The organism is Ilumatobacter nonamiensis YM16-303 (genome assembly GCF_000350145.1).
GTDB lineage: Bacteria > Actinomycetota > Acidimicrobiia > Acidimicrobiales > Ilumatobacteraceae > Ilumatobacter_A > Ilumatobacter_A nonamiensis.
Window position 1 is genome coordinate 1 of record NZ_BAOL01000054.1, and the last position, 46,871, is coordinate 46,871.

The 46,871-nt window shown below is 66.8% G+C and carries 52 protein-coding genes; 32 read left to right on the plus strand and 20 right to left on the minus strand.

Going from position 1 to position 46,871, the window contains the following annotated elements; all coding sequences use genetic code 11:
• Positions 1-121 precede the first annotated feature (121 nt).
• Both ON45_RS06445 and ON45_RS06455 read right to left on the minus strand, forming a co-directional pair.
• Complete coding sequence (locus tag ON45_RS06445; RefSeq protein WP_040492820.1) at positions 122-664, minus strand: hypothetical protein; 543 nt, start codon at positions 662-664, stop codon at positions 122-124.
• A 357-nt stretch (positions 665-1,021) separates the two neighbouring features.
• Positions 1,022-1,255, minus strand: a complete 234-nt coding sequence (locus ON45_RS06455) for a hypothetical protein (RefSeq protein WP_148288555.1) — start codon at positions 1,253-1,255, stop codon at positions 1,022-1,024.
• Positions 1,256-1,528: 273 nt separating this feature from the next.
• On the opposite strand from ON45_RS06455, the gene ON45_RS06460 reads away from it, so the two are divergent.
• Positions 1,529-1,891 carry a nuclear transport factor 2 family protein gene (locus tag ON45_RS06460; RefSeq protein ID WP_051062612.1) on the plus strand — a complete coding sequence of 121 codons (363 nt, stop codon included), beginning with the start codon at positions 1,529-1,531 and terminating at the stop codon, positions 1,889-1,891.
• A 358-nt stretch (positions 1,892-2,249) separates the two neighbouring features.
• Here ON45_RS06460 and ON45_RS06470 read toward each other — a convergent pair whose 3' ends face one another.
• Both ON45_RS06470 and ON45_RS06475 read right to left on the minus strand, forming a co-directional pair.
• Positions 2,250-3,236, minus strand: a complete 987-nt coding sequence (locus ON45_RS06470; protein ID WP_040492855.1) for an NAD(P)-dependent alcohol dehydrogenase — start codon at positions 3,234-3,236, stop codon at positions 2,250-2,252.
• A gap of 108 nt (positions 3,237-3,344) precedes the next feature.
• The gene (locus ON45_RS06475) at positions 3,345-4,109 is read right to left on the minus strand and encodes a DUF4386 domain-containing protein (RefSeq protein WP_051062613.1); all 765 of its coding nucleotides are present in this window, start codon (positions 4,107-4,109) and stop codon (positions 3,345-3,347) included.
• Positions 4,110-4,234: 125 nt separating this feature from the next.
• Between ON45_RS06475 and ON45_RS06480 the strand changes: the two genes are divergently transcribed.
• Positions 4,235-5,278, plus strand: coding sequence for an AraC family transcriptional regulator (locus ON45_RS06480; protein ID WP_051062614.1), 1,044 nt, complete (start codon positions 4,235-4,237; stop codon positions 5,276-5,278).
• 264 nt (positions 5,279-5,542) lie between these two features.
• Positions 5,543-6,391 carry a HalD/BesD family halogenase gene (locus ON45_RS06485; protein ID WP_040492824.1) on the plus strand — a complete coding sequence of 283 codons (849 nt, stop codon included), beginning with the start codon at positions 5,543-5,545 and terminating at the stop codon, positions 6,389-6,391.
• 105 nt (positions 6,392-6,496) lie between these two features.
• Here the strand turns inward: ON45_RS06485 and ON45_RS06490 are convergent, their stop codons facing one another.
• Positions 6,497-7,546, minus strand: a complete 1,050-nt coding sequence (locus tag ON45_RS06490) for an NAD(P)-dependent alcohol dehydrogenase (protein ID WP_085946513.1) — start codon at positions 7,544-7,546, stop codon at positions 6,497-6,499.
• A 132-nt stretch (positions 7,547-7,678) separates the two neighbouring features.
• On the opposite strand from ON45_RS06490, the gene ON45_RS06495 reads away from it, so the two are divergent.
• Positions 7,679-8,305, plus strand: a complete 627-nt coding sequence (locus ON45_RS06495; protein WP_040492859.1) for a TetR/AcrR family transcriptional regulator — start codon at positions 7,679-7,681, stop codon at positions 8,303-8,305.
• Positions 8,306-8,467: 162 nt separating this feature from the next.
• Here the strand turns inward: ON45_RS06495 and ON45_RS06500 are convergent, their stop codons facing one another.
• A complete protein-coding gene (locus ON45_RS06500) occupies positions 8,468-10,636 on the minus strand; it encodes a winged helix-turn-helix domain-containing protein (RefSeq protein ID WP_148288556.1) in 2,169 nt (722 codons plus the stop codon).
• A gap of 120 nt (positions 10,637-10,756) precedes the next feature.
• Here ON45_RS06500 and ON45_RS06505 point away from each other — a divergent pair, with 120 nt between their 5' ends.
• Positions 10,757-11,035, plus strand: coding sequence for a DUF8691 family protein (locus ON45_RS06505; RefSeq protein WP_148288557.1), 279 nt, complete (start codon positions 10,757-10,759; stop codon positions 11,033-11,035).
• Positions 11,032-11,748 (plus strand): DUF4386 family protein, encoded by a 717-nt coding sequence (locus ON45_RS06510; protein WP_083914508.1) that lies wholly within the window; start codon positions 11,032-11,034, stop codon positions 11,746-11,748. The genes ON45_RS06505 and ON45_RS06510 overlap by 4 nt, the downstream gene beginning before the upstream one ends.
• Before the next feature lie 21 nt (positions 11,749-11,769).
• Here ON45_RS06510 and ON45_RS06515 read toward each other — a convergent pair whose 3' ends face one another.
• The 3 genes from ON45_RS06515 to ON45_RS06525 all read right to left on the minus strand — a co-directional run bounded on the left by ON45_RS06515 (position 11,770) and on the right by ON45_RS06525 (position 14,029).
• Positions 11,770-12,714, minus strand: a complete 945-nt coding sequence (locus ON45_RS06515) for a permease (protein WP_040492827.1) — start codon at positions 12,712-12,714, stop codon at positions 11,770-11,772.
• Positions 12,711-13,028, minus strand: a complete 318-nt coding sequence (locus tag ON45_RS06520; RefSeq protein ID WP_040492828.1) for an ArsR/SmtB family transcription factor — start codon at positions 13,026-13,028, stop codon at positions 12,711-12,713. Before ON45_RS06520 ends, ON45_RS06515 begins: the two co-directional genes overlap by 4 nt.
• A gap of 149 nt (positions 13,029-13,177) precedes the next feature.
• Complete coding sequence (locus ON45_RS06525) at positions 13,178-14,029, minus strand: phosphotransferase enzyme family protein (protein WP_158412245.1); 852 nt, start codon at positions 14,027-14,029, stop codon at positions 13,178-13,180.
• Positions 14,030-14,212: 183 nt separating this feature from the next.
• Between ON45_RS06525 and ON45_RS06530 the strand changes: the two genes are divergently transcribed.
• The 4 genes from ON45_RS06530 to ON45_RS06545 all read left to right on the plus strand — a co-directional run bounded on the left by ON45_RS06530 (position 14,213) and on the right by ON45_RS06545 (position 19,900).
• Positions 14,213-15,019 (plus strand): LLM class flavin-dependent oxidoreductase, encoded by an 807-nt coding sequence (locus tag ON45_RS06530; RefSeq protein WP_040492830.1) that lies wholly within the window; start codon positions 14,213-14,215, stop codon positions 15,017-15,019.
• 15 nt (positions 15,020-15,034) lie between these two features.
• Positions 15,035-16,657, plus strand: a complete 1,623-nt coding sequence (locus ON45_RS06535) for an AMP-binding protein (RefSeq protein WP_040492831.1) — start codon at positions 15,035-15,037, stop codon at positions 16,655-16,657.
• 97 nt (positions 16,658-16,754) lie between these two features.
• The gene (locus ON45_RS06540) at positions 16,755-17,489 is read left to right on the plus strand and encodes an HAD family hydrolase (protein ID WP_040492832.1); all 735 of its coding nucleotides are present in this window, start codon (positions 16,755-16,757) and stop codon (positions 17,487-17,489) included.
• A gap of 71 nt (positions 17,490-17,560) precedes the next feature.
• Positions 17,561-19,900, plus strand: a complete 2,340-nt coding sequence (locus tag ON45_RS06545; RefSeq protein ID WP_241432160.1) for a glycoside hydrolase family 65 protein — start codon at positions 17,561-17,563, stop codon at positions 19,898-19,900.
• Positions 19,901-19,918: 18 nt separating this feature from the next.
• Here ON45_RS06545 and ON45_RS06550 read toward each other — a convergent pair whose 3' ends face one another.
• Genes ON45_RS06550 through ON45_RS06570 form a run of 5 tightly spaced genes read right to left on the minus strand, consistent with a single transcriptional unit; the run spans position 19,919 to position 24,124 of the window.
• Positions 19,919-20,488, minus strand: a complete 570-nt coding sequence (locus tag ON45_RS06550; RefSeq protein ID WP_158412247.1) for a DUF4333 domain-containing protein — start codon at positions 20,486-20,488, stop codon at positions 19,919-19,921.
• Positions 20,489-20,534: 46 nt separating this feature from the next.
• Positions 20,535-21,767, minus strand: a complete 1,233-nt coding sequence (gene arsJ / locus ON45_RS06555) for an organoarsenical effux MFS transporter ArsJ (RefSeq protein WP_040492834.1) — start codon at positions 21,765-21,767, stop codon at positions 20,535-20,537.
• Positions 21,768-21,783: 16 nt separating this feature from the next.
• Positions 21,784-22,803 carry an ArsJ-associated glyceraldehyde-3-phosphate dehydrogenase gene (locus tag ON45_RS06560; protein ID WP_040492835.1) on the minus strand — a complete coding sequence of 340 codons (1,020 nt, stop codon included), beginning with the start codon at positions 22,801-22,803 and terminating at the stop codon, positions 21,784-21,786.
• Entirely contained in the window at positions 22,800-23,420 is a 621-nt protein-coding gene (locus tag ON45_RS06565) for an arsenate reductase ArsC (protein WP_040492836.1), read from the minus strand. Before ON45_RS06565 ends, ON45_RS06560 begins: the two co-directional genes overlap by 4 nt.
• A 56-nt stretch (positions 23,421-23,476) precedes the next feature.
• Complete coding sequence (locus ON45_RS06570; RefSeq protein WP_040492862.1) at positions 23,477-24,124, minus strand: arsenate reductase/protein-tyrosine-phosphatase family protein; 648 nt, start codon at positions 24,122-24,124, stop codon at positions 23,477-23,479.
• Positions 24,125-24,231: 107 nt separating this feature from the next.
• Between ON45_RS06570 and ON45_RS06575 the strand changes: the two genes are divergently transcribed.
• Positions 24,232-25,470: an acyl-CoA dehydrogenase family protein gene (locus tag ON45_RS06575; RefSeq protein WP_040492837.1), complete on the plus strand. Its 1,239-nt coding sequence runs from the start codon at positions 24,232-24,234 to the stop codon at positions 25,468-25,470.
• Positions 25,471-25,537: 67 nt separating this feature from the next.
• On the plus strand, positions 25,538-26,431 hold the full coding sequence (locus ON45_RS06580; protein WP_040492838.1) for an SDR family oxidoreductase: 894 nt from the start codon (positions 25,538-25,540) through the stop codon (positions 26,429-26,431).
• 93 nt (positions 26,432-26,524) lie between these two features.
• Here the strand turns inward: ON45_RS06580 and ON45_RS06585 are convergent, their stop codons facing one another.
• Positions 26,525-27,166, minus strand: a complete 642-nt coding sequence (locus ON45_RS06585; protein ID WP_051062617.1) for a zf-HC2 domain-containing protein — start codon at positions 27,164-27,166, stop codon at positions 26,525-26,527.
• A gap of 55 nt (positions 27,167-27,221) precedes the next feature.
• Here ON45_RS06585 and ON45_RS06590 point away from each other — a divergent pair, with 55 nt between their 5' ends.
• From ON45_RS06590 to ON45_RS06640, 11 genes are all read left to right on the plus strand, one after another.
• Positions 27,222-27,785, plus strand: a complete 564-nt coding sequence (locus ON45_RS06590; RefSeq protein WP_040492839.1) for a sigma-70 family RNA polymerase sigma factor — start codon at positions 27,222-27,224, stop codon at positions 27,783-27,785.
• 23 nt (positions 27,786-27,808) lie between these two features.
• Positions 27,809-28,471, plus strand: a complete 663-nt coding sequence (locus ON45_RS06595; protein WP_148288559.1) for an SCO family protein — start codon at positions 27,809-27,811, stop codon at positions 28,469-28,471.
• A 9-nt stretch (positions 28,472-28,480) separates the two neighbouring features.
• Entirely contained in the window at positions 28,481-28,885 is a 405-nt protein-coding gene (locus tag ON45_RS06600; RefSeq protein ID WP_040492840.1) for a cupredoxin domain-containing protein, read from the plus strand.
• Positions 28,882-29,916 (plus strand): hypothetical protein, encoded by a 1,035-nt coding sequence (locus ON45_RS22580; RefSeq protein ID WP_040492841.1) that lies wholly within the window; start codon positions 28,882-28,884, stop codon positions 29,914-29,916. The genes ON45_RS06600 and ON45_RS22580 overlap by 4 nt, the downstream gene beginning before the upstream one ends.
• A 5-nt stretch (positions 29,917-29,921) precedes the next feature.
• A complete protein-coding gene (locus ON45_RS06610) occupies positions 29,922-30,542 on the plus strand; it encodes a copper chaperone PCu(A)C (RefSeq protein WP_051062619.1) in 621 nt (206 codons plus the stop codon).
• Between the two features lie 173 nt (positions 30,543-30,715).
• Positions 30,716-31,849: an acyl-CoA dehydrogenase family protein gene (locus tag ON45_RS06615; protein WP_158412250.1), complete on the plus strand. Its 1,134-nt coding sequence runs from the start codon at positions 30,716-30,718 to the stop codon at positions 31,847-31,849.
• Complete coding sequence (locus tag ON45_RS06620) at positions 31,846-32,115, plus strand: LapA family protein (protein ID WP_148288560.1); 270 nt, start codon at positions 31,846-31,848, stop codon at positions 32,113-32,115. The genes ON45_RS06615 and ON45_RS06620 overlap by 4 nt, the downstream gene beginning before the upstream one ends.
• 69 nt (positions 32,116-32,184) lie before the next feature.
• Positions 32,185-33,003, plus strand: a complete 819-nt coding sequence (locus ON45_RS06625; RefSeq protein ID WP_051062621.1) for an alpha/beta fold hydrolase — start codon at positions 32,185-32,187, stop codon at positions 33,001-33,003.
• Between the two features lie 165 nt (positions 33,004-33,168).
• Complete coding sequence (locus ON45_RS06630; RefSeq protein ID WP_051062622.1) at positions 33,169-34,035, plus strand: RecB family exonuclease; 867 nt, start codon at positions 33,169-33,171, stop codon at positions 34,033-34,035.
• Positions 34,032-34,619: a phosphatase PAP2 family protein gene (locus ON45_RS21190; RefSeq protein ID WP_051062623.1), complete on the plus strand. Its 588-nt coding sequence runs from the start codon at positions 34,032-34,034 to the stop codon at positions 34,617-34,619. The genes ON45_RS06630 and ON45_RS21190 overlap by 4 nt, the downstream gene beginning before the upstream one ends.
• 8 nt (positions 34,620-34,627) lie before the next feature.
• The gene (locus ON45_RS06640; RefSeq protein ID WP_040492843.1) at positions 34,628-36,025 is read left to right on the plus strand and encodes a wax ester/triacylglycerol synthase domain-containing protein; all 1,398 of its coding nucleotides are present in this window, start codon (positions 34,628-34,630) and stop codon (positions 36,023-36,025) included.
• A 4-nt stretch (positions 36,026-36,029) separates the two neighbouring features.
• Here the strand turns inward: ON45_RS06640 and ON45_RS06645 are convergent, their stop codons facing one another.
• Positions 36,030-36,272 carry a hypothetical protein gene (locus tag ON45_RS06645; RefSeq protein WP_040492844.1) on the minus strand — a complete coding sequence of 81 codons (243 nt, stop codon included), beginning with the start codon at positions 36,270-36,272 and terminating at the stop codon, positions 36,030-36,032.
• A gap of 196 nt (positions 36,273-36,468) precedes the next feature.
• On the opposite strand from ON45_RS06645, the gene ON45_RS06650 reads away from it, so the two are divergent.
• Together ON45_RS06650 and ON45_RS06655 are read left to right on the plus strand one after the other, a co-directional pair.
• A complete protein-coding gene (locus ON45_RS06650; RefSeq protein ID WP_040492845.1) occupies positions 36,469-37,257 on the plus strand; it encodes an SDR family oxidoreductase in 789 nt (262 codons plus the stop codon).
• A gap of 30 nt (positions 37,258-37,287) precedes the next feature.
• Complete coding sequence (locus tag ON45_RS06655) at positions 37,288-37,635, plus strand: hypothetical protein (protein ID WP_040492846.1); 348 nt, start codon at positions 37,288-37,290, stop codon at positions 37,633-37,635.
• Positions 37,636-37,668: 33 nt separating this feature from the next.
• On the opposite strand, the gene ON45_RS06660 is transcribed toward ON45_RS06655, so the two are convergent.
• Both ON45_RS06660 and nudC read right to left on the minus strand, forming a co-directional pair.
• Positions 37,669-38,412, minus strand: a complete 744-nt coding sequence (locus ON45_RS06660; RefSeq protein ID WP_040492847.1) for an SDR family oxidoreductase — start codon at positions 38,410-38,412, stop codon at positions 37,669-37,671.
• A gap of 3 nt (positions 38,413-38,415) precedes the next feature.
• Positions 38,416-39,237, minus strand: coding sequence for an NAD(+) diphosphatase (nudC, locus tag ON45_RS06665; protein WP_051062624.1), 822 nt, complete (start codon positions 39,235-39,237; stop codon positions 38,416-38,418).
• Positions 39,238-39,290: 53 nt separating this feature from the next.
• On the opposite strand from nudC, the gene ON45_RS06670 reads away from it, so the two are divergent.
• The 5 genes from ON45_RS06670 to ON45_RS06690 all read left to right on the plus strand — a co-directional run bounded on the left by ON45_RS06670 (position 39,291) and on the right by ON45_RS06690 (position 43,469).
• Positions 39,291-39,785: a peroxynitrite isomerase gene (locus tag ON45_RS06670; RefSeq protein ID WP_040492848.1), complete on the plus strand. Its 495-nt coding sequence runs from the start codon at positions 39,291-39,293 to the stop codon at positions 39,783-39,785.
• Between the two features lie 81 nt (positions 39,786-39,866).
• Positions 39,867-41,045, plus strand: a complete 1,179-nt coding sequence (locus tag ON45_RS06675) for a steroid 3-ketoacyl-CoA thiolase (protein ID WP_040492849.1) — start codon at positions 39,867-39,869, stop codon at positions 41,043-41,045.
• On the plus strand, positions 41,042-42,052 hold the full coding sequence (gene add, locus ON45_RS06680) for an adenosine deaminase (protein ID WP_040492850.1): 1,011 nt from the start codon (positions 41,042-41,044) through the stop codon (positions 42,050-42,052). The genes ON45_RS06675 and add overlap by 4 nt, the downstream gene beginning before the upstream one ends.
• A gap of 21 nt (positions 42,053-42,073) precedes the next feature.
• Positions 42,074-42,595 carry a thermonuclease family protein gene (locus ON45_RS06685; RefSeq protein WP_051062625.1) on the plus strand — a complete coding sequence of 174 codons (522 nt, stop codon included), beginning with the start codon at positions 42,074-42,076 and terminating at the stop codon, positions 42,593-42,595.
• Positions 42,596-42,635: 40 nt separating this feature from the next.
• On the plus strand, positions 42,636-43,469 hold the full coding sequence (locus tag ON45_RS06690) for a ChbG/HpnK family deacetylase (protein WP_040492851.1): 834 nt from the start codon (positions 42,636-42,638) through the stop codon (positions 43,467-43,469).
• A gap of 12 nt (positions 43,470-43,481) precedes the next feature.
• Here ON45_RS06690 and ON45_RS06695 read toward each other — a convergent pair whose 3' ends face one another.
• Both ON45_RS06695 and ON45_RS06700 read right to left on the minus strand, forming a co-directional pair.
• Complete coding sequence (locus tag ON45_RS06695; protein WP_040492852.1) at positions 43,482-43,721, minus strand: hypothetical protein; 240 nt, start codon at positions 43,719-43,721, stop codon at positions 43,482-43,484.
• A complete protein-coding gene (locus tag ON45_RS06700) occupies positions 43,718-44,716 on the minus strand; it encodes a PIG-L family deacetylase (RefSeq protein WP_051062626.1) in 999 nt (332 codons plus the stop codon). Before ON45_RS06700 ends, ON45_RS06695 begins: the two co-directional genes overlap by 4 nt.
• A gap of 21 nt (positions 44,717-44,737) precedes the next feature.
• Here ON45_RS06700 and ON45_RS06705 point away from each other — a divergent pair, with 21 nt between their 5' ends.
• Together ON45_RS06705 and cfa are read left to right on the plus strand one after the other, a co-directional pair.
• A complete protein-coding gene (locus ON45_RS06705; protein ID WP_040492853.1) occupies positions 44,738-45,451 on the plus strand; it encodes a YbhB/YbcL family Raf kinase inhibitor-like protein in 714 nt (237 codons plus the stop codon).
• A 215-nt stretch (positions 45,452-45,666) separates the two neighbouring features.
• Complete coding sequence (gene cfa / locus ON45_RS06710; protein WP_051062627.1) at positions 45,667-46,818, plus strand: cyclopropane fatty acyl phospholipid synthase; 1,152 nt, start codon at positions 45,667-45,669, stop codon at positions 46,816-46,818.
• Positions 46,819-46,871 lie beyond the last annotated feature (53 nt).

A 46,871-nucleotide genomic window follows, 5' to 3' on the forward strand; every position in this document is an offset into this window, starting at 1 on the left:
TCGGAGCCGGCTTCGGACCGCTCGTAGCGGCACGGATGATCGGCCGAACCCGCTCATAGTTGCGCTGCCTGCGACGCAACCCGACTGCAGGTCTGACCCTGCTCGTCGCATGTGCGAGGGATCAGTTCTCCGGAGCGGTCTGGAGGTCTCGGACGAGGTAGAGCCATGGGAAAGCCCGTACGGCCACGACCCATCCGTCAGCCTCGTATGAGCCGGCTGGTCGGCTCCATACGACGCGACGATGCTCCCATTGGGTGTCGGTGCGCTCCATCCGGTGCTTGAGCATCCCGGCCCCGATCGTTCGCCATCCGAGCCGGCCCGCCAGTTCGAGTTCGTGCATCTCGTCGAGGGCGGTTACCGGGCCGAGCCATCGGTATTCCGGACCCTCGTCGAGTTCTTTGGCTGCACCGAAGCGCTGTTGCGTGGCTTGGCGGCTGAGACGCAAGACTGCGCCGATGGCCGCCCAGCTGTGTCCGCTGCTGCGCGCAGCCGAGACCGACTGGCGCAACAGCTCGCGGCCGCTCTGCTCGGCAATCGCGGCGCGGGCGACGATCGCGAGATGGTCGTCCGGACGGTCAGGATCGAGCGTCGCCTCGTCGGGGCCTCCGTCGAGAACTGCCCGACCGAGGGCGTCCGAGAGCGTGTCCCCGTTGGGCGGGTTCATTCGCGATCCTCGTCCCGGCTTGGGAGCCACAACGCCTCTGGGTTTTGCTCTGCACCGCCTTCGTTCCGTCCATGCCTCCACTGCGCCCCGAACAAATACGCGGCACCGACCATGAGCGCGATGGTCATGCCCTGGAAGAGCCCGTGGACAAAGCCATCGGTGATGAGTCTGCTCAGGACGAAAGTGACCAGGCCAGCCAAGAAAACGCCCGTGCCAGTCGTCTGGAGAGCTCGCTTCGATCTCATGCGTCAATAGTGTCTTGACACCGTCGAAACGTCAACTGATCATTGACGCGCATCCTTGAGTTGCAGAGCGACGCCGCTCAGAACTCAATTCCGTCGCAGCCGGGCAGAACACTCAGGAACGGCGCTTCTTCGGGTGGCCATCCGCACCAGGACGGCGCTGGGCGATCGACCCGAATATGGATCCGAGGGCAATGGAAATGATCATCGCCAGCCCCCAGTTGATCTCGACTTGGTCGTCGAAGACGACGGAGTCGAGGAATGCGTCGACAGCAATCCAGACGACGAAGATCGTCGCAGCGGCGACGACACCTCGTACCACAGCTTGCGTCACAGCACCTCTCGGCATGCACCGAGTTTACGATCCCCGGTCGAATCTCGTCGCCTCGGGTCGGTCGAGCGCAACGGAAACCGCCACCTGGATCATGGTCGGTCTGAGCCTGCGCAGCGCAATCAACGCAGGACTCAACAACGAGTCGCGAAGCTGACCATGACTGGGGCGTGACCCGCCCGGAACAACACCAGCGATGATGCCAGCAACCCGCTCGTAGCGGCACGACTGCGAGCGTTCCAGTGCGCGAGATCGGCGGACACGTCATGCCTGTCGTGCGACAATCGGGATGTGGGCTCGGATCTGACAGAGGAGGCATGTCGGCTCGAGGTCCGTCTGCTCGATCGGAAGGTTCGATCGCAGCCCTCCTTGGTCGCCGAGCTACTCCATGAGGACTTCATCGAGTACGGATCCTCGGGGCGTCGGTGGACCCGCGACGAGATCGTCAACGAACTGAGTACCGAGGGTGGCGCAAGCCGCATCGCAACGTTCGACCTCACTGCCTCTGAGCTTGCCGACAACGTCGCGCTCGTTACCTACCGCAGCTCTCGCGATGGGCGCGAGGCGTGGAGAAGCTCGATCTGGATCCGCGAGGACGGTCGATGTCGGATACTGCTCCACCAAGCGACGCCGGTCGCCCCGATCGACATCTGAACCACCAGAGTGCCCGATATTCCCGCGCCGACTTTGCCCGTTCACCCGCTCGCGTTCGGCACGACGGTGAGCGGCGAGGTGCGGCACATCAGCTCGCACGGATGACCGAGGCCGAACGACAGTTGCTCTGTGGGTGCGGATTGTTTGACGCCATGTGAAGGGTAGCCGCGTCACGAGTTCGAGGGTTGCTCGTCCGGCTTGGAGGGCGACCACTCGGGCGTCGTCGCCGGTGTCGACCAGGAACTCCTCGGCAGAACGCGATGGCGGCGTCGAAGTCGTCGACCTCGACGCCAACTCGAAGTTGCAGCACACCGCCGGGTGTGGTCGTGCCGTGTCGATCGGGTCGGTTCGGGGCGGTTCATCGCGACTCCGTTCGGTCGGTGGTGATGGCGACCTTGCCGCGGGTCAGTCCGCTTTCGAGGTGGGCGATGGCGTCGGCTGTTTGGGCGAGTGGGTAGCTGCAGTCGACGACGGGGGTGACGTGTCCGGTCTCGACGAGGTCGGCGAGGCGTTCGAGGTGGATGGCGTCTTCGCTGGCGACGAACGTGGTGAGCCGTTGGCGGGTGACCAGCGAGGTGAGCTTTGCTCGGATCTGGCGATCGGTGCCGCCGAGCCAGCGGCCGCCGTTCTCACCGCCGACGATGACGAGTGTTCCGGTCGGGGTGAGTGCTCGGCGGAGGTCGCGGAGGCGTCGGTTGCCGCCGGTGTCGATGATGACGTCGTACCGGCCCGGCTCGGCGAGGGGGTCGTCGGCGCGGTAGTCGATGACCCCGCTGGCGCCGAGCCGCCGGACGAGGTCGAGCTTGTCGCTGCTGGCGACTCCGGTGACGATGCCGCCGACGGCGTAGGCGATCTGGACGGCGTAGGTGCCGACCCCGCCGGAGGCGCCGAGGACGAGGACCCGGTCACCGGGGCGAACCCGTCCGTGGTCTTCGACGGCTTGGAGCGCGGTCGATCCCGTGACGGCGAGCACGCCGGCCTCGGTCATCGTGACGTTCGTCGGGATGCCTGCGAGGCGATCCTCATCGGCGCGTGTGTACTGCGCGAAGGTGCCATGTCCGGTGCCGAAGACGACGTCGCCTTCGGTGAAGCGGGTCACACCTGCGCCGACGGTGTCGACGAGGCCCGCGACGTCGAGGCCGGGAACCGGGTTGCGGGGGCGTCGGAGTCCGAACGCAAGCCGGGTGACAGCGGGTCGTCCGGTCACGAGGTGCCACACGCCTCGGTCGACACCAGCTGCGGCGACTCGCACGAGTACGTCGTGGTCTCCGATGTCGGGTCGGGGGATCTCGCGGACTTCGAGGACGTCAGCGGAGCCGTACCGGTCCTGGACAATGGCTGTCATCGACCGCTCGCTCCGTTCCTCGTGCTCGCTGGTCTCGAATGACTGGCCGCGAAGGGTCTGCTTCGTGGAGTGTTTCTGGGTGGTGTGCATGGCGGTGCGCTTTCTGATTCAGGCGGCGACCGTGACGGGTCGGCGTGTGGGGGCATGGGTCGGGACGTCGAGCCCTCGGGTGACGAGACGGATCGCGAAGGCGAGTTCGACGACGAGGCAGATCGCATAGAACGGTTCGATGACCGAGCTGGCGCTCGGCGCGAACAGTGCAGCGAACGACCCGGTCAGGTAGATGACACCGGTGGCTGCCAGGCCGTACGCGAGCAGTCGCGGGACCAGACGGCCGGCGGCGAGGAGCCATGCGACAACGAGGCAGCTGAGCCCGAATGCGATGAGGCCGGTGTCGTAGCCGAGGGCGTGGCGCTCGACCGCGTCGAGCGCGTCCTGGGCCGGACCGGCGAGAACGGTGCCGTTGGCATCGACGGCGTCGCTTGCGAACCCCAGCGCCCTGGTCAGGTTGATCAGGTTGACGGCAATCACGGCTCCCTGGATCAGGCGGAGCACGGTGGCCGTGGCGGCGATACGTCGGCTGACGTGGCGCAATAGCCCGAGCAGACCGATCGCCACGACGACGTCGAGCGCGATCATCACGACGTCGGCGCCGATGCCGACGCCGAACAGGCGCGGCGACGCAGCAATGTTCTCTGCCGTTGCGACCGGATCGTCGTCGACGATCAGCGAGCCACGCACCGCGAACTCAGCGAAGATCCCCGTGGCGATGATCCCCAGGTAGGCGAGGCCGGTCCGCCGGGCGAGCCTCGACGCCCGAGGTGTCGTCGTGGTGGCAGTGGAAGCAGTAGTCGTCGAGGTGACGGCATTCATGGTGTGTCCTTTCGGGAGATCGGCGGTGTCAACGACCGTACGGATGCACCCCGCCACCGGTCTTGGCCTCGTCGGCCAACTCGTTGACCGATCAGGACACTGCGGCGTCGTGGTAGAACCGGACCATGGGTTCGGTGGGCACGCCGGTCGTACGTCGCATGATCGACGTCGCCGACGAGCGACACCCGCGTGAGGGGCTGCTCGCAAGCGTCGGGCTGTCATCTGGTCCGACCGGTGTCGACTGGGCCGGTGACTCGATCGACGAGGAGATCTACTACGGCCTGCTCGAACGCATCGCGGGGGCCGACGATCCGGGGTTCCCGTTCCGCTACGCGCAGGCGCTGCACCCAGACGATCTCGGTGCGCTCGGCCTGGTCATCAAGACCGCCCCCACTCTGCGAGCCGCGCTGGAACGACTGGCCCGGTACGTGCTCGTGCTCAGCGACACGCTCCGCTACGAGCTCATCGACCAGGCCGATGGCTGCATCTTCGCGCTCGTGGGTCGCCCTCACCACCGCCTCGGTGCCGCGATCGCCAACGAATGCGCGCTCGCGGCAGCAACTTCCGTTCTCAGGGTGATCGGCGGGGTCAGGCTCGAACCGACACTCGTGGAGTTCCAACACGCCGCTCCCGGCACCGATCGCCACCACGTCGACTTCTTCGGCTGCCCGATGCGCTTCGAGGCCGCCGTCAACGGCATCCACGTCAGCGAGAGAGATCTCGCTCACCGAGCACTACTCGCCGACGACGGCCTCTCCTCCTACCTCCTGTCGCAACTCGAGGACCTCACCGCCCGCAAGGCGCGCCGTTCGATCGTCGACGACGTCCGCGCCGCGATCGCCGACTCACTCCCCGACGGGCAACCCAGCAAGTCCCAGATCGCTCGGCGACTCGCAGTCAGCGAACGGACGCTCCATCGTCAGCTCGCCGATCACGACGAGACCTTCCAGGAGATCGCCACACGAGCCCGCCGCGACGCCGCCGAATCGCTCCTGACGGCCACGGGCCACTCGCTCGCGGACATCGCCTTTCTGACCGGGTTCTCCGACCAGACCGCGTTCACCCGCGCCTTCAAACGCTGGACCGGCACCACCCCGGCCGCTTTCCGCGACAACCGACCGTTGCGGCCGAGACCGGCCGCTACACCACTCAGAACGTGTGACGAATGAACGCTCTGCACCTGCACCGGATCGGCACGACTGGGATCGGCGGCCTGCTCCTGATTGGCGCGGGATGACGACGCGTCGACCGGCGCCGACCTCGTCGCTCATCGCTGCCGGAAAGGCGATCGGACAGCATCTTCGGCGTCGGGTCGTCCGTGGAGCAGCGGGTCCGAGACCGAGATTGAGTACGCTCAGCAGCGGCTCTTCGGCTGTGGGCAGTACAGCAGCCACAGGTTCGAGTCGGGGCTACTGTGCGATGGGAGCAAACCGATGATGCGTGTCAGCAACCCGTACCTCGACGCCAACACGATCCCGATCGACCGGCCCGACAGCATCGAGTACGCGGCACTCGTGTCGCGGATGCGCTCCGAGCTGGCGGCTGACGGGTGCGCCGTCGTCCAGAGCATTCTCACCCCCGAGGGCGTCACCGCTCTCGTGACCGAGGCCGATGCGGTCGCGCCCCACGCCCATCGCTCCTCCAGCCGCACCAACGCCTACTTCAGCCAAGACGACGAGGCGTTGCCAAAGGGACATCCGGTGCGCCGCTTCTACGACCGGTCGATCGCATTCGTCGCGGCCGACCGCTTGGTCGCCGGCGGACCGCTACGCGGCATCTACGACACGGTGGGGTTCGACGGCTTCATCCGCGACTGCCTCCAAGCCGACCCGTTCCACCGCTACGCCGACCCGCTCGCCGACGTCATCATCAACAGCGCCGGTGCTGGCCCCGGCTTCCCGTGGCACTTCGACACCAACGACTACACCGTGACGCTTGCGATCCAAGTCGCCGAGCAGGGCGGCGAGTTCGAGTACGCGCCGAACGTCCGCACCGCCGACGATGAACATTTCGACGCGGTCACCCACGTTCTCGACGGCACCTCCGACCGGGTGCGCACCCTGATACTCCAGCCGGGCGATCTACAGATCTTCCTGGGTCGACACAGCCTGCACCGTGTGACTCCACTCGGCGGAACCCGCCCACGCTACGTCGGCATCTTCTCCTACGTCGATCAGCCCGACATGGTGGCGACCCCTGAGCGGTGCCGCCAGTTGTACGGCAAGGTCATGCCCATCCACTACGAGCGCGCCGGCCGTCGAGGCGACGTGCTGTTGGACTGAACTTCAACCGTGGGCCCGTTGTTCGCATCGATCACAGACCTGAACGGGGTCTCCTTCGGCCTCTGGACGGCCGTAGCGAAGAACTCCGAGTCGTAGCGTGGCTCATCAGGCACCTTCGAGGCGGACGAGTGTCTTGCCGGCGACGCCGTGCTGGTCGAACGTGGCGATCGCGTCGGCGACTCCGGCAAGGTCGGTGCGGGCCCCGACCAGTGGTGCGATGCTTCCGTCGGCGAGCATCTCGGCGAGCGGTTCGATGAACTCGGTGGACTCCTTGGAGATGAACGCTGTCAACCGCTGACGGCTGAACATCGACAGAAGGATCGCTCGAACGTTGCGACCGGTGCCACCGGTGATGGTGCCGCCGTCTTCACCGCCGACGATCACGAGCGTTCCTGTCGGGGCGAGCGCGCGGCGCAGTCGACGGAGTGGGTTGCGGCCGGCGATGTCGATGATGAGGTCGAACGTGGAACCGATCTCGTCGATTGGTGTCATTCCGTGATCGACGGCGTGGACGGCACCGAGTGTTCGGACGTTGTCGAGATTCTTCGCGCTCGCGACGCCGGTGACCTGCGCACCGAGTGCGGTGGCGATCTGGACGGCGAAGCTGCCGACCCCGCCCGAGGCGCCGATCACCAACACCCGCTGCCCGGGTGTCACGCGACCGACTGCGGTCAGCGCTTGCAGTGCGGTGATCCCCGAGATCGTCGAGACCGCCGCATCCTCGACGGACACGTTGCTCGGTCGCAGGACCAGCTTGTCGACGTCCGCAACGGCGTACTCCGCGAAGGCACCGTCGGCGACGCCCATCACTTCGTCGCCGACCTGGAATCGGCCGCCGTCGGCGCCGACAGCGACGACTCGGCCGGCCACGTCGGAGCCGAGCACCGGTTGTTTCGGACGGAACAGACCGAAGCCGGCGATGCGGATCAGCAGCGGGAGGCCGGTCATGAGGTGGACGACGCCGCGGTCGATCGCCGAGGCTGCGACCTCGACGACCACCTGGCCGCTCTTCGGTGTCGGTACGTCGAGGCGGTCGAGTTCGATCGACTCCGGTCCGCCGTAGCGGTGGCGGACGACTGCGGTCATCGAGGTCGCTCGCTTGTCGGTCGCTGACGCTGTCTCGGGTGTCGTGGTGTGGTTCGTGGTGGTGTCCATCGGTTCTCCTTCGTGACGTTTCGTACTATGTACGATCAGGTGGACAACGATACTCGTACTTTGTACGATGTCAAGAACGAATCGAGGAAGTAGGCAAGCCACGTGGCGACCGCGAAGACGAAGCGTCAACCGATGACGAGACAACGGGTGCTCTCCGCGGCGCTCGAACTCGCGGACGAGATCGGAGCAACCGACTTGACGATCCGGCGGCTCGCCGACGCACTCGAGAGCAAGCCGATGACGATCTATCACCACGTTCCGAGCAAGGACGAGATCCTCGATGGCATCGTCGACCTCGTGTTCGCCGAGATCGACCTCCCCGACTCTGAGCTCGACTGGAAGCCGGCCGTTCGCGCCCGGTGTGTGTCTGCCCGCCACGTGCTGACTCGGCATTCATGGGCGGTGCCACTGATGGAGTCGCGCCGTTCGCCAGGTCCGGCGACGCTGCGTCATCACGATGCAGTCGTCGCGTGCCTCCGTGGGGGCCTGTCTCTCACGATGACGGGGCACGCCTATGCGACGCTCGACGCGTTCGTCTTCGGCTTCGCGATCCAGGAGGCGGCGCTGCCGGAACCGGGTGACGAGATGGCCGAGGTCGCGGCTGAGATCGTGACCGACGAGTTGGCCGAGACCTTCCCAGCGCTCCACGAGTTCGCTGTCGAGCGAGCGATGCAGCCGGGGTACGACTTCGGCGACGAGTTCGAGTACGGCCTCGACCTCATCCTCGATGCGCTCGCGGAACGCTCACGCCGCGACTGAGTCGCTCGGCCATTCGAGCCAAGTGAGGATCGCCCGGTTCGTGGCATCGGAGGGTTTGACGAGTCGCCGTCGCCGCGCTGGTTCCGGACGATGACGCTGTAGCCGGCGTCGCCGAGCGCGGGCACTTGGCGGCACCCGGTCTCGGATCCGTCGGCGTCCGAACTACGTCAGGCCGCGCTCTCGCGCGACTTGGACGGCGGCCTGGCGGCCGTCGACGCCGAGCTTGCGGTAGATCGCCTTGCAGTGCGTCTTGACGGTGTTGAGCGAGACGTACAACTCGCCCGCGATCTCGCGCTGCGACAACCCGGATGGCAAGAATCGCAGAACGGACAGTTCGCGATCGGACAGTTCTTCGACGAGGTCGGCATTGGCGGCCGGCCGCTCGGCGAGCCCGTGACGAGCTTCGACTCGGCCGAGGTAGGTACCTGCCACGCCGGGGTCGACACAGGTTGCGACGATCGAGCGAGCCTCGGACAGATGATCGTCGGCGCTGGGTCCGCCGTGCTCGAGACCGGCATCGGCGGCAGCTGCGAGCGCGTACGCGAGCATGATCTTCTCCGGTGACCTGCGGGCCAGTTCGACGCCACGTGAAGCGGCCTCCAGGGCGGTTGCCCTGTCGTCGCAGGTGCGGGCGAGAACGCTGTGTCCGAGCGCCATGTGCGCTGCGTTGTGGAAGCGGTGCGTGTCGGCGAACGCGAGGGCGTTGGTTGCCAGTTCGTGAGCGCGCGTCGTGCGGCCTTGCTCGATCTCGGCGATCGCCTGGTAGAGCGGGTTGACCGCCAGCGCGAAGTAGTCGGGTCGCGCCTCGGCCAGCTCGCGTGCCGTGTCGAGCAACGGGGCTGCCTCGTCGAACAGCCCGGCGAGGGCGCGGACTCCTCCGAGGACCATCGCGTGGGTGGGATGCACCGCCGGGGGTCCGTTCTCGGCGGCTCGGAGGGCCGAGGTGATGTCGCCGTCGGCGGTGTGCACCATGATCGCCAGCGCCTCGATCAACCCGGTGTCGTCTTCGTCGGTGTCGAGTGGTCGAGCCCGCTCGAGCCAGGTCTTCGCCTCGGCGAAGCGGCCCGTCACGAAACAGATCCAGCCCCACACGGTGGCCGCGCCGCCGTGGTGTTGTGCGGTGTCGCCGAGGCGGTCGAGGAGCCGCGTGACGGTGAAGGTCTGGCCCCGGTTGAGGAGGCGCGTGGCGTTCGCTGCGATGAGGTCTGCGGCCCGCTCCGACTCGCCGGCCTGCAGCAGGTGTTCGATCGCCTCGTCCGCTGACCCGGCGCGGTCGTGCCAGTCGCCGGCGATCCGATGGAGCTCGGCGACGCGCTCCGGTGCAGTGCGCTGGGCTTCGAGTCGGAGCATGTCGCGTAGGAGGTGGTGGAAGCGGAACCAGGTGCCGTTGCGGTCGAGCGAGATCACGAGTTGGTTCGACGCAGCAATCGACTGCAACCACCGTGCACCGTCATCGCCACCGGTGAGTTCATCGATCAGCGGGCCACTCATGCGTTCGAGCACCGAGGCATCGAGGAGCCGATCGCGATCGTCGAGCAGCGTCTCGAGGAACTCGTCGGCGAGATAGTCCGCAACGAGTTGATCATCGCCGTGGAACGAGTCCACGAACGCATCGACATCGGCGCTCTTGCGCAGCGAGAGTGCGGCCAGCACCAAACCTGCCGCCCACCCTTCGGTTCGTTGCAGAAGCCGATCGACCGCGACGTTTCCCAGACCGACGATGTCGGCATCGAGGAGCCAGCGAGCCTCGTCGAGGTCGAAGCGCAGATCGTCGGCGCGTACTTCGGTGAGCTGGTCCCGCACTCGGAGGCGACCGAGGCGGAACGGGGGATCGACCCGCGTCGAAACCACCAGGACGAGGTTCCGCGGCAGCCGCTCGACCAGCTGCTCGACGCTTCGGTGCACGTCCGGGTTCGTCACCAAGTGGTAGTCGTCGACGACGAGCACGATCGACACCTCGATGCCCGCGACCTCGTTCACCACCGTGGTGACGACGGCGTCGAGGCCGTCGCTGGTGGCAGCACGAACGGCATCACCGAGCCCGGGAACGTCATCGTCGAGGGTCGCTGCCACGCCTGACCAGAAACGCGATGGATCATCGTCGCCCTCGTCAATCTGCAGCCACCCGGACGCGCCGCCCCGGCCATCGAGCCAGCCATTGACCAACGTCGACTTGCCCGACCCGGCCGGCGCGCTGACCAACACGACACTTCGACCTGACTGCACCGATGCTTCGAGCGCATCGATCAGACGCGCGCGCGACAAGTACCGACTCGGTGGCCGAGGGGGCGAGATCTTGGTCGACGTGACCGTCACAGAAGAACCGGTCATCGCCCAATCGTAGGAGACCCTCCCCGACACGATGGCGACGAACCGGTCCGACCGGCTCACCCGGGTGAGAAGGGGTGTCGAGCGATGCCGGCTCACCCCGATCCGTCGGAACGTCGAGACATGTCCGAACTCACCCGCTACGAGATCGAGATCCGTGGCCGAGCGACCGCTCGACTACTGCGGCCCGCCCTCGACGACTTCGTCATCGAACCGACCGACGCCGGAACCACCCGACTCGTCGGCGACATCCGCGACGCATCGCAACTCAACGGGCTCCTCGCTCACTTCACCTCGATGAACGCCGAGGTCATCGGTCTCCGCCGCGTCGAGGCGAACCGGTCGGAACGGCCGGACCCCAGCTCCACCACAACCAATCCCAAGAAGGGCACGGAATCATGACCATCACCACACCACCCACCTCCGCTTCCGCCGTGGAGAAGGCAGACAGGACGTTGGCTCGCGTCGGTGGCGCGGCAGCGTTGCTTGCCGCAGGCACGTTCGCCTACGGCATCGCGATGTTCGCAACAACGTTCACCGACTACACCGACCCCGATGCGACACCTTCGGACTCGGTCGACTTTCTCGTCGACCACCAGGGCTCACTGCTCGCCTGGTACATCGGCATCTTCATCGTCTTCGGTGCAGCGCTCGTCCCACTCGGGCTGGCGCTGCGAAAGCGACTCGCCGACGAGACACCGCTGCTGGCCAATGCGTCGATGGTGTTCGCTGCCATCTGGGCCGCGCTGATGTTTGCGACCGGCATGATCTCGAACATCGGGATCGAAGCAGTCGCCGACCTCGCCGACACCGACCCCGATCAAGCCATCAGCGTCTGGTCGTCGATCGACATCGTCACGAACGGATTGGGCGGCGGCAATGAACTCGTCGGCGGCATCTGGATCCTCCTCGTGTCGCTCGCCGGCCATCTGACCAATCGTCTTCCTCGCTGGCTCAATCTCGTCGGCATCGTCACCGCAATCGCCGGGGTCGTGACCGTCGTGCCCGCCTTCGAAGTGGTCGAGATGGTATTCGGGCTGGGGTCGATCGTCTGGTTCATCGGCATCGGCCTCACACTCGTTCGTGATCGCCAGCACCCGAGGGCGATGTCGTGACTACCGAGCGGGTCGGCGGGCTCAACCGCTGATGGTGTGGGCGAGCAGACCGCCGACCATTGCGACTGCGAACACGTACGCGAAGAAGGCGGCGATCACCGAGTGGGCTGCCATTTTCGACAACACGATGAACTCGGGAACGTTCGCGCCGGCACCGGCGATGGTCAGCGCGACGATGGCGCCGACACCGACACCTGCGGTGTGGAGCGAGTTCGCGATCGGCACGAACAACTCGGTGCTGAAGTACAACGGCGTTCCGAGCGCCGACGCGGTCGGAATCGCAAGCCAGGGGCTCCCGGTCGTGAGCCGGGCTGCGGCCTCGGGTGAGACGACTGCCTCGATCGCGATGCCGATGGCAACGCCCAGCAGCAGCAACGGACCGAACGACCGGAGGAGTGCGCGAGACGACGCAAGTGCCGAGCGCGCTTCGGTGCGCCAGCCCTGCCACGCCACGACGTTCTCGGTGCATTGATGATCTTCGACAGGCTCGGATGCCGAGAGACCAAGGTCGGGCACCCCAACCACGACCCGTTCCGGCGTTGGTATGCGATCGGCCACCGGCTTGAGTTGTCGTTCGGTGCCGAACCGCTGGGCGGTGAGCGCGAGTGCGAGCGCAGCGACGAACGTGACCACGAAGTAGATCACCGCGACCGTCGGACCGACAATCAGCCACAGTGCGCCGAACAAGATCGGATCCAGCACCGGAGCAGCGGAGATGAATGCGACATAGCCGGCCGGTGGCACGCCAGCTCGGCGCATCCCCACAAGAAGCGGGATCGCCGAGTACGTGCAGAACGGGGTGATGAAGCCGATCACGATGCCCTTGAGTGCGGCAGCGACGGGACGGCCACCCATCCACCGCCGCAAGCGCTCGGGCCCGAATCGTCGTTGCAGAATCTCGACGAGGAACGACACACCCACGAAGAGCACGACCAACTCGACCAGCAGCATGATCGTCGAGGTCATGACGACCGCACAGTCGTGTTCGCTCCCATCACCGCAGCCGCCGCCATCGGAAGCGTGCTCATGCACTCACGATTGACCCGAACCAGTGTGCGCACGCCGTCCGGTTCCATCAGCACGAACCGCTCTTTCGCGAGCACGCTCAGGTGACGCGAGATCGTGGACTGGCTCTTGTCGAGATGCTCGACGATCTCGCCGACGGTGACCGGCCGATCGGCCGAAGCAACCACGTGAAGCACTCGGAGGCGGGTGCCGTCGGCGAGACAGCGGAACCAGGAGGCGTATTCGTCTGCGTCGGGTTGCGTGAGGTACTTCATGCATCATCGACGATAAACGATGAATGGCACGGTGGCAATCGAGCAACCACAAGAAGTGCGCCGGAACTCGCACGCCGCTCCGAGCTACAACCCGCTCGCGAGCGGTATGACCGCGCTCGATCAGGCGATCGGAATTGCCGATGCCCGGATCAGCGCGGACCTCGCGTCGGTGTCGAGGTGTGCGTTGCCACGAACGCCCGCAGGACGTTCAGCCACTCCGGCGACGATGTTCGTATCCCGATCGGCGCGCGTTCGAGATCGTCGAGCCAACGGCCGAGAGCGTCGATGCGGGAGCCGATGAGCGAGTCGATGACCACACGATCGACCGCGTGCCGGGTGGCGTCGGCGTATCCATCGAGGAACGGCGAACGGAAAGCGCTGTAGCGGCTGCCGTCTGCGTTCACCTCAGCGTCGAACAACACCATGTACAACGAGTTCGCGACGTCGTAGAGCACCGGTCCGTACCCGCAGTCGTCGAAGTCGAAGACCCTCGGGCCGTTCGGGGTCACGATGACGTTCTGATCGCTGAAGTCGCCATGCAGGAGCTGCCACCGGCTCCGATCGCCGCGATCGTCCACGAGCGCTTCCACGGGCGGCAGATGCCACTCACCGAGCCTGCCCAGCTCAGCGTGAAGCTCGCCGAGCGTGCGACCGAGGAGCCACGCATCGGCTGTGACAGCGATGTCGGCCTGCCTGCCCGCAACGAACGGAGTCGCCGTCAGCCACCAGTCCCCGACCGCGCTCACCAACGAGTCATCGATCCGGATCGGAGCAGCCACCACCTCGGTGAGATCAGCGAGCGACTCGGTCATCGCCATCCGCTCGGCGAGCGCTGCGCGGTCCGCCAACCGGGCCTCGGTCAGCTTCACGACCGCCGTGTGGCCGTTGACCGTCCCGGCGAACACGCGGGACTGCTTGCCGGCGTGGAGTTCTCGATCCACGTCGACACCCAGCCGCTGCATCTCCTCGCGACGGGGAAGCAACGGACTCGAGCGGCTCACCATCTCAGTATCGCCGAGCCGATGCAACGGCGAGACGCCCCATCTCGGTCACCCCTGAATGGCCGGCGCCTTGCTGGACTTCCGGCGAGGTCGCACGTCTCCGAACGGGTCGCGGCAACAGGACGCGCTCCTCGCACCGGGTGCCCGATCACACCACCGGCCCGAGTGAGGTACCGTCGGAACATGAAGTACGGCTTCGTGGTCCCGTGGGGCGACGCCGCCGACATCGGCGATCTGGCCGAAGCAGCCGAGGGCGCATCGTGGGACGGGCTGTTCGTCTGGGAACCGGTGTGGGGCGTCGATGCGTGGATCTCCCTCGCGCTCGCGGCGGTCCGCACCTCGAAGATCCGACTCGGCACGATGCTGACGCCGCCCTCTCGACGCCGCCCGTGGGAGCTCGCCGGTCAGGTCGCGACCGTCGACCGTCTGTCGAACGGACGGGTCACGCTCGGCGTCGGGCTCGGGGCGGTCGACTCCGGTTTCGACACGTTCGGCGAGGAGTGCGACAAGCGCAAACGCTCCGAGTTGATGGACGAATGCCTCGACATCGTGTGCGGCCTGTGGAACGGTCAACCGTTCGAGTACTCGGGTACGCACTACTCCGTGCAACCCAGCGAGTTCCCGACGATCGGCGATGTCGTTCAAGCTCCGCGCGTGCCGATCTGGTGTGTGGGAGCGCTGGGACGCCCGAAGTCGATGGGTCGGGCGCTGAAGTGGGACGGCGTGATCCCGCAGGTGCTCGATCCTGACGTGGAGGGCGGCGCCCGCCAGGCCGATCTCCACGAGGTCGCCGACCTGCGCGCGACGATCGGAGCCGGCCCGAATCCGGACGCCGACATCGTGGTCGAAGGGCAATGGACCGAGCACTCGCCCGCCGCATACGCCGACGCCGGAGCGACGTGGTGGATCGAGTCGATGTGGGGTGCGATGAGCGAGCACTCCCCCGTCACCGCTGCCTATGACCGGCTACGCGAGGGTCCGCCGCACTGAGTACGGTCGTTTCCGATGAACGACACCGGATGGAACCTGGCCGATCTCTTCGAAGCGATCGCAGCCGAGATCCCCGACGCACTGGCTCAACAGCAGGGTGAGCGCCAACTGACGTGGAGCGAGTTCGACCGCCGAGCGAACGGCGTGGCCGCGGCGTTGCTCGCGGTCGACGGCGCCGCCGAGCAGGACAAGGTCGCGCAGTATCTCTACAACTCTCCCGAGTATCTCGAGTCGGTTTTCGGCGCGTTCAAGGCCGGAATGGCCGTGGTCAACACGAACTATCGCTACGCGGCCGACGAACTCGTCTACCTGTGGGACAACGCCGACGTCACGACGGTCGTCTTCCACGGCACGTTCGCCGACCAGTGCGAGGCGGTGCGCGATCGGGTTCCGCGCGTCACCACGTGGTTCTGGGTCGACGACGGGTCGGGTGACTGTCCGAGTTGGGCGACGCCGTACGAGGCGATTGCGTCGGCGGGAACGAGCGAGTCGGTCGCCGGTTCGTGGGGCCGGTCGGGAGACCACTTGGTGCTGCTGTACACCGGTGGGACCACCGGGATGCCGAAGGGCGTCATGTGGCGTCAGGACGATCTGTTCGGCGTGCTCGATGCCAACAACCGCAAGCGGCTGCCGCCGGAACAGGACCTCGACGCCGCCACCGCACGCATCACCAAGGCCGGTCCTCGGAACATGCCGAGCGCTCCGTTGATGCACGGAACGGGTTTCTTCAACGCGGTCAGCAACCTGATGATCGGTGGTTCGATCACCACCATGCAGGGCCGCTCGTTCAGCGCAGAGGAGTTCCTCGACGACGTCGAGCACTACGGCATCAACTCCACGTCGATCGTCGGCGATGCGTTCGCGAAACCGATCCTGCGTGCCCTCGACGCAGAACCCGACCGGTGGGACATCAGCTCGCTGCGCGTCATCGTGTCATCAGGCGTGATGTGGTCGAAGGAGAGCAAGGACGGCCTACTCCGACACAACTCGCGATTGATCATGGTCGACTCGCTCGGTTCCTCCGAGGCGATCGGTATGGCGACCAACACCACGACGAAGGAATCGTCCGACTCGGCGAAGTCCGGCACGGCACGCTTCGAGCTGGGGCCGGACACGCGCGTGATCACCGACGAAGGCCGCGACGTGACTCCGGGATCCGACGAGCTGGGACGAGTCGCGATCCGCGGGCGGACGCCGATCGGCTACTACAAGGACGAGACCAAGTCGGCGGAGACCTTCGTGATGATCGACGGCGCCCGCTACTCCATCCCCGGCGACTACGCCACGGTCGACACCGACGGAACCGTCAACCTCAAGGGTCGCGGCAGTCAGTGCATCAACACCGGTGGCGAGAAGGTGTACCCGGAGGAGGTCGAGGAGTGTCTGAAACTGCACCCCGACGTCGCGGATGCTGCGGTGCTCGGACTCCCCGACGAGAAGTGGGGCGAAGCGATCAACGCGCTCGTCGAACTGACTTCAGGGGCAGCGCTGGACGAAACCGCACTCCGCAACCACGTCAAGGCGCATCTGGCGGCCTACAAGGCTCCGAAGCACGTGATGCAGATCGAATCCGTCGGTCGGGCAGCGAACGGCAAGCTCGACTACAAGGCACTCGCCGTCATCGCAGCAGCCGGCTGATCGTCGACCTGCCACGACTCCGCCACGACGACGGAGAGAGCGCGACGCGATCGCGGAATCAGAGGTCGTCGTAGCGCAGTGTCGTAGCATCGGGCCGATGGCGACCCCTCCCCCGACGCCGCTCGACTTCCGCTGGACCGACTATGCCGGCGTGCTGTTCGACCTCGACGGCGTGATCACCCCGACCGCAAAAATCCACGAACACGCCTGGGGTGAACTGTTCTCTGCGTACGACTACACCGAGGCCGACTATCTCGCGTACATCGACGGCAAGCCGCGCTACGACGGCGTGCGCTCGTTCCTCGAGAGCCGAGGCGTCACGCTCCCCGAGGGAGACCCGGGCGACGCCCCCGGGGACGACACCGTGTGCGCACTCGGCAACCGCAAGAACGCGCTCTTCAACGAGATCCTCGATCGAGACGGCATCGCGCCCTATCCCGGGTCACAGTCGACGCTCGACCTGCTCGCTGATGCCGGCGTTCCGTCGGCGATCGTCTCGTCGTCCAAGAACGCGAAGCCGGTGCTCACCGCTGCAGGGCTCGATGGTCGGTTCGACGTCGTGATCGACGGCATCGTCGCGGCCGATCTCGCCCTGAACGGGAAGCCGGCACCCGACAGCTACCTGCTGGGTGCGGAGCGTCTGGGCATCGATCCGCACCGGACCGTGGTCGTCGAGGACGCGGTGTCGGGCGTGGCGGCAGGAGCCAACGGCTCGTTCGCCGTCACGATCGGCGTCGACCGCGGCGCCGGCCACGACACCCTCCGCGAACACGGCGCCACCTTCGTCGTGGACGACCTCGAGGAACTCCTCCCCTCAGGGCGGATCGCGTAGTGGCGTCGAATCACCTTCCTCCGCCGAGCGGTCTGGAGTCGCACCGGTTCCCAGTCGAGCCGTGGCGGCTCGTGGAGACCGAGTACCACAGCGACGACCTCGGACACACCGAGACGCTCTTCGGAGTCGGCAACGGCTACCTCGGCATGCGCGCCAACCCCGAGGAAGGGCGCGACGCCCACTCGCACGGCACGTTCATCAACGGTTTCCACGAGACGTGGGAGATCCAGCACGCCGAGAACGCGTTCGGATTCGCGAAGGTCGGTCAGACGATCGTCAACGTGCCGGACGCGAAATTGATCAAGCTCTACGTGGACGACGAACCGTTGCTCCTCGCCGACGCCGACCTGGAGCACTACGAACGCTCGATCGACTTCCGCACCGGCTATCTCACCCGCGACCTCCTCTGGCGCACGCCGGGCGGCAAGCGCATCCACGTGCGATCGACACGGATGGTGTCGATGGCCGAACGCCACCTCGCCGTGATGACGTTCGAGGTCACGCTCCTCGACGAAGCGGCGCCGGTCGTGATCTCGTCCCAGCTCCTCAACCGACAGGACGGTGAGGACGAATACCACGTGGTCGGCGCCGCTCTCGGCGAAGGAAACCCCGAACACGACCCGCGGAAGGCCAGCGAGTTCGAGCAGCGCGTTCTACGACCGACCACGCGCGAGGACTCGACCGACGACGAGGGCTCGGGCGACGTGATCCTCGGCTACACGTGCGTGAACAGCGGAATGACGCTCGCGTGCGGCTACCACCACCACGTCGACACCGCGTCGCACTTCGCCGCGACGACGGAACTGGGAGACGACCTCGCGAAGACCGTGTTCGAGATCGCCGGCGAGCCGAACGTGCCGATCACGATCACGAAGTACGTGGCGTACCACACCTCGACGGGCGTGCCGTGCGAGGAGCTCGCCGATCGCTGTACGCGCACGCTTCGGCGAGCCGTTCGCACCGGGGTCGATGAACTCCGCAACGAACAGGTGGGAACCCTCGATCGATTCTGGGCGAGCGCCGACATCGAGATCACCGGCGACGACACCGCACAGCAGGCGATGCGGTGGAACCTGTTCCAACTCGCCCAGGCGTCGATCAAGACCCAAGAACAGGGAATCGCCGCAAAGGGTGTCACGGCCGGCGGCTACGACGGGCACTACTTCTGGGACACCGAGGTCTACGTGGTCCCGTTCCTCGCCTACACCGACCCGATCGCGGCGCGCAAGCTGTTGCGCTTCCGGTGGCACATGCTCGACGCTGCACGCCGACGGGCCCGCGAGCTGAATCAGGAAGGCGGGCTCTTCCCCTGGCGCACGATCAACGGTGAAGAGGCATCGGCGTACTACGCGGCAGGTACCGCCCAGTACCACATCAATGCAGACGTGGTCTTCGCGCTGGCCCGCTACCTCGACGCGACCGGCGACGTCGAGTTCCTGGCCGACGAGGGCGCCGAGATCCTCACCGAGACCGCTCGACTCTGGAACGACCTCGGCTTCTACGCCACCAACAACAGCGGGTCGTTCCACATCCACCGGGTGACCGGTCCCGACGAATACACGACGGTGGTCAACGACAACCTGTACACGAACGTGATGGCGCGCTTCAACCTGCGCTACGCGGCGCGCACCGTGCGCTTCCTCGCCGAGTGGAACCCCGAGGCGTTCGCGTCGCTCCAACGGCGTACCGGACTCCGCCTCGGCGAGCTCGACGACTGGGACGCGGCGGCCGACGCGATGTTCATCCCCTACGACGAGCGGAGCGAGATCCATCCCCAGGACACGGCGTTCCTCGACCTCGAGCCGTGGGACTGGAAGGGCACCGGGCTCGACAAGTACCCGCTCCTCCTGCACTTCCATCCGCTGGTCATCTACCGCCACCAGGTGCTCAAACAGGCCGATGTGGTGCTGGCGATGTATCTCCGCTCGCCGTACTTCACGGCCGAACAGAAGCGCCGCAACTTCGACTTCTACGACCCGATCACCACGGGCGACTCGTCATTGTCCGCGTGCGTGCAGGGCATCGTGGCCGCGCAGGTCGGCCGGGACGAACTCGCCCACGACTACTTCGAGCGAGCGCTGTATCTCGACATCTGCGACGTGCACGGGAACACGAGCGACGGCGTCCACATCGCGAACTGCGGCGGGGTGTGGGCGGCGATCGTGCACGGGTTCGCCGGCATGATCGAGGACGGTCTCGCCTTGTCGTTCGCCCCGCGGTTGCCGACGCAGTGGAGCGGAGTCCGGTTCCGGGTCCACCGCCACGGCTCCACGATGCAGGTCGAACTCACTCCCGATGGCGCTCAGTTGTCCCACGTCGAGGGGATCGGGGTGCCGGTGAAGGACGGTGAGGTCGAGATCGTCGTCGAAGCGGGCGTGACGCATCACGTCGCGCGTGCGCCGAGCGAATGAGGGCTCCGCCCGACGGAGTCACTCGATGAGGTCGCCGACTTCGTAGAAGCGATCCTCGAATCCCTCGCGCGGCACGAAGTCGCCGAGCCTGACGATCAACTCGTACCGCTCACCGGTCGTCGCGTCGGTGATCTCGCACCGCAACTCGTCGCCGTCCAGCACCGTCGACTCGGTGGGACAATCGACGTCCGCCGGATCGATCTCGGCTCCGACTTCGGGTCCGAGCACGACTGCTGCCTCTTCCTCGACCAGCGTCATCTCGTCGGCCACCACGACGTTCGACGCAGCGAGATAGATCTCGTCGTCGGTCTCGAGGACGCCTTGGAACGTGACCGTCGAGCCATCAGGCGCCGTGGCCGTGCAGGTGAACTCCTCGCCTTCCTCCTCCTCGGCCGGGTCCTGACATTCGGCGTCCGTCATCTCGAAGCCGAGCACCTCGCTCAATTCACCCTCGATCAGTTCCTCGCCGGCACTCGCCGGCGACGAGCCGCCGATGGAGAACGAGCATCCGGAAACCGCGGCGAGCACACCGACGATTCCGAGAACCCGGCGACGACGGGGAAGACGGCAGATCAACATTTCGAGCACGCGGCCATCAAAGCAGACCATCACCCGAGCGGTGCATTCGTCGCCGTCAGGCCGGGACGGTGTCGACGACGATCGACCGCTCGCTGGCGATCGGTGGCAGCCGCAACGTGAGGAGCCAGGTGATCGCCAGCGCGATCGCGGAACCGACGAGGGCGAGCGTGAGCCCTCCCCAGAGATAGAGCACACCCGAGAGCAGGGTTCCCACGAGTCGGCCGGCCGCGTTGGCGGAGTAGTAGAAGCCGACGTCGAGCGAAACATCATCATCGTCGGCGTACGCCAGGATGAGATAGCTGTGCAGCGATGAGTTGAGGGCGAACACGACACCGAACACGATCAAGCCCCCGACGATGGCGATCGTGGTTGCGAAGTCGGCGCCGACCGCAGCCGCGATCACCGTGGCGATGACCGCGAGCACGAGCGACCACACCCGCGCCGCGTGGATCTCGTCGAGGGGTTGATTCCGCCGGCGCAGGAAACGCGGCGCCGCCGTTTGCACGATGCCGTATCCGATCGTCCACAAGGCGAGGAACGCACCGATCGCCTCGAAGCTCCAGTGGAGTTCGTCATCGAGGAACACCGGCAGCGCGACGACGAACCAGATGTCTCGCGACGCGAACAGGAAGAAGCGCGCGGTGGCCAGCCGGTTGATCGCGGCCGACTTCGAAAGGATCGACCGGAGCGGCGGCTTCTTCTTCGACCGACCGATGTCCTCGTCGAGCATGATCGCCACCGCCGCGAGTGCCGCGGCGACGAGCCCCGCCAGCGCCCACAGCGCTGCGTCGTAGCCGATCCAGGAGAGCAGCCAGGCGCCGATGAAGAAGCCGAGACCCTTCAACGCGTTCTTCGAACCGGTCAGGATGGCGACGAGTCGGAACAGCGCGCCATCGCCGTCACCAGCGACGAACTTGACGGCGCTCTTCGAGCTCATCTTCGTGAGGTCCTTCGCGACGCCGGAGAGTGCCTGCGCGCCCATCACGTACGCCACCGAGACCCACTCCACCCAATCGGTCTGTTGGAGCGTGAGCGCGATCAGCGCGAACACCTGCAGTCCGAGACCGGCGATCAACGTACGGTTCAGGCCCGTCCGCGCTCCGACCCAGCCACCGACCAGGTTGGTGATGACGCCCATGAACTCATACGCCAGGAACAGGAACGCGAGCGCGACCGGCGAGTAGCCGAGTTCGTGGAAGTAGAGCAGGACCAACATCCGCAGCGCGCCGTCGGTGATGGTGAATGCCCAGTACCCGGCGGTGACGAGGACGTAGTTGCGGAGTTTCATGGCGGTGGATCGTTCGTCAGCGGGACGGAAGTGTGCTGGCGATCTTGGCGGCGAGGTCGGCCATGCGGAACGCGTAGCCGTACTCGTTGTCGTACCAGACGAGCACTTTCACCATCCGGTCGTCGATGACCATCGTGGACGGTGCGTCGACGATGCCGGATCGGGTGTCGTTCGTGTAGTCCGCCGACACCAGCGGCCGTTCCTCGTACCCGAGGATGCCCTTCAGCTCGCCTTCGGCAGCTTCGCGCAGCAGCGCGTTGACCTCGTCGACCGTGACATCGCGCGACACGGTGAACACCGCGTCCGTGAGCGATGCATTCAGCAGCGGAACGCGCACCGCGGTTCCGTTCAGCTTGCCGGTCAGTTCGGGGTAGATCATCGTGATCGCCGTGGCCGAGCCGGTCGAGGTCGGGATCAACGAGTTAAGCGCCGACCGCGCTCGGCGCAGATCCTTGTGGGGCGCGTCGACGATCACCTGGGTGTTCGTCACGTCGTGGATCGTGGTGATCGCTCCACGCTCGATCCCGATGCCTTCGTGGAGGACCTTCACAACCGGTGCCAGGCAATTCGTGGTGCACGACGCAGCGGTCACGATGTGGTCGGTGGCCGGGTCGTAGAGGTCGTCATTGCACCCCATCACGACGTTGAGCACCCCGTCGCTCTTGACCGGTGCGGCGACGATCACCTTGCGCACACCGTGCTCGAAGTACGGCTCGAGCGTCTCGGTCGTCCGGAACGCACCGCTGCACTCCAGCACGACATCGACGCCGTGCTCCGCCCACGGCACGAGTTCGGGCCGCCCCTCCGACGACCAGCTCACGTCGCTTCCGTCGATCGTCACCTTGCTGCCGTCGGTCGCGACCGTGCCGCTGTACCGACCGTGGACGGTGTCGAACTCCAGGAGGTGTGCAGCCGTGGCGGCATCTCCGGAGAGCTCGTTGATGTGCACGAGTTCGAGCTCGGGACGTTCGCGCAGCGCCCGTACGACGAGTCGACCGATCCGCCCGAAACCGTTGATTCCCACTCGCACCGTCACGACAGCACCCCGAGCGTCGCCATGAGCGCCTCGACGCGGGTGCGAACGTCATCGCGAACTTCTGCGAGTTCGTCCGGATTCAAGCGGCGCGGACTCGGAATGTCCCAGTCGACGTAGCGCTTGCCTTCGAGGATCGGGCACGCCTCGCCGCAACCCATGGTGACGATCACGTCGGCTCCGCGCATCACCTCGTCGGTCCAGGGCTTCGGGTACTCGTTCGAGATGTCGATCCCGACCTCCGCCATCGTCTCGACGACCCGGCGGTTGCTGTCCGCTGACGGTGACGACCCTCCGGAGAACACGTCGACGCGGTCCCCCGCGAGGTGGCGCATCCAGCCCGCCGCCATCTGGGACCGACCGGCGTTGTGGTCGCACAGGAACAGCACGCCGGGTCGCGCGCCCGCCGAGCTCTCGAGCCTCGCGAGCCCGGTCAGGCGGTCATTCGTCAGTCGTTCGATCAGCACGGGAAGCCACATCGAAATCGTGGCCTCCGACGCGAGCTTCTGTCGAGAGTCCTCGACGCAACGCTCGATGGTCTCGGAGTTGAAGAGTCCTTCGAACTTGAGTTGCAGACGCTCGACGGCGCCGTTCATCAGCTCCATTTCCTCCGAGGTCATGGAAACGCCCCTCGGGCGTCGCTCTACCGCGCTCATGTGGTTGTCCTTTCGCTGGTTCACGTGATGTGAGTGGAGATTCGGGAGTCCAGGTCGGCGAGCACGGCGTCGAACGCTCGCGGATCGTCCGCCTCGACGGGGTCGGGGAGCGACCAGTGCCACCACGACGGGTCGGGGTCGAGTTCTTCGTAGGCCCGATCGCACACCGTCACGACCTGCACGGTGTGCAAGGGACCTGCGATCAGGCTCGGCGCTGCGTGCGACAGGTCGAGTCCGAGTCGCGCTCCGGCGGCGACCGCATCGGGATGGACACGATCGGCGGGGTGGGTACCCGCCGACGACGCCGGTGTCCCGATGCGCTCCTTCCAGAGCGCCGAGGCGAGCTGCGAGCGTGCCGAGTTGTGGGTGCACACGAAGAGCACCGACGAGGGAGCCGAGGCGATCGGCAATCCGAGTGCGTGCAACGGTTGTCGGTCCAGGCGCACGTATCGGCGGCGGCGGTCGCCGGAGGACTCGAATCGGACGATCAGTCCGACCTGCTCGAGCACGTCGAGATGGTGGGCCAGGAGATTGCCCGCCAGCCCCAGTCGGGCGGCGAGCTCACTCGGTGCCCGATCGCTCAGGCTCAACTCATCCACGATCGCCAGTCGGCTCGCGTCGGAGAGTGCCGCGTGCACCCGCGAGCGTTTCGCTCGGTCCGCTTCCATGACGGCCATTATCCACTCAACGAACGTTGAATCACCGCCCAGGACCCGAGTTCGCCCAGAGTTCATCTTCGGCCCTGCCGCGTCGAGCGATCGGTACCGTTGCCGCGATGTACGCATGGAACGACGAACAACTGATGATCCGCGACGCCGTGCGCGAGTTCATCGAGGCCGAGATCGCCCCGAAGCGCGAAGAGTTGGAATTCGGCGACACGCCGCCGTACGACCTGCTGCGCAAGCTGTTCGCCACGTTCGGCATGGACCAGATGGCGCGGGACCGATTCGAGAAGACCATCGCGTTCGAGAAATCGGTGGAGGCGGCCGTCGCCGCGGGCGACTCTCCACCCGAGCGCGAGTCACGCAACGAAGGCAACGACCCCTCGTTGTCGATGATCCCGATCATCGAACTGTGCCGCTACTCCCCCGGAATGGTCACGGCGATGGGCGTGTCCATGGGGCTCTCGTCGGCCGCCATCATGAGCAAGGGCACCATCGCCCAGAAGGAACGGTGGGCGCTCGACCTGCTCACCCTCGACAAGATCGGCGCATGGGCGATCACCGAGCCCAACTCAGGTTCCGATGCGTTCGGGTCGATGAAGGCCACCGCCCGTCGCGACGGCGACGAATACGTCCTCAACGGATCGAAGACATTCATCACCAACGGACCGTATGCCGACACGATCATCTTCATCTGCAAGCTCGACGAGGGCAATCCACCTGAGGAGCGCAAGGTGCTGTCGTTCGTCCTCGACTCGGGGATGCCGGGCCTCGAACAATCCAAGCCGCTCCGCAAGATGGGCATGCACTCCTCACCCACCGGGGAACTCTTCCTCGACGACGTTCGCGTCGGGATCGATCGACTGATCGGCGAGACCGAGGACCTTCCGTCCGGAGGTCGCGACGGCGCCAAGGCCACGTTCACGATCGAACGCTCGGGCGTCGCCGCAATGGCACTCGGCATGATCGGCAAGGCGCTCGAGCTGTGCATCGAGTACGCCAAGGAGCGGGTCCAGTTCGGCCAACCGATCGGCGAGTTCCAGTTGATCCAGGACAAGTTGGCCCGGATGGAGGTCGCCCGGCTCAACGTCGAGAACCTGGTCTTCCGCTACATCGAGACCACTCGGGACGGCGTGAGCCTCACGCTTGCCGAGGCGTCCGCGATGAAGCTCTACTCGGCACGCGCCGCGATGGAGGTCGCCCTCGAAGCCGTGCAGATCTTCGGCGGCAACGGATACATGAGCGAATTCCAGGTGGAGCAGATCGCCCGCGACGCCAAGGTGCTACAGATCTACGCGGGCACCGATGAGCTCCAGATCACGCACATCGCGAAGGATCTGCTGCGTCGCTGACGACCGCCACCCCACGTCACACCGAGGAATGGTGCCGTCCCGACGGCCGCCGATATCTTCGTCCCCCATGACTGATCTCGGATTCGACGGCAAGGTAGCGATCATCACCGGAGCAGGTGGCGGTCTCGGCAAGCAGCACGCGCTGATGATGGCGGCCCGCGGGGCACTCATCGTGGTGAACGACCTCGGCGGCGCCGTCGACGGATCGGGCTCCGACAAGGGCGCCGCCCAGCTCGTGGTCGACGAGATCAAGGAAGCCGGCGGCGAGGCCGTCGCGAACACCGACTCCGTCGCCACGCCCGAGGGTGGCGAGAGCATCGTGCAGTCGGCTGTCGACGCGTTCGGCACGGTCGACATCGTGATCAACAACGCGGGCATCCTGCGCGACAAGTCGTTCCACAACATGGGTCCCGACCTCGTCGACCCCGTGCTCGACGTCCACCTCCGCGGCGCGTTCAACGTCACCGGCCCGGCATGGAAGATCATGCGCGAGAAGAGCTACGGCCGCATCGTGTCGACGTCGTCGGCCGCCGGCATCTTCGGCAACTTCGGCCAGGCCAACTACGGCGCCGCCAAGATGGGCCTCGTCGGCTTCACCAACGTGCTCGCCGTCGAAGGCGCCAAGTACAACGTCCGCGCCAACGCGATCGCACCGCTCGCCTACACCCGCATGACCGAGGACCTGCTCGGCCCGCTCGGCGACAAGCTCCAGCCCGAACTCGTGTCGCCGCTGGTGACCTACCTGGCTCACGAGTCCTGCGAGTCGACCGGCCGTGTCTACTCCGTCGGTGGCGGCCGCGTGGCCGAGGTGTTCATCGCCGAGTGCCAGGGCTACACGTCCGACGACCTGACGCCCGAGAGCCTGCGCGACAACTGGGACACCGTCACCGACCAGGAGGGCTACGAAGTTCCCTCGGCCATCGCCGAGGAGACGGCGATGTTCCTCAAGGCCCTGTCCTGACCTGACCTGACCTGAGCGCCGGGATCCCGGCTGCCTCGATTCTCGGCCCGATTCCGTCTCACCTTCCGAGACGGAATCGGGCCGAGGACGTTTTCAGGCGCGCTGTGGCAGGCGCTCGCGGACGTTGTCCCGAATCGCTCCCCAGTCGGGCCGGCCGGGAGAGCCGGCGATCATCCACGCGAGAGCCAGCCCTGCGAGTTCGGTCAGGTGACTCATCTCCGACACCGCACTGCGACCGTTCTCCGCGATGTCGAAGCCGGCGCTGAGCAGCATCGTCAAGAGCAGCGCGCCGGCGAACGGGAGCATGCCGTAGGCGCGATGGGGCCGCCACGCGACGAATGCGAGCCCGACCCCGAGCGCCACGCCGAATGCACCCAGGTGCCGGGCGAGGTGCACCTCGGCCCCGCTCATCTGCCCTGCCACCAACGCCGCTGCGTTCTGCGCGATCAGCAGGAACGCAACCCATGCCAGCGCCGGTCGACGCCACCCGTTGCGACCGAGCACGGCGGGACGAGCACGGCTCAGGATCGCCGGGCGCAGATCGGGAACCGCAACCGCCGGGCGGAGCCGAACCCGCCGGTCGAGCTGCAGGAACTGCGCCGACAACTGCTCGCACGCCGGGCATCCCGCCAGGTGGTGATCGAGTTGCTTCATCTCGGGAGCGGTCGCCTCTCCATCCATTCGCGCGGAGAGGATCTCGTGTGCGGTGTCGCACGACAGCTGTTCGGCGTCCATGTGAACCAGGTCGCTCCGAGGACCGTTCTGGTTCCCGAGTCGCCAGACTGGAGGTGTGGACCATCTGACGCGACTCCTCCTTGCTGCACAGCAGGGTGATGCCGCGGCGCTCGACCGTTTCGTGGCCGAGACGCAAGCCGAGGTCTGGAACGTCTGCCGCTACCTCGGCGACGCGCGCGACGCGGACGACCTGGCCCAGGAGGTCTACGAGCGGGCGATCAAGTCGCTCCCCCGCTATCGCGCCGAGGGCGCCGCCCGCGGCTGGTTGCTCACCATCGCTCGCCGCGTGTGCGCCGACCACGTTCGACGGGCCCAGCGTCGTCGGCGCAAGGAGCAGGCGGCGGTCGACGAGGCCCACGTCCAGGCCGACTTCCTGCCGGACACCACGCTCGGCGTCGATCTCGACGTGCTCCTCGGGCAACTCGACGACGATCGGCGCACCGCGTTCGTGCTCACTCAGGTGCTCGGCATGTACTACGACGAGGCCGCCGAGGTGATCGGGTGTCCGGTGGGCACCGTGCGTTCCCGGGTCTCGCGGGCTCGACTCGATCTCGCCGCGATGGCCACGGCGACCGACGACGGCGAGGCGGACGATCTGCGGCCCACGGGAACGAAGTGAACGTTGCCGACGACCTGCAGGGCATGAACTCCCCAAGGCCCGAGCGACCGCGTCACCGTCGACTCCACCGGATCGGCGGCGTGGCGCTGGCTGCCGCCCTCGTCGCGTCCGCAGCGTGCGGCAGTGACGACGAGAGCGGCGGCGAAGCGTCCGACCCCGCGCTGTCCGGCGTCGTCCGCGATCCGGCACCCGAGGTCGACCTCGTCACGCTGCCGTCCCTCAGCGACCCGGGCGAGGAGGTCGAGTTCCGCGCCGACGAGGGCGAACTCCAGGTGGTCTACTTCGGGTTCACCAACTGCCCGGACGTGTGCCCGACCACGATGGTCGATCTGGCCGTTGCGCTCCGGATGCTCGACGACGATCAGGCGGACGATGTCGAGGTCGTGATGGCGACCGTCGATCCCGACCGAGATCTGGAGATTCTCGACGGGTACGTGACGTCGTTCGTTCCCGATGCGATCGCCGTGGGAACTCCCGACACCGAGTTGATCGCCGCGGCGGGTGAGCCGTTCGGCGCGAGTTGGGAAGTCCGCGAAACCGACGACGGCACGATCGAAGTCGATCATTCCCCGTTCCTCTACGCCGTGGACGACGAGGGCAAGCTGGTGCTGTCCTGGCAGTTCGGGGCCTCGTCGGAGGACATGGCCGCCGACATCAGCACGCTGCTCGAACGGGCCCAGGCCTGAGGCCACACCATGAAGGTCTCGGCATCCTCTCGCACCGTCCGCAGGACGTTCGTCGCAGTCGGGCTCGCATTGGCGATGTCGGTGGGTGCCGCGTGTTCCGGCGACGCCGACTCGGGTCCCGGGTTCGGAACCGAGGACGGAACGGCCGCGGCCACGTACGAGTACACGATTCCCGCAGGCGCCGGTGAAGCGCTCGACGCGGGCACGCCGCTCGAGATCCTCCCGGGCACGCTCGAGGCGTCCGTCGGCGAGACGATCGAGATCGTCAACCTCGACGATCGGGGCCACAACGTCGGACCGTGGTTCGTCGGCGCCGACGAGACGTTGCGCCAGGAGTTCACCTCGCCCGGTCGGTTCGAGGGCGTGTGCACCGTTCATCCGAGCGGTGAGTTGGTCCTCGTCGTCGACGCATGACGACGCACACCCCGCGCAGGCTCGGCCACCGGACACCGGTCGTCGCGGCGATCGTCGCGATCGTCCTGCTCCTCGGTGGCGGCACCGCACACGCCGATCCGGCGGGCCCCACCGACTACCGATCGGAGATCCTGTCGATCGAACCTGCGACCCCGTCGATCGCGATCGATGTGATCGGTGGCGACTCGTTCGTCAGGTTGCGCGCCGAGTCCGGTACCGAGGTGATGGTGCTCGGATACTTCGGCGAGCCGTACCTGTGGTTTCTTCCCGACGGTGACGTGCGCGAGAACCAGAACTCGCCCACCACCTACCAGAACGAGGAGCGATACGGCGCCGACGCTCCCGACTTCGCCAGCGCGGATGCCGAACCGGACTGGGAGACGGTGGCGTCGGCGGGCACATACGCCTGGCACGACCATCGCGCCCACTGGATGCAACCGATCCGTCCCGCCGGCCAGGAACCGGGCGACCAGATCCTCGAGCAGGTGATCCCGATCGAGGTCGACGGTGATCCGGTCTCGGTGACCGTCATCTCCACGTGGGAACCCGAACCGTCGATGCTCCCGGCGATCGCGGGCGGAATCGTCGGAGCGATCGTCGTCGGGGCGGCTGCCTGGTGGTCCCGACGGAACGCGGCGTGGGCGGTCGCACTGACTCCGATCGCCCTGGCCGCGACATTGGCGGGTTGGTGGCAGTACTCGTCGCTCCCGTCCGAAACCGACCCACGGCTGGTCTGGCCACTCCTCCCGGCGCTCGCGCTCGCCGCCTGCGTCGCTGCGGTACCGCTCAGGACCCGGTCACCGTTCGCCGCCCTGGCCGCCGGGCTCGTCGCGTCGAGCGAACTGATCGTGTGGGCGTTCATCAAACGCGACGGACTCAGTGCGGCGATCGTGCCGACCGATGCCCCGCAATGGTTCGAGCGATTCGTGCTCGTCGCGGCGTTCGTTGCCGGCGTCGGTGGTGTGGCGATCGCGCTCTACCGACTTTTTCTGGCCACGCCGGGAACCACGGCCGCCGCCGCGGCGACCTGACCGTCGTGAACCCACGCAACTCGAACCTTCCCCATCGCGCCCTGGCGCTCGTCGCCGTCGCCACGCTCGGTTTCGCCGCCTGCGGCTCCGACGACGCGAGCAGCGACGACACCGAGCAGTCCACCGACGCCGTCGAGGCCGACGGTGTCACCATGACCGACGCCTGGTCCCGCCAGCCCGCCGAGGGCCAGACCACGGCAGCGGTCTACGGGGTCCTCACCAACGACACCGACGAGACGGTCACCGCGATCTCGGCGACCAGTTCGGCCACCGACAACGTCGAACTCCACGAGGTGTTGATGGGCGACGACGACCAGATGACGATGCAGGAGAAGGAAGGCGGCTACGAGATCGCGGCGGGCGAGTCGCTCACCTTCGAGCCCGGTGGCGCCCACATCATGCTGCTCGACATCGACGCCGCGTCGTACCCCGATCCCGTCGACATCACGCTGACGTTCGACAACGACACCTCCGTCGAATTCACCGCGGAAGTTCGCGCCATCGACGGCGAGGACATGGACGACATGGACCACGACGGGATGGACGACACGGACCACTCGGAGATGGACGACGACGAGATGGACGACATGGACGACATGGACGAGGCTCCGACGACCGACGGCTGACCACTTCGTTCTCGTCGCGCATCGGCCCGGCAACCGGGTCGATGCGCGACCGGAACGAAGCAACGGCAGTCCATCGACATCGACCAGACGCCCACCCGCGGGTCGATGTCTCGTTCTCCCGGTGGACCGGCCACGATTCCATTCGACGCGTCGCGGCCGACGACACTGGCACCGTGACCGACGCCATCGACGTAGCCGAATTCCAAGCCGAGGCCGCTGCCTGGCTGGCGACCAACGCCTCGGACGCACCGCCCGACTACGGCGCGATCTGTCCCCCGGAACTCATCGAACGCGGCATCGCATGGCAGCGCCGGATTCGCGACGCCGGGTACGCGGGGATCCACTGGCCCACCGAGTACGGCGGCCGCGGACTGTCCGTCGAACACAACGGTGTCTGGCTTCTGGAGTGCGCTCGCGCCGGAGTGCCGCCGGTGCTGAACATGGTCGGTCTCGTCCTCGCCGGCGGAGCGATCCAGCGCTACGGCACCGACGAGCAGAAGCAGCAGCATCTCGCTGCCTCGCTCGACGCCGATCACGTCTGGTGTCAGCTCTTCTCCGAGCCGGGGTCGGGAAGCGATCTCGCGTCGCTGTCGACGCGGGCCGTGCGCGACGGCGACCGCTACATCGTCAATGGCCAGAAGGTCTGGTGTTCCGGCGGGCGCTACAGCAACTGGGGAATCCTCATGGCGCGGACGAAGCCGGACGGACCGAAGCACGACGGCATCTCGTTCATCCTCTGTCCGATGGACCTGCCGGGGATCGAGATCAGGCCGCTGAAGCAGATGACGGGCGAATCCGAGTTCGACGAGGTGTTCTTCACCGACGTCGAGCTCCCGGCGGACCATCTGCTCGGTCCCGAACACGGAGGGTGGGGCGTCGGAATGGCGGTTCTGACGAGCGAACGTGGGCACATCGGCACGGCGGTGATCTCGATGCAGCGCCGACTCGACCAGATGATGCGACTGGCCGCAGGACGCACCCTCGATCCGAGTGCTCGCCAGGAGATCGCCCGCCTCGTCTCGGTCGCGAGTGCCTACAAGGCCATGGCCCAGCGCCAGGGCCCCGTCGCATCGACAGCCGCGTCGCTGATGAAGCTCGGGATCACCCAGATGTCCTTCGATGCCGCAATGCTGCGCGGGGATCTCGCCGGGGCCGACGGTCTCCTCACCGGCACCGACGCGTCTGGCATGCTGGCGGCACCCGGTGGGCGCATCGCCGGCGGGACCAGCGAGGTCCAACGCAACATCATCGGCGAGCGACTGCTCGGGCTGCCGCGAGAACCACGATCCGAAACGAGAACACCATGAGCAACCGGCGAATGGACGACATCCCCGAAGGAGAATTCGGCGACGACGGTGACGGACCTCCCATCGCGTTGATCCTGGCCGGAGTGATCGCCGTCCTGGCGCTGATCTTCGTCATCCAGAACAGCGAGAAGGTCCAGACCGATTTCCTCTTCTTCAGCGTGGAGACGAGACAGTGGGTCGCGATCGTCGTCGCCATCGTGCTGGGTGTCGTCCTCGATCGACTGTTCTCGATCTGGTGGCGTCGCTCCCGGGACGACGACGACTAGCAGGTCTCGCCACCGAGCCGCGATTGGCACGCAACGCCGACCGCGAACGATGATGACGCGGTGCGGGTCATGTCGTCAGATCACGTCAGCGTCGCGATTCACGAGTTCGGTGGCGTTGGACGTCCGCTTCTGCTCTCGCATGCGACGGGGTTCCACGGCTACTGCTACCTGCCGATCGCCGACCGGCTGACGGATCGTTTCGAGTCGTTCGCGCTCGACTACCGCGGACACGGTTCGACGCCGCGTCCGGACGACTGGCAGGTCGACTGGGAGCGGTACGGAGACGATGCGCTGGCCGCCGCTCGTGCCGTCGCTCCCGACGGCGGTCTCATCGGGTTCGGCCATTCGATGGGTGGTGCCGGATTGCTGATGGCCGCGCATCGGGATCCCGGGCTGTTCGACCTGATCGTCGCCTTCGAGCCGATCGTGTTCCCGACCGACATGGACCGCTCCGAGACCGGGCCGTCCCCGATGGTCGAGGGAGCCCGGCGTCGACGCGAGTCGTTCGCGACGTTCGAAGCGGCGGTCGAGAACTACGCCTCCAAGCCTCCGATGCAGGATTTCGACCCCGACGTGCTGCGGTTGTACGTGGGCCACGGCTTCCGACCGTCACCCGAAGGGGTGCGCCTCACCTGCTCCCCCGAGCACGAGGCGCGCACCTTCGAGACCGGAGGAATCCACACCACCTGGGATCTCCTGCCCGAGATCGAGACCCGCGTCGTGGTCGTCGGCAGCGGGGACGAGATGGGCCCGGCCGAGATCGCACCCGGGATCGCCGAACGACTGCCGAACTCCGTGTTCGTCTCGCAGCCGGACTCGAACCATTTCGGCCCGTTCATCGATCCCGCCGGCACCGCCGACCTGATCGCCGACTTCGCCCTGCGGTGAGATGTGAGACCACCTGTCCGCCCGGATTCTCACGCAACGGCCGCCGGTGCGCACTGCGGTGAGATGTGAGACGAGCTGTCGGTCTCACATCTCACCGGAGCGGTGGAGCGACCGAGACTGGCGTGTGGGACAACTCTGGGGTACCCCGTCCCTACAGTGGGATCCATGACCGATCTCGCCGAGGCACCTGCTCCCGTATGGCCGATCCCGTCGTCGCTCTCGCCGTCGCGCGTGTCGTCGTTCACGTCGTGCCCCATGCAGTTCCGCTTCTCCTCGGTCCAACGGCTGCCCGAGCCGCCAGGTGTGGCCACGACGAAGGGTTCGGTCGTGCACCGAGCGCTCGAGCTGCTGTTCGTCCTGCCCGCCGGTGAACGCACGCCCGCCGCGCTCGCCCGGTGCCTCGACGACGCGCTCGAGGAGTACTCGACCGATCCCGACTACGTCGCCCTCCGACTCGACGAGACCGCTGCGCAGAAGTTCCGCGCGGATTGCGACAAGCTGATCGAGCGCTACTTCGACATGGAGGACCCCACCGCAATCCGCGACATCGGGCTCGAAGTCCGCATGGCGGCCAACGTCGGCACCCTCGAGCTGCGCGGGATCATCGATCGACTCGAACTCGACGACGACGGCGAACTGGTCGTCACCGACTACAAGACCGGGCGCGCGCCATCGGGCAACTTCGAGCAGAAGAGCCTGGCCGGTGTGCACTTCTATTCGTTCCTGTGCGAGGCGGTCCTCGGTCGGCGTCCTGCGAAGATCCGACTGATGTACCTGTCGAGCGGCGAGACGATCGAGACCGTGCCCTCGGCCCAGTCGGTCAGGTTCATCGACACCCGGACCAGCGCCGTGTGGAAGGCGGTCGAGCGGGCATGCACCACCGGTGACTTCCGGCCCAACCAGAGCCGCCTGTGCGACTGGTGCGGGTTCCAGCAGTGGTGCCCCGCGTTCGGCGGTGACCCTGATCGGGCCGAAACCGAGGCGGTTGCGGCGTACGAGGCACTGCTCGCTGATCCCGTCGCCGTCGGATGAGTGACGATCTGCGTCCGGACGACGTCCCGGGTCAACACGACCTCGGGCCCGCGGTCGAACACTTCGACGAAGTCGTCGACGAGCAGCTGGAGCGGGTGCGCGGCAATGCCGTGCTCGACCGGGTGTTCACGACAGCCAGCCACGTCGGCGACTTCAGCCTCATCTGGCACTCGATCAACCTGGCGCTCGGCATCCGCAACCGCAATCCGCGCCGGATCGTGATGTTCGCGAGCCTGATCGGGCTCGAGAGCCTCATCGTCAACCAGGGCATCAAGCGGATCTTCAAACGCAGCCGACCGACGCTCACCGGCGAGGACGGCCTCGAGGTCCGGACGCCGTTGACCTCGTCGTTCCCCTCGGGGCACGCCAGCTCGGCCACCTTCGCAGCAGTGCTGCTCGCGCATCGCACGCGCAACCCGGTCGCTGCGCTCATCTACACGGCTGCGTTCACGGTCGCCACGAGCCGGGCGTACGTGCGGATCCACCATGCATCCGATGTCGTGGCGGGTGTGGTCACCGGCGGCCTCCTGGCTGCAATCGCCCGCCGGCTGATTCGGCGAGCCGGGGCCGACGACCTACTCTGATCGACGCCATGAGCGGCATCGCCTACGAATCGAAGATGTCGGACGCCGAGGGCTTGATGTGGCGGGTCGAGAAGGACCCGCACCTGTCATCGACGTTCGGGAACCTGAGCTTCCTCGACCGTGCGCCCGACTTCGATGCCTTCCGACGCCGGTTGGAACGCGCCGCGATGGTCATTCCTCGGCTGCGGCAGGTGGTCCGAAGCAGCCCGGGCAACATCGCTCCCCCGACATGGGTCGACGACAGCGAGTTCGCCATCGACTCCCACCTGCGCCGTTTCGCGCTGCCCGCGCCCGCCGACGAACGTGCGGTGCTCGACCTCGCCGCCGCGATCGTGGCCGAGCCGTTCGACCGGCAGCGGCCGCTGTGGCAGTTCACGCTCGTCGAGGGGCTGATCGACGGTCGCGCCGCGTTGATCCAGAAGATGCACCACGCGATCGCCGACGGAGAGAGCGGGGTCCAACTGGCGCTCCAGTTCCTCGATTTCGAGCGCGATGCCGCGCCACCGGCGATGCCCGACGCCGACACGGTCGACGCAGCGACCGAGCAAGCATCCGTCGGCGACACCGATCCGGTCGAGGTGGTTCGCGAACTGCTCGCCGCCACATTGCGCGTGCCGGTCGGTGTTGCGCGACAGGTGCGTGACCTGCTCGCCGATCCCGCCCAGATCCCCGCCGCTGGAGCGGCCGCTGCCGACACGCTGCGCGGCATCGCCGGCCAACTGGGCGACGTGGATGGCGCTCGCAGCCCGCTCTGGACCGAACGGTCGCTCCGCCGCCGCCTCGAGATCACCTCGGCGCCGTTCCAGTCCACGAAAGCCGCGGCCAACGCACTCGGCGGCACGCTCAACACGGCGTTCATGACGATCGCCACCGACGCGGTCAGCCGATACCACCGCGAGCTGGGCGCTCCGGTCGACGACTTGCGCGCCTCGATGGCGATCAGCACCCGGACCGCAGACTCCGGAGCGAATGCGTTCACCCTGGTTCGCATGCTGGTCCCGACGGGGGAACTGGCGATCGACGAACGATTTCGGGTCATCCACGAGACGATCGACACCGCCGTCGAGGCCTCGCGTTCGGCCACGCTCGACTCGCTCGCCGCACTCGCCTCCACACTGCCCACTTCGGTGGTCACGCGACTCGCACGCCAGCAAGCGCAAACCATCGATTTCGCCACGTCGAATGTGAAGGGTTCACCGCTTCCGGTCTACGTCGCCGGAGCGAAACTCATGAGCAACCACGCTGTCGGTCCGCTCGGCGGGGTCGCGTTCAATCTCACGCTGCTCAGCTATGACGGGCGCCTCGACATGGGCGTGAACACCGACCGGGCCGCGGTCACGGAGCCGGAGATGCTCCGGCGATTCATCGATGAGGCCGTCGGCGACCTGGTGGCGTTCGCCGACTGATCGCTCAGCTGAGTTCGGAGGGGACCGGCTCGATGTCGTTGATCTCGACGGCAGGCGCGAGATGAACATCGGTGAGCAGTGTGCGGACGTCGAGCAGGAGGTCGGCGACCTCTCCGGTCGACACCAGGTCCCGCTGCATCATCTTCGCGAGGGCGCCGTCGATCACTCCGAGCGCCTCGTGGAGAACGGCGTCGTTGCTCGCCGCGTCGCTCGGGATGCCGTCGGTGACGTTCTGCTGATCTGTCATTGCCCTTCACGGTACCCGCCATGAGCAACTCGGGCGCGCACTGACGCCGAAGTTCACAGACCTGTGACAAGTCCGACTCCCGGTCGACGACGCGGAACCCGCATCGCTGAGTGGTGGCCAACCACCCTCGGACGGCGGTCCGCTCGCCTGGTGGCGGGAATGAGTCCGGATCGGAGACGACATCTACGATGCGGTGATGGATCTGCAGGGGAAGAACACCGTCGTCACCGGAGCCGGCCGAGGTATCGGCGCCGCACTCGCGCGCGAGTTCCACGCACGAGGAGCGAACGTCGTCCTGGCGGACCTCGCCGGCGCAGCCGAGACGGCAACGTCGATCGGCGGCGACCGCGTGGTCGGTCTCGTGGCCGACGTGTCGAGCGAGGACGGCAATCGCCGACTCATCGACGAAGCGAGCGCTGCATTCGGTCCGATCGATCTGTTCTTCGCCAACGCCGGTGTGGGAGGCGGAACCACACTCGCCGACACCGACGAGGACGCCTGGGCGGCCGCATTCAACATCAACGTCCACGCCCACCGGTGGGCCGCGAAGTATCTCCTTCCGGACTGGATCGAACGCGGAGACGGCTACTTCTGCTCGACCGCGTCGGCGGCCGGCGTACTCGCCCAGATCGGTTCCGCGCCGTACACGATGACCAAGCGCGCCGCCGTCGCCTTCGCCGAGTACCTGTCGATCACCTATGGCGATGCCGGGATCAAGGTCACCTGCCTCTGCCCGCAGGGCGTCAACACCGAGATGCTGCACGGAGGCGACGATCCGATCTCGGGAAGCAACGTGGTGAAGGCCGCCGCCGATGTCCTCGAACCCGACGATGTGGCGGTGGAGGTGGCCGACACGATCGAGGCGGAGACGTTCTTCGTGCTCCCCCACCCGGAGGTCGCCGACTACATGCAGTTCAAGGCCGCCGATCCGGATCGCTGGCTCGGCGGGATGCGCAAGCTCCAACGGCGCGTCGCGGAAGGCTGATCGGACCGCTCCGGACGCGTCCGCGAGACCGTGTACCGCTCCGTTTCAGCGCTGGCCCGACTCGGCCTCCGCCCCGGGGAAGCGATCCGGTTCAAGCGCAACGACAAGGGCCGCTACATCATCGGCAAGGTCGAAGGCGTCGAGACCGACGGCAGCGTGGCACTGCGCGACCCCGACGGGTCGGCGCGGTCGTTGCGCGCCGAGCGCGTCGAGATTCGCCGACCAGGTCCGTTCGGTCGACTCCGGTGGCAACTGGTGAGCGAGGTGGCGATCACCTGGGAACAACTCGAGCTGTTCGAAGCCGCACCCGAACCCGTCGAGCGCCCCGGTCGCCGCGTCACCATCCGTCGCAACGAACCCAAACTGTTCGACGACTGAATGTCCGTCGGTGCCAGTCACCAACGGACATCTTCAGCGGCCGCCGGAGCAGTCGAGTGTCGTTCCGGTGATGTAGGACGCCTCCGCTGATGCGAGCCACATGATCGCGGCCGCGACCTCGTCAGGGTCGCCCGGCCGCTTCATCGGGACGGTCGGTGCGACTCGATTCGCCCGACCCGGCTCGCCGCCGCTGGCATGGATCTCGGTGGTGACCACACCCGGACGGACGGCATTGACACGCACCCCCTCCTCGGCGAGTTCCTTGCCGAGCCCGATCGTCATCGTGTCGATCGCCGCCTTCGACGCTGCGTAGTCGACGTACTCGCCCGGGCTGCCGAGGTACGCGGCTGCCGACGACACGTTCACGATCGCTCCGCCGGCGCCACCGTGACGCGTCGACATGCGCCGGACCGCTTCCCGCGCGCAGGTGAAGGCCCCGATCACGTTGACGTCGAGCATCTTCCGCCACCGGTCGACGGTCATCTCGTCGAAGCGCTGCTGTGGCTGGACGATCCCGGCGTTGTTGACGAGCACCCGCAACGATCCGAGTCGTGCAGCCTCCTCGAACATCGCCGTCACCGCCGATTCGTCGGCCACATCGGCCTGGACGGCCACCGCCTGCACGCCGAATTCGGTGCATCGCTCCGTGGCGGATTCCGCAGCCGACCGGTCGTGAGCCCAGTTGACCACCACGTCATAGCCCGCGGCTGCCGCGCGGAGACACGTCGCTCGACCGATCCCACGTCCACCGCCGGTCACGATCATCACGTCACCCATGACCTACTCCGATCTCCAGGCGTTGATGATCTTGCCGGCGATCGAGATCTCCGGCGGCGTCATCGGCAGATCGTCCTTGCGATACCACCCGGCATCGACGATCTCGTCCTCCTGGCACACGATGTCACCGTCGACGAAGTTCGCCCGGAATCCGACCATCAGGCTGTGCGGGAACGGCCACGGCTGACTGCCGACGTAGCGCACCTGGTCCACCTCGATGCCCACCTCCTCCTGCACCTCGCGCACGACCGAACCCTCGAGGTCCTCCCCCGGCTCCACGAATCCGGCCAGGCAGGAATACATCGGAATCGGAAAGTTCGCACCGCGTGCGAGCAGCGCCTCCTGCTCGGGGCCGTCCGGGCCACGGGTGACGAGCGTGATCATGGCCGGGGCCACGCGTGGATACGCGAGCAGCCCGCACGCCGGGCATCGAAGCCCCCGTTCGCCCGGCGACGGTTCGGTCGGAGTGGCACAGCGCCCGCAGAAGCGGTGCGTCCGAGCCCATTCGGCGGTCTGCACCGCTCGACCCGCCGCCAACCATTCAGCCGCCGACGCGACGCCGAAGTAGTTGCGCAGGTCGACCGCCGCGCCGTACGACGGGTCGGGCGATTCGGCGGGCACATCGACCGCCCACCATCCGATGCCCTCCACGATGCCGACGAAGTGACGCGGCCAGCCCTCGTCGTCGATGCGGTCGTCGACGAACACGGTCGTCCCGATCACGTGGACGTAGCGATGCTCGCCGGCGAATCCGTCCGGCACCTCGTTCAGCGGTTGGTACAGCAAAGCCGTGTTCATCGACAACAGACCGAGTTGAGCGCTCACGCCGACATGCGTAGCACGCGACCCGGATCGGCGCCCGGCCCTACGATCGAACCATGTCGCCAGCACTCCATCCGGCCGTCGCGATCCTCGCTCCGCTCCTCGGCACCTGGAGCGGTCGGGGTGACGGTGAATACCCGACGATCGACTCGTTCGAGTATGACGAAACGATCACGTTCGGTCACGTGGGCAAGCCGTTCCTCGCCTATCAGCAGAGGACGAAGGCGACCGATGACGGCCGTCCGCTGCACGCGGAGACCGCCTACTGGCGAGTGCCGGCCGAGGGATTGGCCGAGATCGTGGTTGCCCATCCGACCGGCATCACCGAAGTCCTCGAAGGATTCGCCGCGCCGAACAGTGCCGGCGACACCGACACGCTGATCATCGACGTCCGATCGACCTCGATCGCGTCGACCGCCACGGCCAAGGAGGTCACCCGCACAGAACGGACCTTCGAAGTCACCGGGGACACGCTGCGCTACACGATGCGGATGGCGGCGGTCGGCCAACCCCTCACCCACCACCTCAGCGCCACCCTCCACCGGGAATGAAGAATGTCCATCGGTGCCTGGCACCGATGGACATCGTCGGCGAATTCGTCGGAACGCGGTCGGTTGCGTAGCGTCGGGGGCATGTCAAATGTCGTGATCGTCGATGCTGTCCGCACCCCCATCGGGAAGCGCAACGGTGGCCTGTCCACCATGCACCCCGCCGAAACCCTGGGCCTCGTCCAGAAGGCGCTGATCGAGCGCACCGGAATCGACCCCGCAGAGGTCGAACAGGTCGTCGGCGGCTGTGTCAGCCAGGCCGGCGAACAGGCCTTCAACATCACCCGCACGGCGTGGCTCGGAGCCGGTCTCCCCCTCACCACCGCGGCCACCACTGTCGACACGCAGTGCGGCTCCAGTCAGCAGGCCACCGGTCTCGCCGCTTCGCTCGTCGGTTCCGGCGTCGTCGACGTCGCGATGGCATGCGGTGTCGAGGCGATGAGTCGCGTGCCGATCGGTGCGAGCGGCGCCAAGCAGCTCGGCCTCGGCATTCCGATCCCGCCGCCGTACTTCGACGAGTACGAGATGACCTCCCAGTTCGAGGGCGCCGAGCGCATCGCCGACAAGTGGGAGATCACCCGTGAGGACACCGACGCGTTCGGTCTCGCTTCCCAGGAGCGTGCGATCAGGGCCTGGGAGGAGGACCGTTTCGCCGGTCAGTACATCACGGTCGAGGCGCCCGACGTCGACGAGGACGGCAAGCCGACGGGCTCCACCCACGTCGTCGCCCGTGACGAGGGCCTGCGCGAGACCAGCCTCGAGAAGCTCGCCACGCTCAAGCCGGTCGCTCGCGAGAATGGCGTGCACACTGCCGGCAACGCCTCGCAGATCTCCGACGGTGCTGCGGCACTCCTGATGATGACCGAGGAGAAGGCCGCGGAGCTCGGCCTGAAGCCGATGGCTCGCGTCGTCGACAGCTGCCTGGTCGGCACCGATCCGGTGTTGATGCTCACCGGCCCGATCGACGCGACGCAGCGCCTCCTGAAACGCAACGAGATGTCGATCGACGACATCGACGTGTTCGAGATCAACGAGGCATTCGCATCGGTCGTCCTCGCCTGGGCGAAGGAAACCGGCGCCGACCTCGAGAAGACCAACCCCAACGGCGGTGCGATCGCGCTCGGCCACCCGCTCGGAGGCACCGGAGCGTTCCTCATGACCAAGGCGCTCTACGAGCTGGAGCGCACCGGCGGCCAGTACGGCCTGATCTCGATGTGCTGCGGTGGCGGTCTCGGAACCGGAACCATCATCGAGCGGATGTGACCGAACTGCTGCTCGACCTCCCCAAGGTCGAGCTGCACTGCCACCTCGAAGGGTCGATGTCGGCGGCGACGGTCAAGGAACTCGCGTCACGCCACCGGCCCGACTGGTCGCACGTCTGGTCGGGAGACATCCCGGATCACTTCTCGTTCACCGACTTCCCCGACTTCGGTCGTCAGTACCTCTTCGGCCTGTCGCTGCTGCGCGACTCGGAGGACCTCGCGATCGTGACGGACGATCTCGCCGCAACGCTCGCAGCGCAGAACGTCGCGTACGTCGAGCTGACGTCGACCGCGTACAGCCACCTCCATGTCGGCGGAATGGCGCGCGAGGTCTACCGGGACGGCCTCGACGAGGGCCGGAGACGAGCCGCAGCCCGCGGAGTGCACGTCAGCTGGGTCATCGACATCCCCCGCGACCTCGAGATGCCCGACCAGACCGACACGATCGACTACCTCGAATCAGGGCTCACTCCGGATGGGCTGGTCGGGATCGGTCTCGGCGGGTACGAGGTCGGGTTCCCGGCCGAACCGTACGCGGAGCATTTCGCACGGGCGCGGGCGCTCGGGCTCCATTCGGTCCCGCACGCCGGTGAGACCGAGGGGGCCGACAGTGTTCGTCAAGCGGTGGACGCATTGGGCGCGGAACGACTCGGGCACGGCGTTCGCGTCCTCGAGGATCCCGAGCTCACCGAGCGCGTCGCCGACGCAGGAATTCTCTGCGAGGTCTGTCCGACGTCGAACGCTCTGCTCGGTGTCGTCGACACGATCGAGGACCACCCGCTCGCCCGAATGATCGATTCGGGACTGCGCGTGTCGATCAACACCGACGATCCCGGCTGGTTCGACACCGACCTGATGACCGAACTGTCGATCGCGACGACGCTCGGGATCGATGCCGACACGCATCTGCGAATGCAGCGCGACGCGCTCGCTGCGTCCTACGCCAGCTCGCCGGTGCGCCGCCGCATCGCGGAGGAACTCGACGCCTACGAGCGGGCACATTCCTGAGCACGACGGTAGAACGACACCGTGAATCGTGTCGTCATCGGGGTTGTCGCGGCCATCCTCGCCGTCGCGGCCACCGGTTGCGACTCCTCGAGCGATGAGACGACACTCATCGTCCCCGACGGGACCGTCGAGGCGAACGCCGTCGTCGATCGGGTCGTCGACGGCGACACGGTCGACGTGATCATCGACGGACGCGAGGAGCGCATCCGGTTGATCGGGATCGACACACCGGAGACGAAGCGGCCGAACTCCCCGGTCGAGTGCTACGGCCCGGAGGCCAGCGCGTTCACCGAGGCATTGTTGCCGGAGGGAACGTTGCTGCGCATCGAACGCGACGTCGTCGGTCGAGACGACTACGGCCGGTTGCTCGGCTACCTCATTCGGGTCGACGACGGCTTGTTCGTCAACGACGAGATCGTGCGCAGGGGTTTCGCCCAACCGCTGTCGATCGCACCCAACACCGTTCATGCCGATCTGTTCGTCGACGCTGCGAGAACGGCCGAACGCGACGACCTCGGGCTGTGGTCGGCCTGTTCCGGATGACCCGGACCGGCAGTGTCGACGGGACGTTAGGGTTTCCGACGTGACGACGCTCACCGAACGGCTCGGCCACTCTCCGGACTCCAAGCTGGTGATCCTCTCCTGCGACGACCTCGGTGCCAGCCATGCGTCGAACGAGGGCGTGTTCGCCGCACTCCACGACGGCCACGCCACGTGCGCATCGCTGATGGTGCCGGCTCCGTGGGCGTGCCACGCCGCCAACAACGTTGCCGACGGTGACGACATCGGCGTTCACCTCACGCTGAACTCCGAGCACGGCTGCTACCGATGGGGGCCGGTCACCCATGCGCCGTCCCTCCAGTCGGGCGAGGGCGGTTTCCCGCGCACGCTCGAGGATCTGTGGGAGCACGCCGACCCGGCCGAGGTGTTGCGCGAACTCCGCGCCCAGGTCGAGCGGGCGGCCGTGTGGGGTGTCGATGTCACCCACCTCGCCCCGCACCTCACGGCGATCACGCTGCGGCCCGAGTTCTTCGACGTGTACCTCGAACTCGCCTTCGAGTACCAGCTCCCGATCCGCCTGCCCTCGACGATCACCGCCGAGCAGGCCGGCTTTCCGTTCCGCAAGCTGGCCGAGGAGGAAGGCGTCGTGTTCCCCGACCACTTCGACCACGACTGGCGACCGGGCAGCCGGACGCGCGTCCTCGACGCCGTCGCCAATCTGCAGCCGGGCGTCACCGAGATCCACGTGCAACCGGCGATCGACACGCCCGAGGTCCGCGCGTTCGCCGGTGACCTCGCCGACGGGTGGATCAACGACCTCGCGCTCGTCCAGAGCGACGAGTTGAGCGATGCGCTCGACGCCGCGGGTGCCGTGATGATCGGCTTCCGCGAACTCCGCGACGTCATGCGCTCCTGACGACGCGGGCGTCTACACGGTCGTGACGAGGTCGGCGAGCGCCGTCGCCGCGTCTCCCGACTTCAAGAGCTCCAGGATCTCGCCGGAGTGGCCACTCGCCTTCAGCTTGCCGCGCATGAAGGCGACGGTCGGATCGAAATCCGCGGCCGCCGCGTCGACCGCGGGAACGGTCACCACGATGTCGGCGTCGTCGGGACCCTCGATCCGCTCGTCCTTCTTGGCCACAACGATGCGGTACTGGACGGAACTCATGCGTCGACCTCGGCCCGGAGACCCGCGAACAGGTCTCGTTCGCTGTCGTCCTCGGGGATCGGCCCGACGCGATTGCGGGCGAGGATCCAGTCCTCCCACGGGTACGTCTCGGCCAACTGCTGATCGTCCAACCCGAACCACCAACCCGCACTCGGGTCGATCTGGGTCGCGTGGGCCCGCAAGGCCCCGGTTCGGGCCCACTGGAAGTCGCCGACCTCGATCTTGGTGGTGATGCGATGATCCTGGCCCTCGCGCTCGAGCCACTCCTCGGAGAACGGTGATTCACCGGTGTACTTGAGCATCGCTTCGTGCACGGCGAGGATGCGGGCCTTCGCCCAGACCGCGTAGTAGAGCTTCGCCGGCTCGAACGGTTCGCCCAGTTCGGGATACCACTCGGGATCGCCGGCACGGTCGAACGCGAGCACCGAGATGTCGTGCACCTTCAGATGGTCGGGATGTGGATATCCCTTCTGGTCGTCGCCGTACGTGATGATCACCTGGGACCTCACCCGCCGGATCACGGCGACCAACCGCCCGACGGCCTCGTCCAGATCGGCCTGGTGGAAGCAATTCGGGTGCTCGTTCGGCTCGGTCTCGGCCATGCCCGAGTCGCGGTATCCCAGCATGACCACCTCGTCGAAACCGATCACCGCAGCGGACGCTGCCAGTTCGGCTTCGCGCAACGACGCGACCTTGACCTTCTCCTCTTCGGGTGTCATCCCGTGGAACGGCTGGCCCTCATCGCGCAGCGTCGGGTTGTGGAGATCGCCCTCCTCGCCGCCCGTCGCGCACACCAGCACCGTCCGTGCTCCCTCGGCCTTGTACTTGGCCAGGGTCGGTGCGCCCTTCGAGGCTTCGTCGTCAGGGTGAGCATGCACGGTGAGCACGGTCAGCGGAGAGTTCACGTCGGACACCCGATCGAGGATACCGATGTCGAGGGGAGCGGCATCGACGCTGCGGCGAGGTGCCCGCCGCCGACGGTGGAGGACGTTCACGATGCCGTACGCTCGCCACCCGTGAGCGACTCCTCCCCCGTCACGCGTCCCCGCCGATTCCTCACCACGGCGGCCGTCACGATCGCCGGTGTCGTCGCCCTTGCCGGATGCGATACCGGTGACGGAACCACGCTGCGCGAGCCGACCGCGCCGACCACCTTGCCTCCACCCGAGACCACATTGCCGGGTGAGCCGGTCGCCGAAGCCAGCGTGTCGTCCACCGCGTCGTTCGACACGGTGCCGATCGAGATCGACGACATCGAGAGCGTGCCGCCCCCGGACACCGGAGCCATCGAGCTGACGATGCCCTGGGCGGACGGTGCCGCGGTCGACATCCGGTACACCTGCGACGGGAACAACGCCGCACCCGCGATCACGTGGACCGGAATGCCCGAGGAGACCGTCGAGGTCGCGGTCGCGATGGTCAACGAGTCCGATCTCACGGCGGGCCGCCCGTTCATCCAGTGGGTCATGGCCGGAATCGATCCCAGCCTCGACGGCCTCGCCGAGAACGAGGTTCCCGCGGGCGCAGTCCAGGGCATCAACTTCTTCGGCGACGTCGGGTACACCGGGCCGTGTCCCGACCCCGGGACCGTCGACGACTACACGTTCACGGTCTTCGCCGTCGAACAGCAACTCGAACTGGCCGACGAGACACCCGCGGCGCAGATGCTGGACGTGATTCTCACGGTTGCGATCGATTCGGGGAGCAGTTCGTCGTTCGCTCGCCGCTGAGCACGGTTGCCCCCGCGACACAGATTCGGCAGGCCGCCCCGACCGGTCGACTACTTTGGTCGCGAAAGGAATCGGCCGATCGACTCGAAACTCCAGCGTGAGTTCGGCGTCGCGGCCCTCGCAAGGAGGAGGTGCATCATGGCGTCGGACCTCACGTCGCCCAGAATCCTGACCGACGTCGGTTCGCACGAGGAACCGCGATGACGGTCTCGCCGATGACCCACACCGGCACGGGGACTGCCGCATCGAGGTCGCGGGTGAGGCGATACGTCGCAGCGATGCTTGCTCCCGCCGACATCCGCCTCGACGGCGACCGGCCGTGGGACGTCCGAGTTCACGACGAGCGGACCTTCCGCCGGGTGCTCACCGCCGGAACGCTGGGGCTCGGCGAAAGCTACATGGACGGCTGGTGGGATTGCGCCGCGATCGACCAACTGGTCGAACGATCACGACGACTCGAGATCGACCGCAGGTTGTCGCCGCCGCTGAAGTGGGCGCGAACCGTCGAAGCCCGAGTTCGGAATCTCCAGTCGCCGCGACGCGCGTTCGAGGTGGGCGAACGGCACTACGACATCGGCAACGACCTGTACGAGCGGATGCTCGATCGGCGGATGATCTACAGCTGCGGATACTGGCGCGACGCGACCGATCTCGATCAGGCCCAGGAGGCGAAACTCACCCTGGTGGCGAACAAGCTCGGCCTCGAGCCCGGGATGCGAGTGCTCGACATCGGCTGTGGATGGGGAGGTGCTGCCCAGTTCTTCGCAGAGCGCTACGGATGTGACGTCGTGGCGATCACGATCTCGAAGGAACAAGCCGCGCTCGCCGGTCGCCGATGCGCGGACCTCCCGGTCGAGATTCGCATCCAGGACTACCGCGACGTCGACGAACGGTTCGATCGGATCTATTCGATCGGCATGTTCGAACACGTCGGCATCAAGAATTACCGCGCCTACATGAACACGGTCCGGCGATGCCTCAGCGATCCGGACGGGCTCACCCTGTTGCACACGATCGGCACGCGACGCTCGGCAACCGCGGCCGACCCCTGGATCGCCCGGTACATCTTTCCGAACTCGTTGCTGCCGTCCGCGAAGCAGATCACCGCAGCGGCCGAGGACCGGTTGGTGCTCGAGGACTGGCACAACTTCGGCGTCGACTACGACCGCACGTTGATGAACTGGCACGAGCGGATCTCACGCGCGTGGGGCGATCTCCCCCGCTACGACGAGCGGTTCCGGCGGATGTGGGACTTCTATCTGCTGTCGTCGGCCGGTTCGTTCCGTTCGAACGCGATCCATCTCTGGCAGATCGTCTTCTCCCGCGACGGTCTCCCCACCCCCTATCACCCCGACAACATCCGCTGACCCCGTTCTCGTGAACAGGTCTGGCGCTCCGTGCGCGAACTGTTCACGGGTTG

Bases quoted from the DNA above. Each gene is read 5' to 3' on its own strand.
- ON45_RS06595 (WP_148288559.1), top strand. From the start codon at position 27,809: ATGAACTCCCCAAGGCCCGAGCGACCGCGTCACCGTCGACTCCACCGG.
- ON45_RS06500 (WP_148288556.1), bottom strand. From the start codon at position 10,636: ATGACCGGTTCTTCTGTGACGGTCACGTCGACCAAGATCTCGCCCCCT.
- ON45_RS21190 (WP_051062623.1), top strand. From the start codon at position 34,032: ATGAGTGACGATCTGCGTCCGGACGACGTCCCGGGTCAACACGACCTC.
- ON45_RS06630 (WP_051062622.1), top strand. From the start codon at position 33,169: ATGACCGATCTCGCCGAGGCACCTGCTCCCGTATGGCCGATCCCGTCG.
- ON45_RS06490 (WP_085946513.1), bottom strand. From the start codon at position 7,546: ATGGACACCACCACGAACCACACCACGACACCCGAGACAGCGTCAGCG.
- cfa (WP_051062627.1), top strand. From the start codon at position 45,667: ATGACCCACACCGGCACGGGGACTGCCGCATCGAGGTCGCGGGTGAGG.
- ON45_RS06600 (WP_040492840.1), top strand. From the start codon at position 28,481: ATGAAGGTCTCGGCATCCTCTCGCACCGTCCGCAGGACGTTCGTCGCA.
- ON45_RS06495 (WP_040492859.1), top strand. From the start codon at position 7,679: ATGACGAGACAACGGGTGCTCTCCGCGGCGCTCGAACTCGCGGACGAG.
- ON45_RS06515 (WP_040492827.1), bottom strand. From the start codon at position 12,714: ATGACCTCGACGATCATGCTGCTGGTCGAGTTGGTCGTGCTCTTCGTG.
- ON45_RS06570 (WP_040492862.1), bottom strand. From the start codon at position 24,124: ATGGAAGCGGACCGAGCGAAACGCTCGCGGGTGCACGCGGCACTCTCC.
- ON45_RS06505 (WP_148288557.1), top strand. From the start codon at position 10,757: ATGTCCGAACTCACCCGCTACGAGATCGAGATCCGTGGCCGAGCGACC.
- ON45_RS06485 (WP_040492824.1), top strand. From the start codon at position 5,543: ATGATGCGTGTCAGCAACCCGTACCTCGACGCCAACACGATCCCGATC.
- ON45_RS06475 (WP_051062613.1), bottom strand. From the start codon at position 4,109: ATGAATGCCGTCACCTCGACGACTACTGCTTCCACTGCCACCACGACG.
- ON45_RS06470 (WP_040492855.1), bottom strand. From the start codon at position 3,236: ATGACAGCCATTGTCCAGGACCGGTACGGCTCCGCTGACGTCCTCGAA.
- ON45_RS06480 (WP_051062614.1), top strand. From the start codon at position 4,235: ATGGGTTCGGTGGGCACGCCGGTCGTACGTCGCATGATCGACGTCGCC.
- ON45_RS06585 (WP_051062617.1), bottom strand. From the start codon at position 27,166: ATGGACGCCGAACAGCTGTCGTGCGACACCGCACACGAGATCCTCTCC.
- ON45_RS06510 (WP_083914508.1), top strand. From the start codon at position 11,032: ATGACCATCACCACACCACCCACCTCCGCTTCCGCCGTGGAGAAGGCA.
- ON45_RS22580 (WP_040492841.1), top strand. From the start codon at position 28,882: ATGACGACGCACACCCCGCGCAGGCTCGGCCACCGGACACCGGTCGTC.
- ON45_RS06620 (WP_148288560.1), top strand. From the start codon at position 31,846: ATGAGCAACCGGCGAATGGACGACATCCCCGAAGGAGAATTCGGCGAC.
- ON45_RS06695 (WP_040492852.1), bottom strand. From the start codon at position 43,721: ATGAGTTCCGTCCAGTACCGCATCGTTGTGGCCAAGAAGGACGAGCGG.
- ON45_RS06565 (WP_040492836.1), bottom strand. From the start codon at position 23,420: ATGACCTCGGAGGAAATGGAGCTGATGAACGGCGCCGTCGAGCGTCTG.
- ON45_RS06625 (WP_051062621.1), top strand. From the start codon at position 32,185: ATGTCGTCAGATCACGTCAGCGTCGCGATTCACGAGTTCGGTGGCGTT.
- ON45_RS06445 (WP_040492820.1), bottom strand. From the start codon at position 664: ATGAACCCGCCCAACGGGGACACGCTCTCGGACGCCCTCGGTCGGGCA.
- ON45_RS06675 (WP_040492849.1), top strand. From the start codon at position 39,867: ATGTCAAATGTCGTGATCGTCGATGCTGTCCGCACCCCCATCGGGAAG.
- ON45_RS06540 (WP_040492832.1), top strand. From the start codon at position 16,755: ATGGCGACCCCTCCCCCGACGCCGCTCGACTTCCGCTGGACCGACTAT.
- ON45_RS06535 (WP_040492831.1), top strand. From the start codon at position 15,035: ATGAACGACACCGGATGGAACCTGGCCGATCTCTTCGAAGCGATCGCA.
- ON45_RS06575 (WP_040492837.1), top strand. From the start codon at position 24,232: ATGTACGCATGGAACGACGAACAACTGATGATCCGCGACGCCGTGCGC.
- ON45_RS06530 (WP_040492830.1), top strand. From the start codon at position 14,213: ATGAAGTACGGCTTCGTGGTCCCGTGGGGCGACGCCGCCGACATCGGC.
- arsJ (WP_040492834.1), bottom strand. From the start codon at position 21,767: ATGAAACTCCGCAACTACGTCCTCGTCACCGCCGGGTACTGGGCATTC.
- ON45_RS06660 (WP_040492847.1), bottom strand. From the start codon at position 38,412: ATGGGTGACGTGATGATCGTGACCGGCGGTGGACGTGGGATCGGTCGA.
- ON45_RS06645 (WP_040492844.1), bottom strand. From the start codon at position 36,272: ATGACAGATCAGCAGAACGTCACCGACGGCATCCCGAGCGACGCGGCG.
- ON45_RS06650 (WP_040492845.1), top strand. From the start codon at position 36,469: ATGGATCTGCAGGGGAAGAACACCGTCGTCACCGGAGCCGGCCGAGGT.
- ON45_RS06580 (WP_040492838.1), top strand. From the start codon at position 25,538: ATGACTGATCTCGGATTCGACGGCAAGGTAGCGATCATCACCGGAGCA.
- ON45_RS06640 (WP_040492843.1), top strand. From the start codon at position 34,628: ATGAGCGGCATCGCCTACGAATCGAAGATGTCGGACGCCGAGGGCTTG.
- ON45_RS06670 (WP_040492848.1), top strand. From the start codon at position 39,291: ATGTCGCCAGCACTCCATCCGGCCGTCGCGATCCTCGCTCCGCTCCTC.
- ON45_RS06520 (WP_040492828.1), bottom strand. From the start codon at position 13,028: ATGAAGTACCTCACGCAACCCGACGCAGACGAATACGCCTCCTGGTTC.
- ON45_RS06455 (WP_148288555.1), bottom strand. From the start codon at position 1,255: ATGCCGAGAGGTGCTGTGACGCAAGCTGTGGTACGAGGTGTCGTCGCC.